Source organism: Hydrogenimonas thermophila (assembly GCF_900115615.1).
GTDB lineage: Bacteria > Campylobacterota > Campylobacteria > Campylobacterales > Hydrogenimonadaceae > Hydrogenimonas > Hydrogenimonas thermophila.
In genome coordinates this window covers 1-48,640 of record NZ_FOXB01000014.1, presented here as the reverse complement: position 1 = coordinate 48,640, position 48,640 = coordinate 1, and the positions used below count along the sequence as shown (strand labels likewise).

Annotated in this window: 52 protein-coding genes and 1 CRISPR repeat array; of the genes, 38 read left to right on the top strand and 14 right to left on the bottom strand. The window is 34.1% G+C overall.

All coding sequences use genetic code 11. The features are described 5' to 3' along the window. Window positions 1–335: 335 nt before the first annotated feature. Window positions 336–2,682: direct repeats of the CRISPR family, unit length 29 nt; unit sequence ATTTGAAGTATCCCTATGGGATTTGAAAC. A 227-nt stretch (window positions 2,683–2,909) separates the two neighbouring features. Further along, window positions 2,910–4,112, top strand: a complete 1,203-nt coding sequence (locus tag BM227_RS06220; RefSeq protein WP_092912210.1) for an ATP-binding protein — start codon at window positions 2,910–2,912, stop codon at window positions 4,110–4,112. Between the two features lie 53 nt (window positions 4,113–4,165). Next, window positions 4,166–4,339 carry a hypothetical protein gene (locus BM227_RS12735; protein ID WP_177202004.1) on the top strand — a complete coding sequence of 58 codons (174 nt, stop codon included), beginning with the start codon at window positions 4,166–4,168 and terminating at the stop codon, window positions 4,337–4,339. 107 nt (window positions 4,340–4,446) lie between these two features. On the opposite strand, the gene BM227_RS06215 is transcribed toward BM227_RS12735, so the two are convergent. Beyond that, window positions 4,447–4,641, bottom strand: a complete 195-nt coding sequence (locus BM227_RS06215) for a hypothetical protein (RefSeq protein ID WP_092912208.1) — start codon at window positions 4,639–4,641, stop codon at window positions 4,447–4,449. A gap of 69 nt (window positions 4,642–4,710) precedes the next feature. On the opposite strand from BM227_RS06215, the gene bcp reads away from it, so the two are divergent. The 10 genes from bcp (at window position 4,711) to argS (ending at window position 13,407) form a co-directional block, all read left to right on the top strand. Then, on the top strand, window positions 4,711–5,178 hold the full coding sequence (gene bcp / locus BM227_RS06210) for a thioredoxin-dependent thiol peroxidase (RefSeq protein WP_092912206.1): 468 nt from the start codon (window positions 4,711–4,713) through the stop codon (window positions 5,176–5,178). 5 nt (window positions 5,179–5,183) lie between these two features. Beyond that, window positions 5,184–5,447: a hypothetical protein gene (locus BM227_RS06205; RefSeq protein ID WP_092912205.1), complete on the top strand. Its 264-nt coding sequence runs from the start codon at window positions 5,184–5,186 to the stop codon at window positions 5,445–5,447. Window positions 5,448–5,720: 273 nt separating this feature from the next. Continuing rightward, window positions 5,721–6,515, top strand: a complete 795-nt coding sequence (gene rpsB, locus BM227_RS06200) for a 30S ribosomal protein S2 (protein WP_092912203.1) — start codon at window positions 5,721–5,723, stop codon at window positions 6,513–6,515. Between the two features lie 3 nt (window positions 6,516–6,518). Continuing rightward, window positions 6,519–7,439, top strand: coding sequence for a translation elongation factor Ts (tsf, locus tag BM227_RS06195; RefSeq protein ID WP_092912202.1), 921 nt, complete (start codon window positions 6,519–6,521; stop codon window positions 7,437–7,439). 6 nt (window positions 7,440–7,445) lie between these two features. Next, window positions 7,446–8,132: an ABC transporter ATP-binding protein gene (locus BM227_RS06190; RefSeq protein ID WP_245757028.1), complete on the top strand. Its 687-nt coding sequence runs from the start codon at window positions 7,446–7,448 to the stop codon at window positions 8,130–8,132. After that, the gene (gene fliR / locus BM227_RS06185) at window positions 8,129–8,896 is read left to right on the top strand and encodes a flagellar biosynthetic protein FliR (RefSeq protein WP_092912199.1); all 768 of its coding nucleotides are present in this window, start codon (window positions 8,129–8,131) and stop codon (window positions 8,894–8,896) included. Before BM227_RS06190 ends, fliR begins: the two co-directional genes overlap by 4 nt. A gap of 67 nt (window positions 8,897–8,963) precedes the next feature. Beyond that, complete coding sequence (locus BM227_RS06180; RefSeq protein WP_092912197.1) at window positions 8,964–10,874, top strand: putative sodium/potassium/calcium exchanger; 1,911 nt, start codon at window positions 8,964–8,966, stop codon at window positions 10,872–10,874. A 2-nt stretch (window positions 10,875–10,876) separates the two neighbouring features. Beyond that, window positions 10,877–11,500, top strand: coding sequence for a guanylate kinase (gene gmk / locus BM227_RS06175; protein WP_092912195.1), 624 nt, complete (start codon window positions 10,877–10,879; stop codon window positions 11,498–11,500). 74 nt (window positions 11,501–11,574) lie between these two features. Next, window positions 11,575–11,811, top strand: coding sequence for a twin-arginine translocase TatA/TatE family subunit (locus BM227_RS06170; protein WP_092912193.1), 237 nt, complete (start codon window positions 11,575–11,577; stop codon window positions 11,809–11,811). Between the two features lie 9 nt (window positions 11,812–11,820). After that, window positions 11,821–13,407 (top strand): arginine--tRNA ligase, encoded by a 1,587-nt coding sequence (gene argS, locus BM227_RS06165; protein WP_092912192.1) that lies wholly within the window; start codon window positions 11,821–11,823, stop codon window positions 13,405–13,407. Window positions 13,408–13,481: 74 nt separating this feature from the next. On the opposite strand, the gene rsfS is transcribed toward argS, so the two are convergent. Both rsfS and nadD read right to left on the bottom strand, forming a co-directional pair. Next, on the bottom strand, window positions 13,482–13,835 hold the full coding sequence (gene rsfS, locus BM227_RS06160; protein WP_281244305.1) for a ribosome silencing factor: 354 nt from the start codon (window positions 13,833–13,835) through the stop codon (window positions 13,482–13,484). A gap of 9 nt (window positions 13,836–13,844) precedes the next feature. Continuing rightward, window positions 13,845–14,408, bottom strand: a complete 564-nt coding sequence (nadD, locus tag BM227_RS06155; protein WP_092912190.1) for a nicotinate (nicotinamide) nucleotide adenylyltransferase — start codon at window positions 14,406–14,408, stop codon at window positions 13,845–13,847. A 63-nt stretch (window positions 14,409–14,471) separates the two neighbouring features. Here nadD and gap point away from each other — a divergent pair, with 63 nt between their 5' ends. The 7 genes from gap (at window position 14,472) to BM227_RS06120 (ending at window position 21,380) form a co-directional block, all read left to right on the top strand. Next, window positions 14,472–15,467: a type I glyceraldehyde-3-phosphate dehydrogenase gene (gap, locus tag BM227_RS06150; protein WP_092912188.1), complete on the top strand. Its 996-nt coding sequence runs from the start codon at window positions 14,472–14,474 to the stop codon at window positions 15,465–15,467. Between the two features lie 9 nt (window positions 15,468–15,476). Beyond that, window positions 15,477–16,685, top strand: a complete 1,209-nt coding sequence (locus tag BM227_RS06145; RefSeq protein WP_092912186.1) for a phosphoglycerate kinase — start codon at window positions 15,477–15,479, stop codon at window positions 16,683–16,685. After that, the gene (locus BM227_RS06140; RefSeq protein ID WP_092912183.1) at window positions 16,678–17,394 is read left to right on the top strand and encodes a triose-phosphate isomerase; all 717 of its coding nucleotides are present in this window, start codon (window positions 16,678–16,680) and stop codon (window positions 17,392–17,394) included. The genes BM227_RS06145 and BM227_RS06140 overlap by 8 nt, the downstream gene beginning before the upstream one ends. Before the next feature lie 91 nt (window positions 17,395–17,485). Then, on the top strand, window positions 17,486–18,307 hold the full coding sequence (fabI, locus tag BM227_RS06135; protein WP_092912181.1) for an enoyl-ACP reductase FabI: 822 nt from the start codon (window positions 17,486–17,488) through the stop codon (window positions 18,305–18,307). A 125-nt stretch (window positions 18,308–18,432) separates the two neighbouring features. Beyond that, window positions 18,433–19,707: a porin gene (locus BM227_RS06130; protein WP_092912179.1), complete on the top strand. Its 1,275-nt coding sequence runs from the start codon at window positions 18,433–18,435 to the stop codon at window positions 19,705–19,707. Between the two features lie 147 nt (window positions 19,708–19,854). Then, window positions 19,855–20,415 (top strand): DUF3157 family protein, encoded by a 561-nt coding sequence (locus tag BM227_RS06125; protein WP_092912177.1) that lies wholly within the window; start codon window positions 19,855–19,857, stop codon window positions 20,413–20,415. Further along, the gene (locus tag BM227_RS06120; protein WP_092912175.1) at window positions 20,415–21,380 is read left to right on the top strand and encodes an ABC transporter permease; all 966 of its coding nucleotides are present in this window, start codon (window positions 20,415–20,417) and stop codon (window positions 21,378–21,380) included. The genes BM227_RS06125 and BM227_RS06120 overlap by 1 nt, the downstream gene beginning before the upstream one ends. An 82-nt stretch (window positions 21,381–21,462) precedes the next feature. Here the strand turns inward: BM227_RS06120 and nusA are convergent, their stop codons facing one another. Continuing rightward, window positions 21,463–22,584 carry a transcription termination factor NusA gene (gene nusA / locus BM227_RS06115; RefSeq protein ID WP_092912173.1) on the bottom strand — a complete coding sequence of 374 codons (1,122 nt, stop codon included), beginning with the start codon at window positions 22,582–22,584 and terminating at the stop codon, window positions 21,463–21,465. A gap of 176 nt (window positions 22,585–22,760) precedes the next feature. On the opposite strand from nusA, the gene BM227_RS06110 reads away from it, so the two are divergent. The 7 genes from BM227_RS06110 to BM227_RS06080 are packed head-to-tail and all read left to right on the top strand — an operon-like array spanning window position 22,761 to window position 27,557. Next, window positions 22,761–23,006 carry an HP0268 family nuclease gene (locus tag BM227_RS06110; RefSeq protein WP_092912171.1) on the top strand — a complete coding sequence of 82 codons (246 nt, stop codon included), beginning with the start codon at window positions 22,761–22,763 and terminating at the stop codon, window positions 23,004–23,006. Window positions 23,007–23,020: 14 nt separating this feature from the next. Continuing rightward, window positions 23,021–24,322, top strand: a complete 1,302-nt coding sequence (gene miaB, locus BM227_RS06105; RefSeq protein ID WP_092912169.1) for a tRNA (N6-isopentenyl adenosine(37)-C2)-methylthiotransferase MiaB — start codon at window positions 23,021–23,023, stop codon at window positions 24,320–24,322. A 55-nt stretch (window positions 24,323–24,377) separates the two neighbouring features. After that, on the top strand, window positions 24,378–24,941 hold the full coding sequence (locus BM227_RS06100; RefSeq protein WP_143089702.1) for a lysophospholipid acyltransferase family protein: 564 nt from the start codon (window positions 24,378–24,380) through the stop codon (window positions 24,939–24,941). Continuing rightward, window positions 24,931–25,407 (top strand): hypothetical protein, encoded by a 477-nt coding sequence (locus tag BM227_RS06095; RefSeq protein WP_092912166.1) that lies wholly within the window; start codon window positions 24,931–24,933, stop codon window positions 25,405–25,407. Before BM227_RS06100 ends, BM227_RS06095 begins: the two co-directional genes overlap by 11 nt. Window positions 25,408–25,442: 35 nt before the next feature. Further along, window positions 25,443–26,408 (top strand): hypothetical protein, encoded by a 966-nt coding sequence (locus BM227_RS06090; RefSeq protein ID WP_092912164.1) that lies wholly within the window; start codon window positions 25,443–25,445, stop codon window positions 26,406–26,408. 40 nt (window positions 26,409–26,448) lie between these two features. Next, the gene (locus tag BM227_RS06085; RefSeq protein WP_092912162.1) at window positions 26,449–26,976 is read left to right on the top strand and encodes a hypothetical protein; all 528 of its coding nucleotides are present in this window, start codon (window positions 26,449–26,451) and stop codon (window positions 26,974–26,976) included. Then, window positions 26,973–27,557 carry a hypothetical protein gene (locus tag BM227_RS06080; RefSeq protein WP_092912160.1) on the top strand — a complete coding sequence of 195 codons (585 nt, stop codon included), beginning with the start codon at window positions 26,973–26,975 and terminating at the stop codon, window positions 27,555–27,557. The genes BM227_RS06085 and BM227_RS06080 overlap by 4 nt, the downstream gene beginning before the upstream one ends. Here the strand turns inward: BM227_RS06080 and tilS are convergent. The 6 genes from tilS to BM227_RS06050 form a co-directional block, all read right to left on the bottom strand. Beyond that, the gene (tilS, locus tag BM227_RS06075) at window positions 27,494–28,507 is read right to left on the bottom strand and encodes a tRNA lysidine(34) synthetase TilS (protein WP_092912158.1); all 1,014 of its coding nucleotides are present in this window, start codon (window positions 28,505–28,507) and stop codon (window positions 27,494–27,496) included. The genes BM227_RS06080 and tilS overlap by 64 nt on opposite strands. Continuing rightward, a complete protein-coding gene (gene rimO / locus BM227_RS06070; protein ID WP_092912156.1) occupies window positions 28,497–29,813 on the bottom strand; it encodes a 30S ribosomal protein S12 methylthiotransferase RimO in 1,317 nt (438 codons plus the stop codon). Before rimO ends, tilS begins: the two co-directional genes overlap by 11 nt. A gap of 92 nt (window positions 29,814–29,905) precedes the next feature. After that, a complete protein-coding gene (locus BM227_RS06065; protein ID WP_143089701.1) occupies window positions 29,906–30,298 on the bottom strand; it encodes a hypothetical protein in 393 nt (130 codons plus the stop codon). Then, window positions 30,295–31,050, bottom strand: a complete 756-nt coding sequence (locus BM227_RS06060; RefSeq protein WP_092912152.1) for a foldase protein PrsA — start codon at window positions 31,048–31,050, stop codon at window positions 30,295–30,297. The genes BM227_RS06065 and BM227_RS06060 overlap by 4 nt, the downstream gene beginning before the upstream one ends. A gap of 78 nt (window positions 31,051–31,128) precedes the next feature. Then, the gene (locus BM227_RS06055; protein WP_092912151.1) at window positions 31,129–31,965 is read right to left on the bottom strand and encodes a hypothetical protein; all 837 of its coding nucleotides are present in this window, start codon (window positions 31,963–31,965) and stop codon (window positions 31,129–31,131) included. Window positions 31,966–32,013: 48 nt separating this feature from the next. Beyond that, window positions 32,014–33,492, bottom strand: coding sequence for a hypothetical protein (locus BM227_RS06050; RefSeq protein WP_092912149.1), 1,479 nt, complete (start codon window positions 33,490–33,492; stop codon window positions 32,014–32,016). A gap of 243 nt (window positions 33,493–33,735) precedes the next feature. On the opposite strand from BM227_RS06050, the gene BM227_RS06045 reads away from it, so the two are divergent. The 12 genes from BM227_RS06045 to BM227_RS05990 all read left to right on the top strand — a co-directional run bounded on the left by BM227_RS06045 (window position 33,736) and on the right by BM227_RS05990 (window position 46,692). Further along, window positions 33,736–34,971: a hydrogenase small subunit gene (locus BM227_RS06045; protein WP_092912148.1), complete on the top strand. Its 1,236-nt coding sequence runs from the start codon at window positions 33,736–33,738 to the stop codon at window positions 34,969–34,971. After that, window positions 34,971–36,701, top strand: coding sequence for a nickel-dependent hydrogenase large subunit (locus BM227_RS06040; protein WP_092912146.1), 1,731 nt, complete (start codon window positions 34,971–34,973; stop codon window positions 36,699–36,701). The genes BM227_RS06045 and BM227_RS06040 overlap by 1 nt, the downstream gene beginning before the upstream one ends. Window positions 36,702–36,710: 9 nt before the next feature. After that, window positions 36,711–37,409, top strand: coding sequence for a cytochrome b/b6 domain-containing protein (locus tag BM227_RS06035; protein WP_092912144.1), 699 nt, complete (start codon window positions 36,711–36,713; stop codon window positions 37,407–37,409). 5 nt (window positions 37,410–37,414) lie between these two features. After that, on the top strand, window positions 37,415–37,963 hold the full coding sequence (locus tag BM227_RS06030; RefSeq protein ID WP_092912142.1) for a HyaD/HybD family hydrogenase maturation endopeptidase: 549 nt from the start codon (window positions 37,415–37,417) through the stop codon (window positions 37,961–37,963). 21 nt (window positions 37,964–37,984) lie between these two features. Next, the gene (locus BM227_RS06025) at window positions 37,985–39,913 is read left to right on the top strand and encodes a carbamoyltransferase HypF (protein ID WP_092912141.1); all 1,929 of its coding nucleotides are present in this window, start codon (window positions 37,985–37,987) and stop codon (window positions 39,911–39,913) included. A gap of 141 nt (window positions 39,914–40,054) precedes the next feature. After that, on the top strand, window positions 40,055–41,227 hold the full coding sequence (locus BM227_RS06020; RefSeq protein ID WP_092912139.1) for an OmpP1/FadL family transporter: 1,173 nt from the start codon (window positions 40,055–40,057) through the stop codon (window positions 41,225–41,227). 14 nt (window positions 41,228–41,241) lie between these two features. Then, window positions 41,242–41,667 carry a DUF4395 domain-containing protein gene (locus BM227_RS06015; protein ID WP_092912137.1) on the top strand — a complete coding sequence of 142 codons (426 nt, stop codon included), beginning with the start codon at window positions 41,242–41,244 and terminating at the stop codon, window positions 41,665–41,667. A gap of 2 nt (window positions 41,668–41,669) precedes the next feature. After that, a complete protein-coding gene (locus BM227_RS06010; RefSeq protein ID WP_092912136.1) occupies window positions 41,670–42,086 on the top strand; it encodes an RrF2 family transcriptional regulator in 417 nt (138 codons plus the stop codon). Between the two features lie 170 nt (window positions 42,087–42,256). After that, the gene (locus tag BM227_RS06005; RefSeq protein ID WP_092912134.1) at window positions 42,257–43,249 is read left to right on the top strand and encodes a porin; all 993 of its coding nucleotides are present in this window, start codon (window positions 42,257–42,259) and stop codon (window positions 43,247–43,249) included. Between the two features lie 44 nt (window positions 43,250–43,293). Next, complete coding sequence (locus tag BM227_RS06000) at window positions 43,294–43,698, top strand: type 2 periplasmic-binding domain-containing protein (protein ID WP_092912132.1); 405 nt, start codon at window positions 43,294–43,296, stop codon at window positions 43,696–43,698. Then, window positions 43,698–44,672 (top strand): response regulator, encoded by a 975-nt coding sequence (locus BM227_RS05995; protein ID WP_177202003.1) that lies wholly within the window; start codon window positions 43,698–43,700, stop codon window positions 44,670–44,672. The genes BM227_RS06000 and BM227_RS05995 overlap by 1 nt, the downstream gene beginning before the upstream one ends. After that, window positions 44,665–46,692, top strand: a complete 2,028-nt coding sequence (locus BM227_RS05990) for a sensor histidine kinase (protein ID WP_092912128.1) — start codon at window positions 44,665–44,667, stop codon at window positions 46,690–46,692. Before BM227_RS05995 ends, BM227_RS05990 begins: the two co-directional genes overlap by 8 nt. A 62-nt stretch (window positions 46,693–46,754) precedes the next feature. On the opposite strand, the gene BM227_RS05985 is transcribed toward BM227_RS05990, so the two are convergent. From BM227_RS05985 to BM227_RS12730, 4 genes are all read right to left on the bottom strand, one after another. Beyond that, on the bottom strand, window positions 46,755–47,165 hold the full coding sequence (locus tag BM227_RS05985; RefSeq protein ID WP_143089700.1) for a hypothetical protein: 411 nt from the start codon (window positions 47,163–47,165) through the stop codon (window positions 46,755–46,757). Between the two features lie 119 nt (window positions 47,166–47,284). After that, the gene (locus tag BM227_RS05980) at window positions 47,285–47,797 is read right to left on the bottom strand and encodes a hypothetical protein (RefSeq protein ID WP_092912125.1); all 513 of its coding nucleotides are present in this window, start codon (window positions 47,795–47,797) and stop codon (window positions 47,285–47,287) included. A gap of 14 nt (window positions 47,798–47,811) precedes the next feature. Beyond that, window positions 47,812–48,318, bottom strand: a complete 507-nt coding sequence (traT, locus tag BM227_RS05975; RefSeq protein ID WP_281244307.1) for a complement resistance protein TraT — start codon at window positions 48,316–48,318, stop codon at window positions 47,812–47,814. Window positions 48,319–48,335: 17 nt separating this feature from the next. Next, a partial coding sequence (locus BM227_RS12730; protein ID WP_218147921.1) for a hypothetical protein occupies window positions 48,336–48,640 on the bottom strand: 305 nt, incomplete at its 5' end.

Genomic DNA, 48,640 nt, shown 5'->3' with positions numbered 1-48,640 from the left:
AAACTATTGCAGATTATCTATGCAATCTATGTGCATAATACACCTTATGATCCTAAGAGAGTATTTGTTGCACAACCAACAAAATAGATAGCACTTCCTCTTGATTGTATTTGTGCCATTGACAATGAATTGTTAAAGAGCTAACACAACAACAAAAATCAAACTATATCGGCTCTATTAAACTACAAGCCGATACCTTGTTAGTGTTATTGATGAAACTTATGTTTCATCATCAAAACACTTCGCAGTTTTGAAGTGTTTTAAAAATGAAACAAAAAGGTATGTTTTTTTTTAAAATTTCAGCCGTTTAAGTTGTTTCTTATAAAACGGCTTTTATTTGAAGTATCCCTATGGGATTTGAAACTCATAGTATGTTTGGTCGCCTATTGTTGCAATGAATTTGAAGTATCCCTATGGGATTTGAAACGGTGGGCGAAGCTATCTAAGAAGAAATGGGCATATAATTTGAAGTATCCCTATGGGATTTGAAACATAGTCATAGTTCCTTCAGCTTTTACATCTATAAAAATTTGAAGTATCCCTATGGGATTTGAAACCCTTCACATCTTCAACACCTGGAAGAAACTCATAATTTGAAGTATCCCTATGGGATTTGAAACAAGGTTTTGCAGACGCTCGAACAGCTCCAACCACCAATTTGAAGTATCCCTATGGGATTTGAAACATGAACTATACGCTGCTACTGGCTATGTGGGCTTTATTTGAAGTATCCCTATGGGATTTGAAACCTATGCGATGCTGGATGGGAAAACATCAACTCAGAATTTGAAGTATCCCTATGGGATTTGAAACCTCTGTTTTTACAAATAGTCATCCTGCAATCTCCAATTTGAAGTATCCCTATGGGATTTGAAACTGGATGCTGGTCTGTTTGAATATTTGAAGGCTATCGTATTTGAAGTATCCCTATGGGATTTGAAACATGGTAGCCTCTTGGAAAGCGTAATCTTCACTACTATTTGAAGTATCCCTATGGGATTTGAAACCACTTTTTAAACTCATTTAATCTCCTTCATATTGAATTTGAAGTATCCCTATGGGATTTGAAACTATCAGCTAGGTCACTGACATCCAAGCCAGTATCCATTTGAAGTATCCCTATGGGATTTGAAACTTGTCTACCATCCACTTTGGTGCTACCCATTCACCATTTGAAGTATCCCTATGGGATTTGAAACTCTAAACTAGTGGCGGTTGTCCCCTTGATATTCGAATTTGAAGTATCCCTATGGGATTTGAAACTCATAATATGTCTGATCATCTATCGTATCAGCAACCATTTGAAGTATCCCTATGGGATTTGAAACTGGCTACAATAACAGCTACTTTTTCCGTTTCAGCCGATTTGAAGTATCCCTATGGGATTTGAAACCGGCTGGGGTGGTTCTGTGGTTCCACGCAAATGATTTGAAGTATCCCTATGGGATTTGAAACCTAATTGCAGTGGTGGCAGTTGTACTGGTCTGATTATATTTGAAGTATCCCTATGGGATTTGAAACGCTCTATCTCGCACACTCTTTTTAATGACGAATGTAATTTGAAGTATCCCTATGGGATTTGAAACCGATGAAGAGTATTTTAAACAGCTAACGAGTGAGATTTGAAGTATCCCTATGGGATTTGAAACAAGTAATCGTCCGACATAGTTAGGCTTTTTTTTGATTTGAAGTATCCCTATGGGATTTGAAACCTTTTTCGTTTTTCTTGCCATCTTTAAATTCAAAATACATTTGAAGTATCCCTATGGGATTTGAAACAACTTACCATTGCTATCAAAAGCAGATACACCAAATATTTGAAGTATCCCTATGGGATTTGAAACATTTATTGATCCACGCGCCTATTATCCTGCCTATCTCAATTTGAAGTATCCCTATGGGATTTGAAACTGCAAAGCTAGATATTAAAAAGTTTTTCTACAGAATTTGAAGTATCCCTATGGGATTTGAAACCAAAGTCATCAACATACCTAACATAATGTTTTATCTTCATTTGAAGTATCCCTATGGGATTTGAAACTAGGTCACACTGTTTCTGTCTGTACTCATCTCAAAATTTGAAGTATCCCTATGGGATTTGAAACGCTATTACCAAATCGCTGACCGTGGGCAGATGGCGAATTTGAAGTATCCCTATGGGATTTGAAACCTATCTTTCTAAAATCTTCTCTTCTTTCGGGGAAGATTTGAAGTATCCCTATGGGATTTGAAACAAGAAGCCAGAGCAAAAGTACCTGTGGATACTGGAATTTGAAGTATCCCTATGGGATTTGAAACCTTTTAAAATATTCTCATAATAGAGTTTGTCTGCAAGATTTGAAGTATCCCTATGGGATTTGAAACTAGGTCTGTCTAAGCGTAATAACTCTTAGCATTAATTTGAAGTATCCCTATGGGATTTGAAACCAATAGCCTTCAAATATTCAAACAGACCAGCATCCGTTTGAAGTATCCCTATGGGATTTGAAACTTTTGCTAATGCTTTTAATATATTAGAGCATTTATTGTTTGAAGTATCCCTATGGGATTTGAAACTTGAAATAGGTATTCTTGGATTTCAAGGACTTACGTTTGAAGTATCCCTATGGGATTTGAAACTACGGACAGGCGATGAAAGAGAAGTTGGAGGAGCGTTTGAAGTATTCCTATGGGAGTTGAAACTGCCTGAAACATTTCTTACTGAAAATGAGCTAAATAAGCGACACTAGAGGTTTACTTTTTTAGGCTGTTTATCGGTGAGGATATTATAGAGTTAAACTGAAAATCGATCAAAACTCTTAGAAAAAAAGCATACAAAGAGATACTAAAAAGGATAATTGAGAATTGAGTTATAGTTTTATCCATAATTTCTGCTATAATTTTTATAGTTGAAACTATAAAGGAACAGTGTGTTAAATAGATTAAGGCTTTTTCAAAGTGCAATTGTTAGAAATTTAAAAACTACGCATAAAAGATATTTTTACAATGAGTTAAACAATAACGAAAAGCTTTTGGCAATTATAGGAGCAAGAGGTGTTGGTAAAACTACTGCACTTCTTCAATATTTAAAAGAATCAGAAATCTTGGCAAATGAAAAACTATATATCAGTGCCGACTGGATTGATGGGGAGAGTCTGTTTGAAATTGCTGAGGCTTTTTATAAAGAAAATGGCAAACTGTTAATAATAGACGAAATTCATAAATATCAAAATTTCGAAAAAGAGCTCAAAAACATTTATGATATTTTTGATTTAAGAGTTATTGTAAGTGGTAGCAGTGTATTATCTATAAACAATGCAAAAGCTGATTTAAGTAGAAGAGTGTTGCTAAAAGAAGTTAAAGGGATGTCTTTTAGGGAGTTTTTGAATTTTAAGTATGGTTTTGAAATAGAGAGTATTACACTAGATGAGTTGATTAAAAATCATGTAAATATAGCTTTTGAGATTATGGAAAAAATTAATAAACCTTCATTATTACCTGATTTTAAAGAGTATTTCGAAGTTGGATATTATCCTTTTTATTTTCAAAATCGTGATATTAGCTCATATCTTTTAAAACTCAAAGAGACAATAAATGTAGTATTGGAAGTTGATATACCAGCAATATCAAATATAAAATTCACTACAATAAGAAAATTTAAAAAACTTATAGAATATATCTGTTCTTCACATCCTTTTAAACCAAATATGCAAGAACTTCTAACAAAAATGGATATGGCAAAAACTTCTTATGCTGAAATTTATGAATATTTAGAATTACTGCAAAAAGCCAAAATAATCAGACTTATAAAAAGTGCCAATAAAAAAGATGCAATTCTTACTAAACCTGAAAAAATATATCTTAATAACACCAATCTTCATTTTTGTTATTGTGAAACACAAGAAATTGGCTCAATAAGAGAAGTATTTTTCGCTTCTATGCTTGAAGGGCATGAAATATATGCACCTCCAAAAGGTGATTTTACAGTAAATGAATATACTTTTGAAGTTGGTGGGAAAAACAAAACAAAAAAACAGATTAAAAATATTGAAAATGGTTTTATTGTAAAAGACGACATCGAAATAGGAGATAAAAATGTTATCCCTCTTTGGCTTTTTGGTTTTTTGTATTAAATACTTGAAAGTTTTACAGTACAAACATTAAAAACTTAATTAAGGTGTAGAAGATGACAGTATCTAAAAAAGCTCCTTTTATTTTATTGTTAACTGGAATTATTTTTTTTATATTTGGATATTGGCTTATTGATTCTCTTGAAAATGAAAATGAGTTTTTACCAGTTTTTGGAAAACTAATCGGTGTTGGTTCCATAATTTTAGTATTAATCTCCATCAAGTTTTAAAATTGATATAAAAGATTACTATCAACTTATTTGCTGTTTAAATATAGATTTTGATAAAAAACTAATAATTGATAAGCTTCAATATTTTACTAAAAAAATAATATAGATCATTGTTTTTTAAACTGTTGCATCCATTCGAGATTATCTTCTACCATATTGGCATATTTTTTTTCTAACTCTTTTTTGATCGAAATTAGTTCGTCAATAGTAAAATATTTCAAATAGTTTGGGTTTATCTCGGTATCATTACCATCAAAACTGAGCAGTTTTTCTATATCTTCAAGCAGTTGTCTCTTTTCCATATTTTCCATAAATGATATACTACCGTTTTTGAGTTAAAAAATAAAATAAGAGCAGAAAAAGGAGTGGGAATGTTAGAAGTTGGACAAAAAGCACCTGAGTTTTGTTTACCAAATCAGGATGAAGTTGAAATTTGCTTGAGAGATCTTAAAGGAAAGTGGATAGTACTCTATTTTTATCCTAAAGATTTAACACCTGGGTGTACAACAGAAGCGTGTGAATTTACAGAAGCTGAACCAGAGTTTGAAGGTTTAGATGCGGTAATTTTAGGTGTAAGTCCTGATTCACCTGAAAAACATCGTAAATTTATAGAGAAAAAAGAGCTTAAAATTACACTTCTTAGTGATGAGAGCAAAGAGGTGTTAAAAGCTTACGGAGCTTGGGGTTTGAAAAAGATGTATGGCAAAGAGTATGAAGGTGTTATTCGATCTACATTCATCATAGACCCTGAAGGCAACATTGCTGCTACGTGGTACAAGGTTAGAGTAAAAGGGCATGTTAAGGCTGTAAAAGAGAAACTAAGTGGAATGCAGATATAATTGAAATGGGAAAGAGAGAAGCATTACAAAAAAGAATTGAACAGATTGCTGATAGAGTAAGGCATTTAAGATATATTTTGATTGTTTTAATGTCAGGTATTATTGGAGTTGTGTTTGGTATCTCTCAAGAGACTGTAAAAGATAATATAATTGTTAACACTCTTTTAATTCTTGGTACAATTGGGGTTATTGTTTTAGGTTTTATGATTAGAAAAGAAGAGAGAAAGCGAGATCTCTTTATAAAGCAATTAGAAGTTGTAAAGGATTAGTATGAGTTTTGCTGTTGCATTTGCCATTATTGGAGTATTTGGTACACTGTTTTATATGCTTTATGATGAGTATAGATTTATTGAAGATATTGATAAATAGTTCTAAATATTTAAACAACTCTTAAACACTTTTTAGATAAAATCGCTTTCCCTTTGGGAAACCTCACATGTGTCAATCCTTGACAGGTTGCGCTATATTGCGTTGATGGGCACAGAGGAACAAACCTGGCCATATGGCTAAATCAAAAATAATATATTCTTCAAGGAGAACTCATGGTCACAATGAAAGACCTACTTGAGTGCGGTATGCACTTTGGACATCAGACACGTCGTTGGAACCCTAAGATGAAAAAATTCATCTTTGGTGTAAGAAAAAATATTCATATTATCGATTTGCAAAAGACTCTTCGATATTTCAGATATACATATAATATAGTTCGTGATGCAGCTGCTGAAGGTAAAACTATTATGTTCGTAGGAACAAAAAAGCAAGCTCGTAATGCAATTGTTGAGCATGCACAGCGCTGTGGAATGCCTTATGTTCAGACTCGCTGGTTAGGTGGTATGTTGACAAACTATCAAACTATCCGCAAATCTATTCGTAAGCTAGAAGTTATTGAAGAGATGGAAGAGTCTGGAAAAATGGACCTTCTTACTAAAAAAGAGGCATTGATGCTCAAGCGTAAAAAAGAGAAGCTTGAGAACTATCTTGGCGGTATCCGTAGTATGAAAAAACTTCCTGATATGCTTTTTGTTGTTGATGCAGTTAAAGAGCGTATTGCTATTAAAGAAGCACGCCGCCTAGGTATTCCTGTTGTTGCTCCACTAGATACTAACTGCGATCCTGATGTAATTGATTACCCAATTCCTGGTAACGACGATGCTATCAGATCTATCCAACTTTTCTGCCGTGAAATGGCTGACGCTGTTATTGAAGGTCGCGAACTTGCAGCTCAAGATGGTGAAGAGGCTGTAGAAGAGGTAACTGAAGAAGAGATGGCGGCTGTAACTGAAGAAGCAGTTGCAGAGGGTGAAGCTGAAGAAGCAACAGAGAAAAAAGGAGAGTAACCTATGGCAGTAACTGCAGCAATGGTAAAAGAACTCCGCCAAATGACAAATGCGGGGATGATGGATTGTAAGAAAGCTCTTACTGAAACAAATGGTGATATGGATGCTGCTGTTGAGTGGCTTCGTAAAAAAGGTCTTTCAAGTGCAGCTAAAAAAGCTGGACGAATTGCAAGTGAAGGTGCTATTAGCATTGAAATCAGTGAAGATTCTCGCAAAGGTACTATTGCAGAGATCAACTCTGAAACAGACTTTGTTGCTCAAAACGATAACTTTAAAGCACTTGTAAAAAAAGCTACTCGCCACATTCACTGTTCAACTGCTACAACAGTTGAAGATCTTCTTGAGACAGAGATTGATGGAACTAGATTTGAAGAGTTCCTTAAAGGTGAGATTGCAAAAATTGGTGAAAACATCGTTACTCGCCGCTTTGTAACTGTTAATGCAGGTGAAAATGGTGTGGTAGAGGGTTATATTCACGGAAATGGAAAAGTTGGGGTTTTAGTTGCTGCAAAATGTGACAGTGACAAAACTTGTGAAGCTGTTCGCCCTACACTTAAAAATATTGCAATGCACATTGCTGCAATGAACCCTGCATATCTTGATGAAGAAGCTGTTCCTGCTGAAGTGATCGAAAAAGAGAAAGAGATCGCTATTGAACAACTTAAAAAAGAGGGTAAGCCTGAGAATATCTGGGATAAAATCCTTCCTGGTAAGATCAAGCGTTTCTTAAAAGATAACACTCTTGTAAACCAGCCATTTGTTATGGATGACAAGAAAACAGTTGGTGAAGTTCTAAATGCAGCTGCAAAAGAGGCTGGTGGAACTGCTAAAATTGTTGAATTCATCCGCTTTGAGCTTGGTGAAGGTATTGAAAAGAAAGAGGAAGATTTCGCAGCAGAAGTTGCGGCACAAATGGGCAAATAATTCCCTATGTCTCTTTCATCTCTATCTGAGTCGCCATCTTCAGGCGGCTTGGAACTACTTAAGGCAAAAAATCTATCTCATTCATTTGATTATCTACTTTTTGAAAATATCGATCTTACTATCAAAGAGAATGAAAAAGTTGCTGTTATCGGTGTAAGCGGTAGTGGAAAATCTACACTTTTACATATTTTAGCAACACTTCTAAAACCGCAAAAGGGTTCAGTAGAGCTTTTTGGAAAAGATTTGTACAGTTTGAGTTCAAAAGAGCAGCTAGCAATTAGACGCTTCAAAATAGGTATAATTTTTCAGTTTCACTATCTTTTTAAAGGAATGAGTGGGGCGGAAAATATTGAGATAGCGACTCTTTTGAGCGAAAATAAGCCTGATACTGAGATTTTACATCGTTTAGGCATTGAAAATGTAATTAACCAAAGGGTTACAGAACTTTCAGGCGGTCAACAGCAAAGAGTTTCAATAGCCCGTGTTCTTTCAAAAAAACCGAGAATCATCTTTGCAGATGAGCCTACCGGAAATTTGGATGATGAGACTGCACACATAGTTATGGATGCAGTTTTTGAACATATTAAAAAAGTTTCAGGCGCTCTATTTCTTGTAACTCATGATGAGCGAATAGCAAAAAGTTGTGATAGGGTATATCGATTGGAAAATAGAAGATTGGAGCAGATACAGTGAGCTGGTACAGCTTACTTCATCCTGATCATATTTATACTTTTCTTCTTCTTTTTGTAAGACTCTCCACGTTATTTGTATTTTTACCATTTTACAATCATATGTCAGTCCCGACACAGATTAAAGCGGCATTTGCATTCTATTTGGCTATTGTTTTATATCCGGTAGTACCTGTTACACCAGAGCCTCCTACTGCTTCAGCATTTTTTGCTGCAATACTTTCTGAAGTAATTATGGGACTTTTGGCTGGTTTGGCTATGAATATTGTTTTTGGCATCATATCATATGCAGGTGAACAGATATCATTTGTAATGGGTTTTTCTATGGCAAGTGTCATTGACCCACAAACACAGGTGCAATCTCCTTTGGTAGGTCAGTTTTTGCTATTGATGGCTACAGTTGTAATGCTTAGTTTTAACGGTCATTATATGATGCTGATGTGGATGGTTGATGCAATTAGAACAGCCCCTTTAGGTGATATTGTTATGAACCATTCAATGTTTGATTACCTTATGAATGCAATGAGTGGATTGTTTATGTTTGGTTTTTCTATAGCTTTTCCAATAATTGCTCTTTCATTGCTTTCAGATGTTATTTTTGGAATGTTGATGAAAACAATGCCGCAATTTAACTTGCTTGTAGTAGGTTTTCCTATCAAAATATTTTTGTCTATGAGTGTCTGGATCGCTATATTTGGATCTATTATGATACTGTTTAAAACACATTTTTTAAATGCTATAGATGTATTAATGCGTTGGATAAGCTGAGTTAAAGCAAAAATAAATGAATAGGGTTATACAATATATTAAAATTCCCACCTAAAAAGGGCTGACTATGCGAATGCTACTGGTAAACGACAATCCTGTTGTTGCAAAACTCACAGGTTTAAGTGCGCAAAAAGCTGGTGTTGAAGTCGAAGAAATCTTTGATATTGAAGAGATTGAGGGTAGTACAAGTGCCGATATTGTATTCATAGACAATGCAAAATTGAATGAATTAACGGTAGATGAGTTTAAAAATTTAGTCAAAGCAAAAAAATATGGATTGATTTATGCTGATGAAAATCAAAAAAATCCTGAATTTGATTTTTATTTGAAAAAACCTTTTCTTCCAACAGAGATGGTTGATCTTCTTAGCAAAATTAAAGATGAATTGACAGTTGATGATATGACTTCTAGTGATGATGATATTTCACTTCCATCATCAGATGATGACCTATTATCAAGTTCATTTGATGATTCATTAGGTGATTTAGATAGTAATGATGATCTTGATGAAGATAGTTTTGCAAACTTTGATTCATTAATGGACCAAATGGATGATGAAAAAGAGAGCAGCAGCAATTCATCTGATGATATGGATGATGATTTAGACTTCGACTCTTTGTTGGATGATATGGACGATGACTTGGATGTGGAAATTTCAATAAAAGAGCCTTCCTCTAATGTTTTAGAAGAGAGTACAAAAGATAAAGAAGAAGAAAAAGAAGATAGTTCTGAAGATTTTGATGCATTGATGGGTAGTTTAGATGAAGATAGTAATGAGAATGAAGATAATATTGCAATAGCAGATGACAGTAGTGAAGATGAAAATTCAGTTGACTTTGATGCATTAATGGATAGTTTAGATGAAGACAATAGTGAGAATAAAGAGGAAATTGCAGTAGCTGAAGATAGTAATGAAGAGGAAAACTCAGTTGATTTTGATGCTCTAATGGGAGATATGGATGAAGAGAGTGATAATAACGATGAAGAGATAAAAAAAGAAGAAAGTTTTGATGATTTTGATACGTTGATGAATGAAGATAACGAAGAAAAAGAAGAAGATTTCTTAATTACTCAAGAAGAGACTGATAATGAGGAAACTATTGATTTTGATTCATTAGAAAGTAAAACAGAAAATGATGAGAATATAGAAGAGTTTGATATTTTATCAGAAGATGAAGGGGAAGATACTACTGTCAATTTTGATGAAAGCCTTGAAGATAATACAGAGTTTGATTTTACAAAAGATACAGATGACGATAACGATTTAGAGAGTAATGAAACTGAAATGTTGACATTCTCAGATGATGAAACTGAAGATGAACAACCTTTAGTTGAAGGGGCTGAAGACGAGGGTGGAATTCTTGATGAAAATCAACTTACAAAAGTAAAAGAGTTATTGGATGATGATGGAAATGCTGCATCATCTGAAGATGATGAGTTTGCACTTATTGAAGATGAAGACTTAACCAGCGATATAAATGAAGTAGAAAATAGTGAAAAACAAGATGAACCAAATGAGCCGATGGAAATATTATCGGAAGAGTCATCTAATGATATAGATATCTCATTTGATGATGAAATGGATGAGCCAGAAGAGAATGATATAAGTTTTGAAGATGAGCCAGAAGAGAAGATTGAAATGGAGGATAGTGAAGAAATGGCTATTAATGATGAATCAAAAGTAGAGTCAGAAGATATTGATGATGAGTTTGATCTAATTAGCGAAGAAGAGCTTGGAAAAGCTTTAGGAGAAGAGATTGCAGCAGATGAAAGCACTGCTGTTAAGACAAGTTTACAAGATAAAGTAGAGCCTGTTAAAGCAGCAGTAGAGCCAGAACAGTTACCAGCTAATGAGGCAGATAAAAGTGTTGAAGGTGCAGAGCTGATCTCTAAACTTTCAGGGATGGATCCTATTGCATTAAGAAAGCTGCTTGCAGGTGCTCAAATAAATATAAATATTACATTCCCGAAAGATTGATGATGCCAAGCAGTTTTGGAAGTGTACTAATTATTTCTGGTCCAAGCGGAGCTGGAAAAAGTTCACTGATTAAAGCAGCAAAAGATAGAATAGGAGATTTCTATTTTTCAATATCTACAACTACTCGTCCTCCAAGAGAAGGCGAAAAAGATGGAGTAGATTACTTTTTTGTAGATAGAGAAACATTTGAAGCCGATATTAAAGCTGGTGAGTTTTTGGAGTATGCACAAGTACATGGAAACTATTATGGTACTTCACTTAAACCTGTAAGAGAGGCTTTAGAAGAAGGAAAATTAGTAATTTTTGATATTGATGTTCAAGGTCATGCAATTGCAAGAGAGAGAATGGGTGATTTAATTACATCAGTATTTGTTACAACGCCATCTCTTCAAGAGTTGGAAAGAAGACTGCATGGCAGAGGAACAGATGATGAGAGTATTATCAAAAAAAGAATTGATAATGCTTTAGTTGAAATTGAGTATATAACAGCATATGACTTTTTAATTGTCAATGATAATTTTGAAGATGCTGTTGACTCTTTTATTGCAGTAGCTAAAGCGGCTCGGCTTAAAAAAGGTCGTAAACAAGCACTCCATTTTATTAATGAGTGGAGAAATGGGAAATAATAATTAAAAAATTATAAGCCCTGCAACAGCGAATGGTAGATATAATAAAACCAAAATTTTAAAAGGAGATAGATATGGGAATGCCATCTATGCCAGAACTTCTGATAATTCTTGCAATTGTCGTATTACTTTTTGGAGCTAAAAAGATTCCTGAGCTTGCAAAAGGAATGGGAAGTGGAATTCGCAATTTCAAAAAAGCGATGAAAGAGGATGAAGAGGAAGAGGTTGCAGCAAATAAAGCTGAAAAACAGGTAGAGCAAAAATCTGATGCAGCTAAAAGCGATAAGCCTGAAGAAAAAAAAGAGGCATAAGGAAAACAATTGAGGCGAAGGGTTTATGAGGTTCTTCAAAAACATATAGATCATCCAATTGTTCTTGAAAAGCCCAAAGATAAAAGTTTTGGTCACTATGCGACACCTATAGCCTTTTCATTAGCTAAAGTTCTTCGACGCAATCCTATGCAGATTGCTGAAGAGCTTGCTGAAAAGCTTCGTCAAGAAGAGATGTTTGAAAAGGTTGATGCTCTTAAAGGGTATGTAAACATAAAGCTTAGTCAAAATTTTTTGAATGAGTATGCAGTTTGGGCATTAAAGAATGAAAATGATTTCGGTAAGGGTGATAATAATACATCTATACTCTTAGAGTTTGTAAGTGCAAACCCAACTGGTCCTTTACACATAGGACATGCAAGAGGTGCAGTTTGGGGTGATGTATTGGCTCGCATAGGAAGCCACGTAGGTTACAAGATAGAACGGGAATATTATGTTAACGATGCAGGTAATCAGATCTATTTGTTAGGTCTTTCAGTTTACCTTGCAGGGCGTGAAACAGTTCTTGGTCTTGATGTTGAGTGGCCTGATGAGTATTATCGTGGTGAATATATTGTTGATCTTGCCCGTAAAGCTGTTGAAGTGCTTGGAGCTGAAAAGTTTAAAGATGAAAGCAGTATAGCAGAAATTTCTGAGTGGGCAAAAGATCAAATGCTTGATCTCATTAACCAAAATCTTGCAGAAGTTGGAATTACTTTTGACCACTATGTCAGTGAGAAATCACTCTATGATAAGTGGGATGAGATTTTTGAAAAATTGTCTGAAGCTGGAGCTGTTTACGAAAAAGATGGTAAATGGTGGCTGAAGTCAACCGAGCATGGTGATGAGAAAGATCGCGTAGTCGTACGAGAAGATGGACGACCTACTTATCTTGCTGGTGATATTATTTACCACTATTTGAAGTTTGAGCGGGGGTATGATCACTACATCAACATTTGGGGAGCTGATCACCACGGTTATATTGCCCGTGTAAAAGCAGCAATTGCATTTTTTGGTCATGATCCTAAAAGGCTAGAGATTATTCTCTCTCAAATGGTATCTTTGCTTAAAGGTGGTGAACCGTATAAAATGTCTAAGAGGGCAGGTAACTTCATCTTGATGCAAGATATTGTTAAAGAGATAGGGAATGATGCATTGCGTTTTACCTTTTTAACTAAAAAGAGTGATACGCACCTTGAGTTTGATGTAGAGGATTTGAAAAAAGAGGATAACTCTAACCCTATATATTACATCAATTATGCACATGCTCGTGTTTTTTCACTCTTTGAAAAAGCAGGCAAAAATCAAGAAGATGTTTTTGATGCATCAATTGAAGGTTTGAGTGAGAGTGCATATGACCTTCTCTTTACAGCTCTTTTGTTGCCTGAAGTTCTTGAAGATGCATTTGAGAGTCGTCAGTTACAAAAAGTTACAGATTATTTAAAGTATCTTGCAGGGATGTATCATAAATTCTATTATGATAACAAAGTAGTGGGAACTCCAAACGAAGATGCACTGTTGAAGCTTTCAGCTATGGTAGCTCTCTCTTTGCGTGTTGGTTTGAAGATGCTGGGAATAGAAGCTCTGAAAAAGATGTAAAAATGCTATGTACCATTGTGGTTCATAGCAAAGTTGGAACAGTTATTGCTTAATTCCGAGCAAGAGCCTCGGAATTAGCTTGCAGACTGTTCCGGTCTTTCGAGGCTCAAATTTGCTAAAAACTCTTCAAGATTATATTTTGTTCTGTACTCCGGTACCATCAAATGAATCATTATATCACCAAGATCAATTACAGTCCACTCATCACCTTCATCTACTGCTAAGAAAGTTTCACCTGCAGGTTTTAACTCCTCTTTTAGCATATCAAGCAATGCAAGAGTATGTTTGTCTCCGAGTGTTGTTGCGATGATTACACTATCGGTTAAATACTCTCTATCTCTTAAATCAAATACTTGTATATCTTCAGCCTTTTTCATATCTAGCAGATTAACTATCCTGTCTGTTCTTGTTTCTAGTGTAGTACTCAATCATTCTCCTTAATTTTTGTAAAATTTTACTACTTCATCCCGAATCTCTTCAGGTATTTTGTTTGGGTCTATCTCTTCTCTTAGTATAGAAGAACTTATGGGTATATCAATATCCAGCTTTATGAATTTGTCTGGAATTTTTACATCATCTCTTGTTACAACTACCCATTTTACTTTTTTATCCAGTTCATCGAACTTATGCCATTTATGCAATGACTTTAGGTTATCTGCACCTATAATAAAGAAAATTGTATCATAAACTGAAGAAAAATGGTTTACAGTATCAATAGTGTAAGATTTTTTAGACTTTTTAAGTTCAAAATCACTTATCTCTATTCGATTGTCAAAGTAAGTTATCTTTTCAAGCCACTTTAATCTAAGTTCAGGTGGTGCAAAGTGCCCTTTTTTAAATGGGCTTATAAATGCAGGTATCACTATAAGTTTTTCTATAGGAAGAGTATATAGCGCTTTTTTAATAATTTCAAGATGTCCAATATGAGGAGGATCAAAACTTCCACCATAAATTGCTACACTTCTATTTTTATCTTCCATTGTATATTTTCCAACTTCCATTTAAACCTAATTGTACACATAATTTGATAAAATCATATTGATTTTTTGATACAAGGATTTATATTGGCTTTAAAGATTGCAATCAATGGATATGGACGCATCGGGCGGAGTGTTGCACGAATCGTCTCAAAGCGTGATGATGTTGAGCTGGTTGCGATCAATGATCTTGCCGATGCTAAAACGCTTGAGTATCTTACAAATTTTGACAGTGTACACGGGCCTTTAGATACAATGGCATCTCTGGAGGGCAACAGACTTAACTTTGCCGGACAGTCTATAGAGATTTTTCAGAAGTCTGATCCTTCAGAGTTGCGTTTTGCCGATGTAGGAGCTGATGTAGTTTTAGAGTGCAGTGGCAGATTTTTAAGAAGTGATCAATTGCGATGCCATTTGCATAATGGAGTTAAGAGAGTTATCATTTCAGCACCTGCACAAGATGATACTCCAACCTATGTATTTGGTGTAAATGCTGATCAGTACAAAGGTGAGCAAATAATTTCCAATGCAAGCTGTACGACTAACTGCTTAGGTCCTATAGCAAAAGTTTTGGATGAAGTATATGGCATTAAAAGCGGCTTAATGACAACAATTCACGCATATACAGGCGGTCAAAGCCTAATGGATGCTCCCATTTCAAAAGATCTTCGCCGATGCCGTGCTGCTGGAGTCAATTTGATTCCTACAACAACGCATGCTGCCGAAGCAATATATAAAGTTTTGCCAACTCTAAAAGGTAAACTTCACGGTCAAAGCGTACGAGTACCTACCCCTGATGTCTCTTTAATGGACTTAAACTTGGTTCTTGAAAAAGAGACATCAGTTGATGAGGTTAATCTGCTTTTGATAGAGAAGGCAAAAGGTGAATTAAACGGTATTATGGGTATTGATAATAATTATGGTGTAAGTCAAGATTTTTGTGGTGATACACGAAGCTCAATAGTTGCAACAGATTTAACGCAAGTTATCGGTGGCAATATGGTCAAAATTATGGCTTGGTATGACAATGAGTGGGGATATGCCAATCGTCTTGTCGAGATGGCACTCTATATATCAAAATAAAGGGATCAAATGAAACTTTTAACAGTAAAAGATATGGATTTAGCAGGTAAGAAGGTTTTTATTCGTTGTGATTTTAATGTACCGTTAGATGAATTTGGAAATATTACAGATGATCGTCGCATACGTGCTGCCTTACAGACTATACGATACTGTCTTGATCATGAATGCGCCATCATTTTGGCAAGTCATATGGGGCGGCCTAAAGGTGAGTTTAATGAAAAGTATACTCTTGAACCTGTAGCAAAACGTCTGCATATGCTTTTGCATCAAGATATCATTTTGGCTAAAGATGTTGTTGGACCAGATGCAGTAGCAAAGGCTGAAGCTCTTCAAAGTGGAGAGATTTTACTGCTTGAAAATGTTCGTTTTGAGCCTGGTGAGACAAAAAATGATCCTGAACTTGCTAAAAAATTTGCATCTATGGCAGAGTTTTACATTAATGATGCTTTTGGTGTAAGCCATCGCGCTCATGCATCTGTTGAAGCAATCACCCACTATTTTGACATCCATCACAAAGGTGCAGGTTTTCTACTTCAAAAAGAGATTAAGTATTTTCATAAGTTACTTAGAAAACCGACTAGACCATTTATGGCAATTGTTGGCGGAAGTAAAGTTTCAGGTAAGCTTGAAGCACTCATAAACCTTCTTCCTAAAGTAGATAAAATGGTCATTGGCGGTGCAATGGCATTTACATTTTGGAAAGCGCGAGGTTATGAAGTAGGCAAATCTCTTGTTGAGGATGATTTGCTTGATGATGCACGTCATATTATGGAAGAAGCAAAGAGGTTAGGTGTTAAATTCTATCTTCCTGTTGACTTTGTAGTTGCTCCTGAGTTTAAAGAGGATGCACCAGTAAAATATGTTACATTTCAAGAGATGCCTAAAGATTGGATGGGGCTTGACATAGGATTGGCATCTACACGTCTGTTCCGTGAAGCATTGGCAGATTGTCAAACTATTTTATGGAATGGTCCAATGGGTGTTTACGAGATGGATAAATTTGCACGAGGAAGCTTCAAGCTTGCCAATTATGTAGCAGAATCATACGCTACAAAAATAATAGGCGGAGGAGATACTGCTGATTTGGTTCAGCGTGTAGGCGTTGATGATGAGATGACATTTATCTCCACTGGAGGCGGTGCAAGTCTGGAACTTCTTGAAGGCAAAAACTTACCTGGTATAGCAGCACTGCAAATTGACGGAGAAGATGATGAGTAAAATACTCGCAGCCAATTTCAAAACAAACCATACAAGAGCATCAACGCAGGAGTATGTGGAAAAGCTTGATACCTCTATGGGTGAGCTTGGTTATTTGGATGATCTATACCTTTTCCCACCTGCTACTGCTTTAAATAATTTTAATGTTAAAAACAGCATACATATAGGTGCACAAAATGCTTACCCAACTATAAAAGGCTCTTTTACAGGTGAGATAGGGGTAGAGCAGTTGGAAGAGTTTAATGTAAAGACTCTTTTAATAGGTCATAGTGAGAGAAGACACATTTTAGGAGAAACTCAAGAGTTTATAGCAAAAAAATATATATGGTTTATAGAAAAAGGGTTTAAGATTTTCTACTGTATCGGTGAACCATTGGAAGTTAGAGAAGCAGGAGACAAAGCAGTACGTCAATATCTTGTAGAGCAGTTAGAAGGAATAGATACATCTTATGAAAATCTGATCTTGGCATATGAACCTGTTTGGGCAATCGGTACAGGTAAAACTGCAACTGCTGAACTAATAGAACGTACTCATTCAATGATAAAAGAAATGGTTGATAAACCTTTGCTTTATGGAGGGAGTGTAAAACCTCAAAACTTAGCAGAGATACTTGCAGTTCCAGGTTGTGACGGAGCATTGATAGGAACAGCCAGCTGGGACGCTGAAAGTATGATTTCAATGCTTGAAATAGCTAAAAATATAGATTAGGCTTTTTATTGATGAGACTTAAGTCTCAACCCCCTTATCTGGGGATAGGACTTTAGTCCTATAAATTAAAATAAAAAATAAAGGATCTTTGATGTTAATGAAAGGTAAACGCGGCTTAGTAGTAGGTGTTGCAAATAATAAATCAATTGCATATGGTATTGCCAAAGCATGTCACGAGCAAGGTGCAGAACTTGCTTTTACATATTTAAATGATTCACTTAAAAAACGTGTTGAGCCAATTGCTGCAGATTTTGGCAGTGATATGGTTTATCCTCTTGATGTAAGCAAACCAGAAGAGTTTGAAGCACTTGCCAATGCACTTAAAGAGAAGTGGGGAACTTTCGATTTCATTGTACACGCAGTTGCTTTTGCTCCAAAAGAGGCTTTAAGCAATCCTTTTGTTGAAACAACCAAAGAAGCATTTGAGATAGCAATGAATATATCTGTTTACAGTCTCATTGAATTAAGTCGTACAATGCTTCCTATGCTAAATGAAGGTGCTTCTATTTTGACATTAAGTTACCTAGGGGCAGAAAAGCAGATTCCTAACTATAATGTTATGGGTGTAGCAAAAGCTGCTTTAGAGAGCTCTGTAAGATACTTAGCAGCAGATCTTGGACCTCGAAAAGGAATACGTGTAAATGCCATAAGTGCAGGTCCTATTAAAACATTGGCTGCTAGCGGTATTGGTGATTTTCGTTTTATTCTTAAATGGAATGAGACAAATGCACCTTTAAGACATAATGTAACAATAGAAGAGGTTGGAAACAGTGCAATGTATCTTTTAAGTCCATTATCAAGTGGCGTTACAGGAGAAATTCATTACGTAGATGCTGGGTATAACATTATGGGAATGGCAGCAGTTGATGAAGAAGATGGCAAAGCAGTACTAAACTGGGACAAGCAGAAATAAGTGTTACTTAATGTAAACGTAGATTGTTATAAGTTTAGTTTACTCGTTATAATAGTTATTTAAGTTTTTTATATGGTATAATGACGTTTGCAAGCTAAACAATTTAAAATACCTAAGGAGTAGGAATGAAATTTGCAAAACTGAGCCTTGCGGCAATTATGGCTATGAGTGTATCTGCATTCGCAGATGTTCAAAATATTAAAGTTAGTGGAGATGCTAAACTTTATTATAGTACTGATGATACAGGTAGTAATGATATATTCAATCAAGATGGGTCAATGGGACAAGCTGCATTTGATTTAAGTGCTTCTGCTGATCTTGCAAATGGTGTTGCAGGAAAAATTGGTGTTACTGCTCTTAGCACACTAGGATTAGAAAAAAATCTTGTATCAGCTACTTGGGCTTCTAATGATGATGCTAATTTACTTAAAACTCAATGGTGGGTAAATGAAGCTTGGATTGCTAAAACTCTAGGAAAAACTACTATTAAAGTTGGTCGTCAAGAGCTTGATACCCCACTTGCATTTACAGAAAAATGGAATATTGCAGCAAATACTTTTGATGCAGCTGTTGTTTTAAACCAAGATATTCCTAAAACTACTTTGGTAGCTGCTTGGGTTGGACGTGGTAATGGTGCTTCAAATGGTGGCGTAACTACAGGTGCTGCAGATGGTGATGATAGTTTTAACACTTATGGAAGTGCAGTTTTAGGTGGTGTCACGCAACAAGCAACGGATTTAGGAGTAACTTTAGCAGGTACTACTGCGACAGCAGGTGGTGCATATGCTATTGGTGCTGTAACTACGGCAATTCCAATGACTACAGCACAAGGTTGGTATTATAATGTTGTTAATATTGCAACTGCATATTGGTTACAAGCTGATGTTGCACCAATAAAAGGTTTAACTGTTGGTGTGCAGTATGCCAATATCAATCCAGATAGTAAAGTAAAAATTAATAATAATGAAGTAAGTGATTCAAGTGCTTGGGCAGCAAAAGTAGGTTATACAATGGGTGCCTTAAGTGTATCTGCTGCTTATTCTTCTACCGATAAAGATGGTGTTGTATATATTGCAAATACTGCAACTGGAACATATAAAGCACAATCTAAACTTTATACAGAAGCTTGGTGGACATATGGTTATGTAGGTGCACCAGATACTGATGCGGTTGCTTTAGCTGCAGAATATAGCCTAAAAGATGTTGCAGATTTAGGAGCATATTTCACTTCTACTTCTAATGACTCAACAAATGTTGATATGAATGAGTTTACTCTTACTGCATCTAAAAAACTTGGTGCACTTGATACAACTTTAGCATACATTTATACTGATGCTGATAATTTAAATAATGCTGACAGTTTTAACACTGTACAAGTTTACCTAACTTACAACTTCTAATTTTTTCTTTCTCCTCGTTCCCACGCTTTGCGTGGGAATACTTCTTTAAAAAACTTCTTTTGTTTTCCTCTTTTTTAAGCTTATACTTTGAAAAAGTTGATACTATATATTTATCAAACTTTTAAATTAACAATAAAAGGATAAGTAATGCTAAAGAAAATGACACTTTTTCTCATGTTATCTGCTATGTCATTTGCATCTCAGTTTGTAACACTTGAAAATGGTAAAACAGTTCTTTTGAAAGATGATGGAACTTATGAACAAGTTACACTAATTAAGAAAAATGGCAAGATGATTGCTCTTAAAAAAGATGGAACTTGGGAAGCTGTTCCTGAAAATGTAGTTGTTGCTGAAACTGTTGTAAATGAAAAAAGCAAAGCAGTTTACAAAGCAAAAACTTCAAAGCTTGCTAAAATGCTCATTGGTACTTGGGAGAGTCCTGACGGCTCTTTGGTTTACAAGTTTGAAAAAGGTGGCAAACTTAGCATAAAAAACAAAAACAAGTGGGTTGAGACAACATATAAAGTAGATGACGTCAATGAAAAGATGCGTAATGTTGTTGTAAATATAGGTGAAGAGGGTAATCTAGGCTTCATCTCATTTGGCGGAGAACACTGGATTTTACATATAGATGAAGATGGAAAAACTTTACATAATGAAAGTTTGAAACTAAGAACTCTCAAGGATGTTGTACTGGTTCGTAAGTAATGAAGTTGATCTTTAGAAAATTGATCTATATATGCGGGATGTTACTTCTCATCTCGCTTATCTCCTTTCTAGCTATTCACGCAGCTCCTAACAGTTTTTTTGCTGCTGGAGAGCTTAACCCAAACATTACAAAAGAGTCCATTGAACATCTTAAGGCAATTTATGGATTAGACAAGCCTCTTTTTGAACAGTATCTGCATTGGGTATGGGCCTTGCTTCATTTAGATTTTGGTCTTTCTTTTGCAAGCGGGAAGGCAGTGGTAGATGAAATAGTTTCTAGGCTTCCTATTACTTTGACAATCAATCTGGTATCTATGTTTTTTGTATTTTTCATCTCTCTTTGGCTTGGAATAAAAGCAGCATTAAAACAGCAAAGTTTAGAAGATAAAGCAATAAAGCAGTTATCGTTAGTAAGTTTTGCTATGCCATCATTCTATCTTGCTCTGCTTTTAATACTCTTTTTGAGTTTAAAGCTTGGCTGGTTTCCCATAAGCGGTTTACAGAGCATTGAACCAAAAGAGGGCATAGCTAAATTGATAGATCAGGCTTGGCATTTAAGCTTACCTATTTTTGTAATGGTATTTGGTGGTATAGGCGGTTTGACTATGTATGTACGTTCACTTACATTAGAGATTTTAAAAAGTGACTACATATTTTTTGCCAAGGCTAGAGGTATAGATGATAAAACCGTAAGAAAAAAATTCATTATGCCAAATCTGATGCCGTCAATCATAACAATTTTAGGACTATCTTTGCCTGGACTGATTGGTGGGAGTGTTATAATTGAGTCAATATTTTCTATAAATGGAATGGGGCTATTGTTTTATCAGTCAGCACTTAGCAGGGACTATCCGGTAATTATGGGAATCTTGATTATTACAGCGTTTTTAACACTTCTTGGCAATGTTTTGGCAGATTTAATACTTGCTAAGTTAAACCCTTATTTTAAAGATAAGAGTTTATAATTGAGCTTTTTTGCATTAATGCGGGACTAAAGTCCCGACCCCGTATTGGGGATTGGACTTTCTTACAGAGAGTGCAATGCAGTTACTCTCCAAAGAGAGCTTTTAGAGCATCTGGATTTATCTGTTTTTCTTCATCTGTTTTGGCTTCATCACTGCTTGATGCAGTTGCAGCTATTTCATTAAGTTCTATCTGGTATCCGGTTAGCATTGATGCTAGTCTAATGTTTATTCCGCTTTTTCCAATTGCTTTAGACTTTTGATCACTAGGCAGTGTAACTATGGCTTTTTTATCTTCTATCTTCACACTGCTTATGATAGCTGGGCTTAGGCTTCTTGCTACAAATATTTCAGGAATAGGTGAGTATTCAATACAGTCGATATTTTCACCGTTTAACTCTTTACTGACTGCATTTATTCTTACACCTTTTACACCAACTGTAGCACCAACAGGATCTACTCTTGGACTTGTAGCAGTCAATGCTACTTTAGCACGCTCTCCAGGAATTCTTGCCGATTTTTCTATGACAACCAAACCGTCTGCTATTTCTGGAACTTCTTGTTTTAGCAGTTCTTCTAAAAACTTTGGCATTGTACGTGAAACTTCTAAGTGAATGCCAAACTTTTTATCTATGCCAACATATCTCAAAATACCTTTTATTGTATCGCCAACATGAAAATATTCACCTTTGATACGGTTTCGTTTTGGCAATACAGCTCGAACTTCATCAATCTCTATGTAAGTATTTTGCTCATTATCGACTCGTGTTACTGGTCCACTTACAACGGTGCCTATCATAGCTTTGTATTTATTGAACATCTGCTCTTCTACAAAGCGTTGAATGTGGTACTCTATTTCATGAAAAAGTGCAGATGCCGCACTTCTTCCGTAATCTTCCAAGCTGACTTCACTTGTTAGTTCATCACCAAGTTCAACATCAGAATCTAACTCTTTTGCTTCGGTTAGAGAGATATATTTTTCCGGCTCTTCCTCCAAACGTTTGTCATCAGAATTTACAACTGTGATCTTTTGATAGAGAGTATACTGCTTACTCTTTTCATCTATCTCTACCTCAAAATCGCAATTTTCACATATTACACGTTTGGCAGTTTGAATCACCGCAGTTTTAAATGCTTCTTTGACTGATTCTGGTTTAAGTCCCTTTTCATGGGCAATAGAGTCGATAATATCTATAATTTTTTCCATATCTTTAACAATTCCTTCTATAATTTTCGGTGATTTTTAATGTTGCAGTAGAGTTATGCAGACTGACTAGAGGCTTAATTATACTGAAAGCAATCTTTAACATTTATAAAAGCTTTACTTTTGTTTTGATACAATTAAGAAATCAATAATATGCACATAAAAATGAGGAAGAGTCTATGGAATTAAAAGCTGTACGAACAGAACTAAATGCAAAACCTAAAACAATTAGTCTTGAAAAGATTGAAAAAGAGATTGAAAAAGAGGGGCAAAAAATATTCTATTTTGATCGTGAAAATTCACACAAAGATCTAATGGAGATGGTAGAGTACTTTGAAAGCAAAGGTTTAAGTGTCTACTTCAAAGAGGTTCGCTACGGTCTTGATGAGAATGATTATCTTTATGAGGCTCATATCCTGTCATAAGCAGGGTATCTAATATGGCAAAAAAATTTTACATTGAAACACTCGGCTGTGCGATGAATGTTCGTGACAGTGAACATATGATTGCAGAGCTAAGTTACAAAGAGGGTTATGAACAGACTGAAACGCTTGAAGAAGCAGATCTTATCTTGATCAATACCTGTAGCGTAAGAGAAAAACCTGTACATAAGCTTTTTAGTGAGATAGGAGTTTTCAACAAGCGAAAAAAAGATGGTGCAAAAATAGGCGTATGCGGTTGTACTGCAAGTCATCTTGGTGAAGAGATCATTAAAAAAGCACCATTTGTAGACTTTGTACTTGGTGCAAGAAATGTCAGCAAAATAACAGAGGTGTTGCATAAACCTAAAGCTGTTGAAGTCGATATTGATTATGATGAGAGTCAGTATGCATTTGGTGATTTTAGAAGCTCACCATACAAAGCATACGTGAATATCTCTATAGGATGCGATAAACAGTGTACTTTCTGCATTGTTCCTCATACTCGTGGTGAAGAGGTTTCAATTCCATCTGATTTGATTGTAAAAGAGGTTGAAAAAGCTGCCAAAACTGGAGCTAAAGAGATATTCCTTTTAGGGCAAAATGTAAACAATTACGGTCGCCGTTTCAGTGGTGAACATCCAAAGATGAATTTTACTAATTTGCTTCGATTGGTCAGTGAAGTTGATGGTGTTGAGCGTATACGCTTTACATCACCGCATCCTCTTCATATGGATGATGAGTTTTTAGAAGAGTTTGCAAATAATCCAAAGATTTGTAAATCTATGCATATGCCTTTACAGAGTGGTTCGACAAAAATTTTAAAGGCTATGAAACGGGGTTATACAAAAGAGTGGTTTCTTGACAGAGCACTAAAACTTCGCCAAATGGTTCCTGACGTTTCGATCAGCACCGACATCATTGTAGCCTTTCCAGGAGAGAGTGAAGAGGATTTTGAAGATACAATGGATGTTATTGAAAAGGTTAGGTTTGAGCAAATCTTTAGCTTTAAATACTCTCCAAGACCTTTGACTCCTGCAAAAGATTATGAAGATCAGATACCTGATGAAATAGGCTCACAACGTTTAACACGACTTCAGTCACGCCATAATGAGATTCTTGATGAGATGAAAAGTGAAAGAGTTGGTAAAGTCGTAGATGTATATTTTGAAGAGTTAAGACCAGGTGGAAAAGTAGCAGGACGAAGTGATAATAATGTTATGGTTCAAGTTGATGGAAGTGAAGAACTTTTAGGCAAAATAGTTACTGTTAAAATTACTGATGCTGGTCGTCTGTCTAACTTTGGAGTTGTGATTGCGTAAAAAATTTGCTAGAGCCCTTGGGCTCTGGATACTTCCTCCTCTTATATGGTCCTTTATGTGGTTTTTATTTATTACATCTAAAAAGAGATGGAACTTTAATGGAAAGTTTCCTGACTCTCCTGTAGTAATCCTCTTTTGGCATGGTGAACTTCTTCTCGCTCCATTTATATATGCAAAATTGGATACGTCAAGAAAATTAAATGTAATGATAAGTGATCATTTTGATGGTGAGATTATAGCTAGAGTAACTAAACTTATGGGTATAAAGACTATAAGGGGTTCATCTCGCAAAGGTGCTGTAAAAGCTCTTATTTCTGCTATAAAATCGGTTAAAGAGTTTGGAGAGCATGTTGCTATTACTCCGGACGGTCCAAAAGGACCAAGACACTCTGTTTCTGATGGTGCTGTTGTTATTGCACAAAAAGCAAAAATTCCTATAGTAATTGTAAATTGTCATCCTGAAAAGTATTGGCAAGCTTCAAGCTGGGATAAGTTCACAGTACCAAAGCCTTTTGGAACAATCGATTTTTATATATCTGAACCTATTTATATAAATGATATGACAAAAGATGAAGCAAAATTATATCTTAAAGAGAGGATGCTTAAATATGCAGTCTAAACTACTTTTTTTGGCACTCTCTATTCTTCTTTTGCTATTAATGGTTCTTTTTGCCTTAACAAATCCATCTTACGAAAAAGCATTTAAAGCAAAGTGGTACTACATGTCAGGAGAGTATGAACAAGCATTAATTTTGGCAAAAGAGGCATATAAGCTTGATCCTTATAACCGTGTTGCATTAACAGTTATGAGACAGACTGAAATAGCGCGCGAATTTGTCGATTATATAAAAGAGGGTAAGGCTTATTTGGAACAGATTGAATCAATTGCCAATAATCCACCTATTCAGCAGTCTGATAAAATAAGAATTAAGATGATGTGTGAAGTTATGATAGACAAATATTCATCTTTGCCTTCTTCTAAGTTAACAGAGTCAGAGTTAATAGAAAAAGCTAAAGAGGTATATGAAAAATTTAAGAGACTGTATGAATCATTATATGGAAAAAGCCAAATTAAGCAAAAATAGTTTAAGATAAACATAACTTAAAACAAGGGCAAGGTGTGGGAAAACTACAGCGCTATTGGTGGCCAAAAACTTTACTTCTTTTTTATTTAAACGAAGAGACTATAGAAGCAGCTTTCGGATATATTGAAAAAGATGGTGTATCTATTGAGGTACGACAAACGTTTGAAGGCAAAAAGCGCGAACATAAGCTTGTAGAGTGGTATAAAGAGATTTTGCAAACTTACCCTAAAACTTACCTTGCCACAATGTTAGATACAGCAAATCAAGGAGCTATTTCAGGCTGTTCTAAACAAGATCTTGAAAAATTTGATATAAAAAGTTCACTTGTACATACCATTTGTATAGAAGATAGTTGGTTGGCTTATGTCTCTTTAGTTGAAATGAAATGGTTTGAAAATAAGTATAAATCTCTTACTTTGGACTTTCTATTTTCTCCATTTGTAATGCTATATGATAAAGTAAAACCAAATTTGACAAATACACCTATATTGACTGTTTTGCACCAAAAAGGAGTTTTATACGTAGCTGTATTTTCAAAAGAGGGTTTATGGTTTTCTCAAGTTATGACAGTTTCAGAGGCATCATTAGATGATGATATGTTAGAGAGTGAAGAAGATGACGACATAGGTTTGGCATTTGATCTAGATAGTATGGAAACAGATATAGAGCCAATAAGTGAAGTTGATACATTAGATGATTTTAAAGAAGATATAACGTCTGAAAATCTTGACACAGATGAAGAGGCTGAACTGGAACTTTTAGAGTATGATCTTGATTTCTTTGACAGATTAAAATCTTCTATTGAAAACTTTTATCATAATGACCTCTATAAACATGATTTTTTAGAAGCAATTGCTATATATGACATTGATGCTCAAATAGGTAAAGATATTGTGCGTTATATTGAAGATGAACTCTTTATGAGTTGTTCTTTACAAACTTTTGACCCTATTGAGTCTATGAGTAAATTGGTAATTAAAGATTTTGAGAGCAAGAAATGATTCTAGAAGAATTTCTATTTTGCTATTTAAAGAGGGTTAAATGAGATATAGTTTTATACGTCCAAAACCAAAAAATTCTATAGATTCAGATACTAAAATAATTTTAGTTTTTTTCTTGGTTACAATTATTTTAACAGTTGGATTTGCAATATTCATTATACTTAAAAAGAATAATTTTATTGATGATACAGAATTGATGAGAAAAGAGATCGCTAAATTTCAAAATGAAAACCGTACTTATAAAAATGAAATTAAGAGAATAGAGTTTTTAGTACAGAAATTTGAATCAATTCAAACACGCAATACACTTTTAAAAGAGAGTATTCAAAATCTATTTGATTTAGTACCGGATCAGATAACTTTAACAAAAGCAATTTTAAATAAAGATGGATTAGTTTTATATGGTGTTACTCCTTCAAAAGATGTATATAACTATCTTCTTCAGGCTCCACTAAAATCAGTTTTTCATAGAAATAATACTACATTTTACCCTCTTAAAAATGGATGGTATCGTTTTGTGTCAATCAATGAAGGTGGCATAGATACCGGGAATGGAGTTGATGAGTGAACTTTAAAGAGATTCGTTTAATACGTATGCTTGTATTAATATTGATATATTTGATTATACTCTTCATACTAATTTTTGGTATAGTTATTCCTTCTATTAAACAGTATAAATCAAAAAGTAAAGTGTACCATACGGTACAAAATGAGTATGAAATGATTAAAAATGAGCATGAGTCTTTTTATGATAAACTCAAATCTTTACAACATAAAAATAGAAAAATAATAGAGACATTTGAAAAAGATTGGGATAAAAATGTTTTTCTTGAAAAAGCAAATAGATTTTTCATAAGAACAGAACTAAAACTTGTAGATAATAATTTAAGTGATACTAAATTTAAAATATATGAACTTGATGCTACTACACAGATGTCTTCTCCTGAAAATTTTTATCGCTTTATGGAAGCACTTCCTCTTATGCCATTTGCAATTCAGGCAGATTTTCCTATATCATTTTACTCAAATGGCGATTTTATAAGTGGAGTTTTTCGTATTAAAGTCTTTCAGGAAAAGAGAAGAGATCAAAAAGTTTCTATTTCAAGTAGTGAAAATAATTCTTCAAAATTGACAGAGTCAAATAGATAGGGTCTAACTTTAGAACCTATTTTAAGTTCTCTGCAACGCTCTTTAAACCATTTAGGCATTTTTATTTTTCCTGGTTTAATATATGCAGATATATATGTAAGTTTGTCATTTATCTCTATGCACCACTCTCCCCCAATAACAGCGCTGCGACTATTTAAAATATGTTCACGTTGAGCACTGCTGGCTATATACCCTTCCTTTTTTAGCAGAGTATCAATATGGTGTATTAAAAGTTTATCATCAGTTGGTGTTTTAATACAGTAAAACTTTTTACTTTGAAAGTAGATGTACGGAGGTGGAAAACAGTTTGCTTTTTCTTGTAGCAAAATTTTAAAGCTTTTAGCAATTCCACTGCTTGACTCTTCCATTAAAAATGATGCAGCATATTTTCTGAAACGGTTTCTTTTAAAAGAGTCAGATTGGTTTGTATGATCTAAAAAGTATTTTATCTTTTTTGTCTCTAAAAGCTCAAGCAGACTCTTTTTGGGAGTGAAAAGAAGAGGTCTAACTATGTTGTAACTCTCTCTAGATTCTATTGGCTGCATTCCAATAAGCTCTGCTAAGCCACAACCTTTACAAAGTTGCATTAAACTCCACTCAAGCATATCATCAAGTTGATGAGCTGTAATTAGATTGTTGTAGTTATACTTTTCTATTAACTCTTCAAAAAATTTATAGCGTATATTTCGTGCATTGTACTCAAAGTTTTTACCGCTTAACTCTATTTCAAGAAGATGACACTTTCTGTTATCACTATTTGCAAGTTGAAGTGCATACTCTACCTCTTTTTCGCTTTGCTCTCTAACTTTGTAGTTTACTATTGCAATATCAAAATCTATATTTTCCTCTTTAAGAAGGTGGTAGAGTGCAGTAGAGTCAACTCCTGCCGAAAAGGCAAGAAGATTTTTTCTGTTTTTTAAAATCTTTAAGCTCGAAGGCTCAAGAAGCATTTATAATTTTTCCAATTAATTGATTTCCTGCAGACTCTGTAACTAAAACCTGGTAGGTTTTACCAAATTCTACACCTTCAACTTCACTGTCATTTATTAAAACAGTTCCATCTATCTCTGGTGCCCAAAGCAAAGGTCTAGCAGCAAGCAGATACTCATGCTCTTCACTTGGACCTTCAACAATCATTTCCAAAGTTTTTCCTACCATTTTATTGAGAGAGTTTTTAGTAGTTTCTTCTACAATTTCACCAAGTTTTTCAGCTCTTTTATGTATGGTTTCTTCATCTATTTTTGGATGCAGTTCATATGCAGATGTTCCCTCTTCATCTGAATATTCAAAAATATTAACACGATCAAAAGCAAACTCTTCAATGTAATTGCAAAGATCTTCAAACTCCTCTTGTGTCTCAGTAGGAAAACCGACAATGACACTGGTACGCACGAAACTGTTTGGTACAGCTTTCATAGCATTAAGAAGTATTTTAATTTTATCACTGCCAATTCCGCGCTTCATTGCTTTAAGTACTCTATGATTTATGTGTTGTATTGGCATATCAAAGTAGTTTTGAAAGATTTTAGATACAGCTATAGTTTCAATTAATTCCATAGATGTAGTGCTAGGGTAGAGGTATAAAATTCTGGCACTCTTTACGCCGTCAATCTCTTCAATAGCTTTTATTAGATCAATCAAGCCATCATTTTTTCCAAGATCTCTTAAGTAACTGCTGGAGTCTTGAGATATAAAGCTAAAATCGTAAAATCCTTGATTTACAAGTCTTTTTACCTCTTTAACAACACTCTCTAGTGTTCTTGAGTGAAGCTTTCCTTTGAAACTTGGAATGGCACAGAAACTACAAGTTTGATTACATCCTTCAGCCAGTTTAACGTATGCATGAGAAGTTGAGCCTGTAACAATCCGTTCATGATTTTCATCTGCCAAAAAGACATGAGGGGTAAAATGGCTTTTTCGTTTTGCAATAAGCTCATCTATTTTGTCATAATCCCCCACGCCTGTAAAAATGTCAACTTCAGGCATCTCTTTTTGCAACTCTTGCTTATAGCGTTCACTTAAACAGCCTGCCATAACAAGAACAGAGTCCTCTTTTCGTGCCTCATGCAGATTTAAAACAGTTTGAATACTCTCCTCTTTTGCCGCATCTATAAATCCACAGGTATTTACTATTATGACATCAGCTTCATCAGGGGAATCTGTCATCTCAAAATTTTTCAAACGACCAAGCATTACTTCAGTATCAACAAGATTTTTTGTACAGCCTAGCGAAACTACGTGTAGTTTTTTATTCATTAAATCTTCCATTATCTTGAAACTTTTTACAAAAAAATTTTAGGTGATTATATCTAAACTAGACTAATCTTTGCACTATTTTGTTTCAAGTTTTAAAAAGGAAGAATTTTGTCTATAAAACGGTGATACCATTTATCATCCATTTTAACCCAAATATCATGAAAGTAACTCTTTTCTTCATCAAAGTTATAGAGCCAGGCTCCAAGCTCAACCTTGTCGCCTCTGTTTTTAAAGATTTTTGTAACTTCTACCTTTTTAATTTCAAGAGGTGGTACAAATAGTTTATATTTTTTTATTGGGTTGAGGTATCGTAAATATGGCAGTTCCATTTTGTAAAGAGTTTTTAGATCATAACTTTCACTCTCTTTTAGACTCCAGTATCTTTTAAATGACTCTTGAAGGCTAGACTCCAAAGGTACTTTAAAATCAAACTCTACAGCAAAAAGCATTTGAACAAACAAAAAAACTATTATTAATATTTTCATAAAATAGACCTCTTTAAACATTTTTCTTCTTCTAACATTTTTTCTCTTTTTACTAGTTTTTTAAGAAGTTTTTTAATAGCAGGTTTTAGATCTTTATACTCTGTAGAAGAGACTCTTTTACCATCAAGTTTTAAGATAAACCAGTAATCTCCTGCTTTAATTGGTTCAGATACCCCATTTTTTTGTGCTGTTTCTATCCAATTACGTAAAGAGTATGGAAATTTGTCGAGTTTAGTGTAACCAATGTAGCCACCTATTTGAGCTGAATCATCTATTGAGTATTTTTTTGCAAGTTTTTCAAAGTTTTCTATATTCTCTTTTAACTCTCTTTCTATACTGTCTGCAAAAGTTAAAGATGGTATGACCATAATTGAAAGATTTGCTTCTAAAGATGGTTTAAACTCATCTTTATGATCAATGTAAAAAGATTTAATATCATCTTCTGTAGGTTCAAACTCGCTACTTCTCTTTTTAATATATAGTTTAGCCATAGCCTCTGTAAGTTTTAGTTTCAAATATGCTTTGTCGTTTGCATCAAGCATATAATTTTTTTGTAGTGCCTTTGCAAAAATCAGATTTCTCTGTTGAATCTTTTTTATATATTTATCAGGTATATTCAAGTTATCAATATTACGTAATAACTCTATTTGTTTTGATGATATATCTGGTAGATTAATATCATAACAAGATGGCTTTGCTTGTAACAAAGATGCAAGTAGTGTTAATAACACAGTTATTGTATTTAGTTTCAAGAAAATCCTTTGATATAGTTAATTGGCAACTGGTTAATGAATAAACCAGCTAGCCAATAACAAAATAGTATGTATATTTTATAATGCAGGCAATAGTGTACCGGTAATGTTTTCTTGATCAGTTACCGTATCTGAGCTATCTAAAGCTTTTTCTATTTCCAGGTTATCTCTTAATTCTGCTATACTTTGATCAAGTTCAGCTGATGAATTTGCTTCTAATGCTGCAATTGAATCTATATAGAGACTATAAGCAGAGATATATTCTACAGCTACACTTGTTGCTAATACATCTTTTACCATAGAGGTGAGCAGATCAATATCTATTGCAGATGGTGACATAGTTTGTGTTGCAGAAGCCTCAACTATTTTATCTGCCATCAAATCAGCAGCATTGTTCAGTAATGCTGCTGCTACCAAGTTGTAAGCTTTAGCAAGGTCGATATTGTTAGTTGAGTAAGGATCTGACATTACCTCTTCTGCACTAATTCCAAGAGTTGTAGCGATCTGTTCAGTTGTTACTTTACCTGTTGCTATTAGTGTTGTAAAAGGTGTAGCTACACTGTATCCAGCAGGTGCAACCATATTTGGTGCAGTTGGCTCTGTAACATCTGCTATGCCGTTTTGATTGACATCTATTTTTCCTCCAACTGTCTTAAATCCTTCAAGTTCACATTGAAGAGTAGTATGCCCTTCAGTTTGGGTAATGGAGCTACAAGTAGAATCATTCAGTGCTGTAACAGTTGCTCCTATAACATATCCATCAATTACCTGGATATCTGTACTTGCAGCTTCTACAGGTGCTGTTTGTGTATCTGTAGTGCTGTTTATTGCTGAATCATCACTACCTCCACCACATCCACTAAAAGTTAAAACTGCTGCGGCTGACATTGTAATAAGTAGTCTCTTTTTTTGCATTATATTTCCTTGTATGCAGAGATGAAAAATCTCTGCTGAATTTTTTGATTATTTTTGAATATTGATAGCTGGATAGACCCAGTTTGTAACGCCTTGCCCCTCTACATATGTTCCTACCATTTGGGTAGCTATAGATGGTACATCGTATCCGGCTTTATCAAAATCAACCAAGACATACCCACCGTTTGCAAAAGTTGCATCTTGAGCTATTGCTTCTCTTATGTAGGTTGACAGTGTTACATCTATGCTCTCACTTGATTGCACCTCTTTTGTAAATGTCAGATAGCTTGGAAGAGCAGGGGAGAATGCAATACTGTTAAACTCAGTCTCATTATTGTTGTAGATAGCTGCAAAAGCTTTGTATTGACCAAAGTTAGTGATCTCTCCATTTTCATCTGTTTGAACTCCTTCAAAGAGTTTTCTGCCTTCTGCTCCATCAAATCTATCTGCTGGATTAGCGGCATCTAAAGCTACCAAACCATCATTTGTATTTGGAGCAAAATTCATTTTTTGAATGATAGTTCTTTTGAAAGGTGAAGTCATTAGAAGTAAGTTATTATCAATTGCATCTTCATTGTCATAAGCTATGATCACATCATCCAAATCTTTTGATTCAAGATCATCAAGCCACTGACCAAGTGTTTTGTTTACACCATATTGAAGCATACCGTTGGCATCTCTTCCAAGTGTAATATCAATCATATTTCCTTTTTCACCTTCAAGGTAAACAAGCCCTGTTTCAGGGTTGTTATAATCATAATATACAGGTGGAATAGTCATAGCTGTTTTTGTGATGGTATTGATGATTTTTACTTCACCTACCAGTGTTGCATATTTTGCCAGTACCTCTACATTGTCACCAAATACTGTACCGGTATTTACAGTATCAATGCTTGGACTTGTTACATGTGCAAATATTCCATCATCAATAAGTATTGCTGTTGTAAGTCCACCCGTTCTGACTTTTGTAGCCCACTCACTATAATCTTGTCTAAGAGTTAAGTGTTGACCGTGGTAATCATTGTTAACAACAACACTTTTTACAACTTCAAAATAACCTGCATTCGATGGAATCTCTACACTTAGAGGGTGTTCTATACTTGCCATTTCATAGTTGATTGTCTCAAGAGGACTAGAGTTGTCTGTAGACTCAATATAGTATTTACCATCTTTCTCTACAACTTGTGCTGTCCAAACATCATGGGCTGATAGATATACATTGAAATCCATTATCTCTTTTGATGTCTCTTTCTCAAAAAAGATCACTTTTGCAACATTTGAGTATTGACCACTAGTATTAATGATTTTTATCTCTGTTGTAAACCCACCACCGGCATAAAATGCTGGGAAGAGTAGAGCATCACCATTAAGATTTTTTGAATACTCTAAAGAGTGCTCTAATTTGTCGGTTGTCTCATAACTAGTGGTATTGTTATCTAAATAGTGCAGATCACTGACTTCATATGCCATTGCGCCTGTAGTTAAAACTGCAGCTGCAGTAACTGTTGAGAGTAATTTTTTTGTCATGATGATGACCCTTTTAATGAAATTTTGCATAAACGAAAAACTCTTTTTCTTTACGCAATTGGAGGATTGTACAAATGTTTATTGCAAAGAAAATGCAGGTATATAGGGGTGTTGCTATAAATAAATATCATATTTTTCATCATTCACTTTAATAAATAAAAATTATAGTTAATTTACAGCAGTGATATAAAATTAAGTTATGATTTTTTATCATATAAAGCTACTAAAAACAGGAGGTGATTAATGGATGATAGAAGAGAAGCAGTAAAAAAACTTTTTACTGCAAAAAGTTCTCGTATAGATACTAACAGAGGTGATATCTACTATCAACGGCTTTATGAACAGTGTAAAAAACATATTGAAGAGTTAAAGATACTTGAACCATTTGGTAATAAGCTTGAACTTAATGAAATTCTTTCTGAAGAGGGATGTAGTCGACGTGATTTTATGAAATGGGTAAGTGCAACTACTGCAATGCTTATGTTGCCAAGTTTTTTTGAACCTTTGGTAGCAGAAGCAGCTGAAGTTATGAATCGTGTGCCTGTTATTTGGATCGAACTTCAAGATTGTGCAGGTAACTCTGAAGCTTTCATTAGAAGTGATGGCCCTAAAGTAGATGAAATTATTTTAGAGTTGATTAGTCTTGAGTTTCAAGAAACACTAATGGCTGCATCAGGTCATCAGGCAGAAGCACAATTACATGATGCAATGGAGACATTTAAAGGAAAATATCTTCTTTTTGTTGAAGGTTCTATTCCTACTGGAATGAATGGTTATTATGGAACAATAGGACCAAGTGGTGAAACTTTTGAAGAGCATCTTAAAAGACTTGCCAATGATGCTGCTGCTGTTGTTGCTGTTGGAAGTTGTGCTACATTTGGTGGAATTCCTGCAGCCTCACCTAATCCAACTGGTGCAAAAGGAGTTATGGATATTGTTAAAGGTAAACCTATTATTAATATTCCTGCATGTCCAGCAAATCCGGCAAATATGGTAGGGGTAATATTGCATTATGTATTGACAGGACAGATTCCTGAACTAGACTCTCTTTTACGACCTAAATTTGCATTTGGTTACCGAATTCATGACAATTGTGAAAGACGTGCACACTTTGATGCAGGAGAGTTTGTAGAAGAGTGGGGTGATGAAGGTGCTAAAAATAATTTCTGTTTATATAAAATGGGTTGCAAAGGACCTATGACATTTAATAACTGCTCTATTGTTCGCTATAACGAAGGTGTGAACTGGCCTATTGGAGTAGGGCGTGGATGTATTGGCTGTTCTGAACCAGATTTTTGGGACAAATATGCTTATGAGCGTCCAATGGCAGATGCCAATATTAAAGCACCTACCGGAGGTGTAGAAAAAACAGTAGATGAATTTGGTCTTGGTATATTGACTGCTACGGGAATAGGAATAGGAATACACGCTGCAGCAAGTGCATTGGCTGGTAATAAATCTGATGAGGGGGAAGAGTAATGAGCAAACATATTGTTGTTGATCCAATTACAAGAATTGAAGGGCACCTTAGAATAGAAGCTGTAATAGATGATAACAATACTATTGTAGACGCATATAGTTCGTCAACTATGTTTCGAGGTATTGAAACAATTTTAAAAGGTAGAGATCCTCGAGATTGTGGTCTTTTAGCAATGAGAATATGTGGTGTATGCACAGGAACACACTATCAACGAAGTATTGAAGCAGTTGAACATGCATTTGGCATCACAATTCCAAAAAATGCCAGGTTAGTTAGAAATTTAATTCAAGGCTCACTCTATCTTCATGATCATGTTGTTCACTTTTATCATTTACACGCACTAGATTGGGTTGATATTACCTCTGCACTAAAAGCTGATCCCAAGAAAACTGCTGAAGAGGCAAAAAAATGGGCTTCTATTGCAGGAGAAAAGGCTTGGACAGATTCTGAAAGTGAGTTTTCACAAGTTCAAGAACGTATTGCAAAATTTGTTAAGCAGGGAAGACTTGGAATATTTGGCAATGGTTATTGGGGAAATAAGAATTATAAATTGACTCCAGAACAGAATCTCATAGGCGTTACACACTATTTGCAAGCACTTGATCTTCAGCGTGATGTTGCAAAAATGATGGCGATTTTTGGAGGTAAAAATCCTCATCCACAAAGTATTGTTGTTGGTGGAGTAACATGTGTACAAGATATTAAAAATCCGGCACGAATTGCCCTTTTTAAAGATTTACACATGAAATTTAGAAAGTTTATTAAACAGGCTTATCTTCCAGATGTCTATATGGCAGGTACAATGTATGCCGATGAAGCACTTGAGGGTGCAGGTGGCGGATTGAAAAACTATTTGGTTTATGGTGGATTCAGGCTTGATGACAATCCTATGTATAAAGGTGAGCTACTTTTCCCTAGTGGATTGGTTTTAAATGGTGACCTTAATAATGTTATCGATTTTGATACAGAAAAAATTGCTGAAGATGTTTCTCATTCATGGTATAAAGGAGAAAAACCTCTTCATCCGTATAATGGGCAAACAGAGCCTGAGTATACAGGATTTGGCAAGAGAGAGAATGGTATAGCATATCTTGATACTAAGAATAAATATAGTTGGATCAAATCTCCTTTATATGATGATACACGTGTTGAAGTTGGACCACTTGCACGAATGGTAGTTGGTTATGCAAGAGGAGATAAACGTATTCAAGAGTATGTAAATAGATTCTTAAAAAATGGAAACTTGCCTGTAAAAGTACTTTTTTCTACTGTTGGGCGTACTGCTGCACGTGCAATAGAGACTGAACTAATGGCAGACATTATGATAGATTGGATTGATGAATTGGCTAAAAATAGTGCATCAGGTGATCTCTCAACATGGACTGAATTTGATTTTGATAAAGTGAGTAAAAGTGCTAAAGGTTATGGTATTGAAGAGGCTCCACGTGGATCACTTGGTCATTGGGTACGAATTGAAAATGGCTTAGTATCAAACTATCAAGCAGTTGTACCATCTACTTGGAATGCAGCACCTCGTGATTATAAAGAGAGAATGGGAGCTTATGAATCAAGTTTGATTGGAATCAAAGTTGCAGATCCAGATCAGCCTCTTGAGATTCTTCGAACTATTCACAGTTTTGATCCATGTATTGCTTGTGCTGTACATATAGTTGATACAAAAGGTAGAGAGCTTGGCGTTTACAAGGTAGATACAAGCTGTTCTTTTTAAGGAGATCGCATGAAACCTGAATATAAAAGAGTTAAAAGGATGACTACAGCAGGAAGGATCATTCACTGGGTAAATGCAATTGCTATATTAACTGCTGTAATTACAGGATTATATATAGCCCACCCTTATTATCAAAGTTTTATATCTGATCCTGCGGTAGATAAATATGTAATGGCTTGGAATAGATGGGTTCATCTGATAGGTGCAATTTTACTAGATGTTACATCTATCATTATTGGCTATTTATACTTTTTCAGTAGATTTGAAAAGCCTTATAAAAAGCTGATACCAACTGCTAAAAATATTAAAGAGTTTTTTGAAGTATTGATAAACTTATTAACACTTAATCGAAGAAAGAACTTTGATTCAAGTCATAATGATAGTTTTAACACAGTCTATTTTACTATTTTGCATCTATTGCTTGGTTGGATGCTATTAACTGGTTTGCAGTTATATGTACATGGATTAGGGTCAGGAACAAGCTCTGTTGGAAGCTGGTGGCCTACAATTTTACATTTAACAACTGACTGGACTATTTCTGTTACTGGTGGTACATTGATGGATGTAAGAATCTCTCATCATCTTACAATGTGGTGGATATTGGCATGGGTAATGTTTCATATTTACTATCAAGTTTGGCGTACTATCTATTGGCAAGAGGGCGATATTGCTATTGTCTTTGGTGGATCTAAATTTAAACGAAAGTGATAAAAATGAAAGAGAATGATACTATTATTATTGGTATTGGAAATATACTGTTTAAAGATGAAGGAGTTGGTATTTATGCCGCTAAGTATTTGGAGGAGAATTATGATTTTTCTCCAAATATAGATATTATTGATGGTGGAACATTGGGCTTTAAGCTTATGACATATTACCAAAGCTATAAAAAGGTTATCATTCTCGATACAGTCTCAATCAAAGATGAGGCCGGTTCAGTATATAATCTACCGGCCGATGCTTTAATGGGGCTGGGAAGTTATCGTCAGACTGCACATGAAGTTGAAGTAGTTGAAATGCTTGAAATATGTTCAATGCTTAACAGTATGGCAGAAGTTAATGTTATAGGTATAGTACCTAAAGATATTGAGAGTGTTGATATAGATTTGACTTACACTATAAAAGAGAAGTTTGATAATTTGGTTAAAGCAACATTAAAAGAGCTTCAAAATAGCGGTATAAGTGCAAAACCAAAAAAATTATTTAAAACGTTAGATGAAATTATTAGAGAGTACAATTCTCCTACTGTGGCAAGTATATAGTTATTAAAAAAGGAGTCATTTATGGCATTTATTTTTGAATTAGAGTATATCTCTTCACATAGTTATATTTTACGCTATATAGAGGCTCTGTCTAAGCAAAGTAAAGTTGAGGTTTCATTAATCCAGTCTAATGATAAAATAACATTTATAGCAGATGAGAATGATCCAAATCTTGTAGATTTTTTGAAAGTTTTGGGTGAAACTCTTCCTGCCTCTCTTTTTATGAGGGGATCTGAACATAGAGTAGATGATATACCTGCCATAAAAACAGAGTTAGACAATAGTTTTTCTATTCCGCACTCAATAGGTTTATGTCCAGTTTGTCAAAAAGAGTTGTTTGACCCATCTTCTAGGCGTTACTATTACCCTTTTACAAGCTGTAATTGTTGTGGCTCTCAATATGCTTTAATAGAAGGTTATCCTTTTAGACGTGAAAATTCTCAGATGCGTTTTTTTGTGCCTTGTAAAGCATGCGAAGAGGAGATGACCTCTAACCCGTTTAGAAAAGATTATCAGCTCATAAGCTGTCATGCTTGCGGTATTCCTGTTAAAATGAGAGACCGTTCCAAAGAGCGGTATGCCAATGATGCCGGAAGTTTTAGAACCATGTTTGAGGTTGCAGCCAAGGCAATAAAAGATGGTAAAACAGTTAAAATAAAAACATTAATGGGAGAGCGACTCTTTTTTGATGCAAAGAGAGAATATAATTTACCAAATAAAAGGCTTATGGTGCTTGACGCAGGAAATATTGAGTCATTTTGCTCTGTTATAAAAGATGAAATACACTCTCTTCTATCAATTGAGAGACCAATTATTGATGTAGCTGTTAGTGATGAAGAGCTATGGCCATTTTATGGACGTGTAGCTACTATTAAGTATCCTGATGACGGATTTTCTATTTTATTGGCTAAAGAGTTGACATCTCAAGGGTTTGGTTATGTAGGATATATTGAGTGTGATGAAGAGCAATCGGCTGATTATATAATTGATTATGATCTGCAAATAAGCTCTCAAAGTGATATGAGATATTTTATAAATAAAGATTCTAAATTTATTGTAGAAGGTGAAAGAGTCTCATTCCCTGCACATTTAAAACATCATACAAATCGGGTAGCAATAGCTCACGGTTTAGCTGCTGTACCAAATAATGGTAATGTTTTAATAGATAAAATGGAGCATATGGACAATGTTGAAGCTACAGAGCTTTTTGTTTTAGATAGCGAGACTGAAGTACCTGAACACTCAAGAACAGTCTATTTTGATCAAGCATCTGCATCTTTACTCTCTGTTTTACTAGAATATCAGTTTGTAAATGAGAAGGCAGTTGGTGTATATTTTGATAAACTTCCTATATTTTTATACCATAATGGTAATAAGCCTATTGTAGCAGTGCCTTCACTAAAGTTTACTTCATCACAACTACGTGAAAATATTGCAACTCTTCGTGAAGGGTCTGACAGGCTTGTTGAAAATTTTTCAAAGAAGTTTCCTGAAATAGCAGAAAAACTCTTTTCAAAAGATGCTCCTACAGATCTTTTTGAGGCAGCTGCACTGATTATGGGATTAAAAAACCTAGGATTTGAAGCAGTAGGCAAAGAGGCACTTTCATTTGTTGGTAAAGGAGGACTACAAATAGATACAAAACTCTCTGATAATAGATTTGATCCATACGCTTTTCTTGCAAGTATTATGAGTTATAAGTTGGCTGATGTTCCTGTAACACTTCTTGCATACTCAATTTTTGAATCATTTGGTGACTACATTACAGAAGTATTACAAGAGTTAAAACGGCGTTCAAAAGCAGAACATATAGTTTTATGCGGTAAAGCATTTGGTCATCAATCACTTTTTAGCCGTGTTAAAAGAAATTTTGCAAATGAAAAATTTTTAATGAATAGAAAGTTTCCCATAGGTAAAGAAAATGCTGTTTTAGGTGCTTTAGTTCTTTAATGGTTTAATTATAATTTATAATAATCATTTATTGTCAAAATATAAAATACGTAATATCTATAGATATACTTGACATTAACTTTTTCATTGACTATAATACCGGCAATTATTAAGTAAATTAATTGCTTAGGGGGAAATAAAATGAAAAAGGTCATTGTTTTATCTGCTACTTTATCGGTAGCGCTTTTTGCTACTCAGGGTGACAATCTCATAGGTGCCGGTACAAAGTCAAGAGCTATTGCAGGAGCTGCTTCTTCTACATATCTTGGCGCAGAATCTATATTTATAAATCCCGCACTTTTAACTAAGGCTTCAAAGTCTGAGTTTTCCATTGGTACTACACTCTTTATGCCGGATGTAACTGCTAAAAACAGTAATGCCAGTGGCGAAGTTGCAAAAAGCAAGAGTGATTTTGAAGTTATTCCATATTTGGGATATGTTAAGTCTATAGATGATAAGAGCAGTTTTGGTATTGGGCTATTCTCAGTAAGCGGAATGGGTGTCGATTATAGTGATGAACCTGTTCAAAAAGGGCTTGCAGGTATGAAAACACATCTTGTTTATGCAAAGCTCAGTACTGTGTATGCAAGAAGTTTTGGAAAACTTTCATTAGGTGGTGGTGTAGATATCTCTTATGGAGATCTTGAGATGCATATGATCAACCAGTTTGATGGGTCTGATCTTGGAAGCAATGGAGATAGTCACATAGGTGCAGGTTATCATCTTGGAGCTAATTATGAATTTAATGAAAATATAGATTTTTCTTTGACATATACTTCAGAAGTACATATGAAATATAAAGGTGTATTTGATTTTAATTTTGATGGTACTAAAGATGATTTGACTCTTACGCAACCTGCTGAGGTAGGTACAGCAGTAGCATATAGCATTGATAGTTTACGTTTGGAAGCTGACTATAAGCGTATATTTTGGTCAAAAGCAGATGGTTACAAAGATTTTCAGTGGGATGATCAGAATGTAATCTCTTTGGGAGCAACTTGGAACTATAATGAAAAGTGGACATTTAGAGGTGGTTACAGTTATGCAAAATCACCGCTTCATAATAAAGAGTATAAGGATGGAGTAGTAGAAGGTTTTCCATTTCCAAGTCAACAAATTGCCTTTTTTAATCTTGTAGGTTTTCCAGCTATTACGCAAACACACTACAGTGTAGGAGCATCTTATAAAATTGATGATGCTATTCAAATAAATGCAGCATATGTTTATGCTCCAAAAGCAACTGAGTCATTTGCCGGAATTGAGGCTTCTAATAGTCAATCTTCATTTAGTTTTGGTTTAGATTATAGATTCTAAGGAAGAAGGTAAACATGGTTTGTCCTATATCATTTGAACGGATCGATACACATACTTTGCGTTTAAGTGGAATTTTTCTTTTTCTATTTACACTGCTTTTTGTAAGTGAAAATAGTATAATTTGGCTGTTGCCAGTAGTGTTAGAACTTGCTATTCGTGCTATTTTTTCGGCAAAATATGCACCTATGTTTATTTTATCGAAGATGGTAATAAATATTTTAAAAATAGCACCACAGTTGGAGGATGCTGCACCTAAACGGTTTGCAGTGCGTATTGGTTTTTTAATGGCAGTTTTAATTTTATTGTTTTCTCTATTTGGAGTTGACAAAATTGCCACTTTTATTAGTATAATTCTACTATTGTGTATAGGGCTTGAAGTGATTTTCAAGTTTTGTGTTGGCTGTGTAATGTATGGGTTTTTAATAAAAATAAAAGGATAAAGATGGCGGGAATTACAGCTAAAGGTGTCTATGCCGTAGCAGCAATGCTTGTTTTGTATCAGCATGCAGATAAAAATGTTCCTCTCTCTATTGAAAAGATTGCTAATGAGGCTAATGTTCCAAAAAATTTTTTGGAACAGATTTTAGTCTCTTTGAAAAAGAGTGGTATTTTAAAAAGTATAAGAGGTGCATACGGCGGATACCTTTTAGCTAAAGACCCGTCAGAAATTACAGTAATGGATATCATTAACAGTGTTGAAACACAATGCTGTGAAGATGTATGTAGAACTGACAATCCTGTACTTAGACTTTTTTGGAATGACTTTAGATCACATATGCAGATATTTCTTTCAAAACCAATTACATGTTTTTCTGAGTATATACAGAAATCTGCAAATGAGAATATGTACTATATTTAGTTTTTAAAAATACAATAAATAGCAGATTTTTACTTCATAAAAATACTCTTCTGCTTTGATTTTATCTTCAATTTTGTTATACTAGAACTATAAGATAAGTAAATATAATATTATTTAATAAGTATAATTAGATTTGCTTTATCTTTGTTATATTCAAATAAGGAAGATAGATGCGAAAGATTATTTCTCTCTTTTTCATTTTATTCTCTTCTATTAATTTATATAGTGATGATTATCAGTTGGGAGAAGGCTTAAAGGTAAGTGATTTTCCTGTTTATGTTGGAGGATACTTTTCTATAGACTATAAGCATGAAAATGATTATGATCGTTATCGTATTGACGATCTAGCAATTTTAAGTTATGGTAAAAAAGATAAATTTTCATATATGGCTGAGTTTGAGTTTAAAGAGCTGTATGTAAAAGAGTATGACCAAAACACTTCTACTACAGAGCATAATAGTAAGTTTCATATTGAGAGATTATATATTGACTATACTATAAATGACAATTATTCTATTAGGGTAGGTAAATATAATTCACCTATTGGATATTGGAATTTAATGCCCATAAATGTACTGCGTGAAACTACATCTAGCCCTGTTTCAACATATATTATTTTTCCAAAATTTACTACAGGTGTTACGCTGAAGTATCAAAATTATGAGAGTGAAACATTAGATGTGGAGTTTTTAGCTCAGCAGAATGAAGATATAGATGATGAGTATAACAACTATAAAATAGATGAACACTATGGAGTATCAGTTGAGTATGAAAAAGACACTTTTTCATTAAAGTTTAATGGGGGTTATTTTCATTTAAATAAATCACAGATAGAAAGTAGTCGTTATTATGCAATGTTATCTGCTCAAATTGAGAGAGAGCGGTATCAGATTCTTTGTGAAATTGGAAGACAATATTCAAATAATCTTGTTTCAACTCCTTATGCCTTATATCTGCAAGGTTTATACTATTTTAATGACCATAATATAGGTGTTTTAAGGTTCGAGAGTTATAAGGATAAAGTTATGAATAAAGATGATGAAATAGTTATTTTTGGGTATACATATCGTCCATTATATCCTGTTGCTTTGAAAGCAGAGTATCAAATTCATTCAGAAGAAGCAAATGATAAATTACTATTTTCATTTTCAGTACTATTTTAATGAGAAATTTACTAGTTACTAATGGGTAACAAGGAGATATTTGAATGAAAAAGTTTGTGTTGATCTTTTTATTAATTTTATCTTTTTCTTGGTCAGCCGAATATGCTGTTATTGCTCAAAAGAGTATGCCACCTCTTTCTGAAAAGCAGATTCGTGCAATTTATCTTAAAAAAATTACTATTTTAAACAATATGCTCCTTGTTCCTGTTAATTTGTCAGCATCTTCTTTAATTAGAAAATCTTTTGAAGAGAGAGTTTTAAAAATGGGACACAGTAGGCTTAAAGCTTATTGGACAAAACAGCACTATTTAGGACGCAGACCGCCTCTAAAAATGAAATCTCAAAAAAGTGTAAAAGCTTTTGTTAAAAAGATTGAAGGAGCCATAGGCTATATTGAAGCAGATATGGTAGATGATGAGATAAAAATCATATACAAATGGAGAGATTGATGCAACGGGTACTTTTGTGTGATGATGAGATGATGAATAGGAAATTGGCTAGTAAAATATTGGTAAAAGAGGGGTATGAAGTCGTTGAAGCAGAAAACGGAGAAGAGGCACTTGCTTTATTGGATAATGAGAGTTTTGACTTAATACTTATGGACCTAATGATGCCTGTTATGGATGGTTTTGAAGCTACAAAAAAGATAAAAGAGAATGAAAATACAGCTACAATTCCACTTATTATTATCTCGGCATTATCAGATAAAGAGGCTATACATAAAGGTTTGTCATTAGGAGCAGATGACTATCTTTTAAAACCATTTGATCTTATAGAGTTTAGATTAAGAATAAGTAATGCTCTGAAAATGAGCAGATTACAAAATAGTAAAAGTGAAAAAGAGATTTTATGTATTATGGCAAAAATGGCAGAGTATCGTGACAATGAGACATCTCAGCATACTGTAAGAGTAGGTGAGTTTTCTGCCTTTTTAGCAAAATTATGGGGATGGGACAACGAGCGTGTAGAATTGATGCGTCTTACGGCTCCAATGCATGATGTAGGCAAGGTGGGAATTGCCGATTCAATACTTTTAAAACCTGGAAAACTCACAGAAGATGAGTTTGAAATAATGAAAAACCATGCATATATTGGTTATCAACTTTTAACACATAAAGAGACTCCTCTTTTAAAACTTGCTGCTGAAATTGCATATACTCATCATGAAAAGTATGATGGTAGTGGGTATCCAAGAGGTTTAAAAGGAGATGAAATACCTGAAAGCGGAGCTATTGTAGCAATTGCCGATGTTTTTGATGCATTGACAAGTGAAAGACCGTATAAAAAAGCATTTAGCATAGAAAAGACTCTTGAAATTTTAAAAGATGGCAGCGGAAAACATTTTCATCCTGAAATATTGTCACTATTTTTAGAAAATATTGATAAGGTAATTGCAATTAAAGAAGCACATAAAGATGTTTAAAATTTTTAGAAAATCTCTTCGAAATATTCTTATTGTAGCATTTATATTAGTTGGTTTTATTCCATATACTGCCTTTTTTGTTTATATGCTCTTTTTAAGCGAAAACAAAATAGTTCAAAAGAGTATAAGTGAGCAGTATTTGAGAATAGATGAGATGGAGAGATTAATAGATATGCATCTGTCTCAGCTAAATAAAGAGGTTATTTTTTTAAGTCGTCTTGAGTTAATGGATGATATTGTAACAGAAGATATAGATAAAAGATTAACAAGACTTTTAGAGCAGAAAGCAAAAGATTTAGAATTGGATGCAGTGCTTTACATCTTAGATACTAAAGGCAATTTAGTTGCATCATCAACAAAAAATTATTCTGATTTTATCTCTTTTAATTCACAAAGTGCAAATGGTTTCTATATAAAAGAAAAAACACTATATTTTTATGCAAAAGTCATAGCAAGTTTTGACAGATCAACTGAACTTGGAACAATAGTACTTGCATATAATCTTAATAATTTAAATCTTTTTTTAAGTAGTAATGGAGAAATACACTCATTTATTATAAGTCCAGATAATAGATATATAATTGGTAAAGCAATGAGTTTCTCAATTGACTATAAGGGTAGAATGGGTGACCTAATTGATCATAATCATCTTATTGTTTATAAAGCATTAAAAAAATTTCTTGATGGATGGTATATAGTTTATGCCGTAAAGAAAGATGTTGCATTAGCTTTTTTGTATGACTTTTTACACTTTATGCTCTATATGATTCCTGTAGTAATAATTTTGATAATTGTAATTGCATTGAAATATTCTAAATCTATAATGCGTCCTATTGAAGATTTAACATCACTGACAGATACAATAACAAGAACACAAGATTTTTCTACACATATTTCCATATATACAGAAGATGAGATAGCAAAGTTAAGTAACTCTTTTAACCTAATGCTTCAAATGACAAACAGAGCTTTAAAGAATTTAGAAAAAGAGAATAAAATAAGATTACAGCGTTTTATACAGTTGATTGATATTTTTAACAGTATTATGCAGACACAGAATGAGAAAGACTGTATAAATGTATCATTAGAGAATATAAAAGAGTTGACAAAAGATAGTGAGCTTAAATTTACTCAGGAAAAAGTTAATGATGAGGGTGCTATAGGATTATATGTCAGTAATTTTGAAAGCGGTGAAAAAGAGTATTTTGGTGCTATTTTACTAGATAAAAAGCATTTGGTAGATCCAAATGAGAGAAAATTTTATGAATCTATTGCAAAGATGATCTCTCTTCAACTTGATAGGATACATCTAATAGAAAAAACAATGGCAGCTTCAAGATCTAAATCTGCATTTATCTCAAATATGTCACACGAACTGCGTACCCCTCTAAATGCAATTATTGGGTTTACACAATATCTTATAGCTTATGAAGATTTAAATGAAGAACAGTATGACATTGTAGCAAGTATAGAGTCATCAGCACAATATCTTTTGAGTATGATAAACGATATTTTGGATATTGCAAAAATAGAGTCAGGTAAAATGGAAGCAAAACCTGAAGATGTTAAGATTGTTTCTCTTGTTAAAAGTATTATTGAAATGTTAAAGCATTTGGCAGAGCAAAAAGGAGTAGAGTTTAAGTTTGAAACAGATATTGATGAAGACACCATAGTTAAAACTGATCCTAAAATGTTTAAACAGGTTGTTGTCAATCTAGTATCAAATGCAGTGAAATTTACTGCTAAAGGATTTATTGAAATAAAGCTATATTTTGAACAAGATAGACTCTACATAAAAGTTAAAGATACAGGCATAGGAATATCAAAAGAGAATTTGTCAAAACTTTTTAGTGATTTTACACAAGTAGAAAATGTTATGCAAAAAAGTCATAAAGGTACTGGACTTGGTTTGTCTTTGAGTAAAAAGATGGCTCATATTTTGGGAGGAGATGTTTACCTTGAAAGCGAAGGTGAAGTAAAAGGTACTACAGCTATTTTTTGGATCTCTTTGAATAGTTAAGATTAATAAAAAATATTTGTAATTTAATGAAGCTCCTTGATTATAGGAGCTTCATTTATTTATTATTCTACATATTCTTTGAATTCTACAAGAACTTTATCACAAGGTATTGTAATAATATTTACTGGTTGTTCTTTGTAAAACTTACCCCAGATAGTATAAACGGCATCTGAAAACCTAATACGTATTCTTGATTCAGGACACATAGAGAATACTTTTGATTCAAGACATCCTTTTAGTTCTTCTGCGCTAGAGTACATCTTTTTATTTGAATTTATTGGATTGGTAATAAGCATATAATTATAGCCATTTTGTTTGCATATTTCAGCAAGTTTATATGCTGCTTTTCCTGCTATTCCAGCATTACCAAAGTATAATGTTTTACTTTCACTTACTGTTACACCTACATAATCTTTATGTAAATTATTTACATATGTCTTAGGTCCACATCCACTTAACAACAAACTTCCCACGCCCATTAAACCAATTAGTGCAGTAGTTTTTATTTTGTTGAAAGTCATAATATCCCTTTAAATAGTTTAAAGTATAAATTAGAATATATTATTTGCCGTGAAACATAACTTTGTATAATCTATTTTGTAGTTTCAATACCTTGACCTTCATATAGACCTTTACTTTTTAAATAGTCAATAACTTGTTGAGCATCATAAACAGTAAAATCGACAGGTTTTTTATTGTATAACGCTATTACTAGAGTTGCTTTAGTATTGTATACTCCACATTTATGTAGTCCTGCTCCTGCAATATTAATAAATGCAGCATCTGCAGGGTCACATCTTTTAAGTAACTCTTCTGCAGAGTTAATCATTGCCCCTTGTATATTTGAAATTTCATTAGGCTTAACAATGGCAAAATATTTATAACCTTTTTGAAGTGTAACAGTTGCAGCTGATTCTAATACATTTCTAAAAGCTTTTGATTCATTGTATGACCACGAAGGAGCACCTGCACCGTTTCTTACTTTAATTAATATTTGTGGAGCATCATTTAATTTTCCAATAGTAATTGCTTTTGGTTTTGATGCACATCCTGTCATAATAACTGTAGTTGATATAGCCATTGTTATAATAATTTTTTTTAACATAATAAAAACCTTTTTTAGAAAATTCCGACAATTTGTTTAGCAATCTTTTTTTCTAAGATTGGTAATGCTTCTTCAAGTTTTAGATTCATTTTTATAGCTTCAGCAAAAATTCTTGTTTTCTTTTCTATGTAGTTTGTAGCATATTGTTGTTGTTTTTGTGTATTAATATTATCATGAAGTTCTCCAGCACTATCATTACTTCTAATCGGACCTGCAAAGGTATTCATAAACCCTGCACGCTTTTTATTAGTAATTTGTGCTTGTCCCATTGAACTATTTTCAGTTGTAATAACTTGTTGATTTGTCTTCTCTTTGACAACAATATCTACTACCATTCTATAAATCTCATCTTCTGTAAGTTTACCAACAAGACCACCAACAGCAGCAGCAGCAAGACCTGTTACAAGCCCATTTCTTCCACCATTATAAGAACCTGCAACTGCACCTATTGTACCTGATGCTGCAGCAGCATTAGCAGCATTTGCTTCTTTTAAATTATCAGCAAACCAGCCAAATCCAATGAAATTTAAAACTAACCTTAAACATATTCTTGCTCAAAAAGCTCTGCTGTAAAGTTATCGTCATATTTGCAAGTCCTTTTAATTTCAGCCATTGTAACCTTGCCAGTAGGTAGCTTTTTGCCTTTGTTTTCATTGTGATATAGTTGAAATAGATTGAGTGCAAATGATCTTAAGATTGCCATAGAATAAGGCTCTTTATAAGCTATATGTTCATCTTCGTCCATTAGCATATCTAAATGGTAATGGTAAGTTTCAACTCTCCAGTGAGAGATAATTTTATTGTAAAAATCCTCAGCAGTAGTTCTAAAGTTTGCTATTAAAT

What these genes read in the sequence shown, in the direction of transcription:
- BM227_RS12735 (WP_177202004.1), top strand. Translation starts at nt 4,166, where the DNA reads ATGACAGTATCTAAAAAAGCTCCTTTTATTTTATTGTTAACTGGAATT.
- BM227_RS06215 (WP_092912208.1), bottom strand. Translation starts at nt 4,641, where the DNA reads ATGGAAAAGAGACAACTGCTTGAAGATATAGAAAAACTGCTCAGTTTT.
- bcp (WP_092912206.1), top strand. Translation starts at nt 4,711, where the DNA reads ATGTTAGAAGTTGGACAAAAAGCACCTGAGTTTTGTTTACCAAATCAG.
- BM227_RS06205 (WP_092912205.1), top strand. Translation starts at nt 5,184, where the DNA reads ATGGGAAAGAGAGAAGCATTACAAAAAAGAATTGAACAGATTGCTGAT.
- rpsB (WP_092912203.1), top strand. Translation starts at nt 5,721, where the DNA reads ATGGTCACAATGAAAGACCTACTTGAGTGCGGTATGCACTTTGGACAT.
- tsf (WP_092912202.1), top strand. Translation starts at nt 6,519, where the DNA reads ATGGCAGTAACTGCAGCAATGGTAAAAGAACTCCGCCAAATGACAAAT.
- BM227_RS06190 (WP_245757028.1), top strand. Translation starts at nt 7,446, where the DNA reads ATGTCTCTTTCATCTCTATCTGAGTCGCCATCTTCAGGCGGCTTGGAA.
- BM227_RS06180 (WP_092912197.1), top strand. Translation starts at nt 8,964, where the DNA reads ATGCGAATGCTACTGGTAAACGACAATCCTGTTGTTGCAAAACTCACA.
- gmk (WP_092912195.1), top strand. Translation starts at nt 10,877, where the DNA reads ATGCCAAGCAGTTTTGGAAGTGTACTAATTATTTCTGGTCCAAGCGGA.
- BM227_RS06170 (WP_092912193.1), top strand. Translation starts at nt 11,575, where the DNA reads ATGGGAATGCCATCTATGCCAGAACTTCTGATAATTCTTGCAATTGTC.
- nadD (WP_092912190.1), bottom strand. Translation starts at nt 14,408, where the DNA reads ATGGAAGTTGGAAAATATACAATGGAAGATAAAAATAGAAGTGTAGCA.
- BM227_RS06145 (WP_092912186.1), top strand. Translation starts at nt 15,477, where the DNA reads ATGAAACTTTTAACAGTAAAAGATATGGATTTAGCAGGTAAGAAGGTT.
- BM227_RS06140 (WP_092912183.1), top strand. Translation starts at nt 16,678, where the DNA reads ATGAGTAAAATACTCGCAGCCAATTTCAAAACAAACCATACAAGAGCA.
- fabI (WP_092912181.1), top strand. Translation starts at nt 17,486, where the DNA reads ATGTTAATGAAAGGTAAACGCGGCTTAGTAGTAGGTGTTGCAAATAAT.
- BM227_RS06130 (WP_092912179.1), top strand. Translation starts at nt 18,433, where the DNA reads ATGAAATTTGCAAAACTGAGCCTTGCGGCAATTATGGCTATGAGTGTA.
- BM227_RS06125 (WP_092912177.1), top strand. Translation starts at nt 19,855, where the DNA reads ATGCTAAAGAAAATGACACTTTTTCTCATGTTATCTGCTATGTCATTT.
- BM227_RS06120 (WP_092912175.1), top strand. Translation starts at nt 20,415, where the DNA reads ATGAAGTTGATCTTTAGAAAATTGATCTATATATGCGGGATGTTACTT.
- nusA (WP_092912173.1), bottom strand. Translation starts at nt 22,584, where the DNA reads ATGGAAAAAATTATAGATATTATCGACTCTATTGCCCATGAAAAGGGA.
- BM227_RS06110 (WP_092912171.1), top strand. Translation starts at nt 22,761, where the DNA reads ATGGAATTAAAAGCTGTACGAACAGAACTAAATGCAAAACCTAAAACA.
- miaB (WP_092912169.1), top strand. Translation starts at nt 23,021, where the DNA reads ATGGCAAAAAAATTTTACATTGAAACACTCGGCTGTGCGATGAATGTT.
- BM227_RS06100 (WP_143089702.1), top strand. Translation starts at nt 24,378, where the DNA reads ATGTGGTTTTTATTTATTACATCTAAAAAGAGATGGAACTTTAATGGA.
- BM227_RS06095 (WP_092912166.1), top strand. Translation starts at nt 24,931, where the DNA reads ATGCAGTCTAAACTACTTTTTTTGGCACTCTCTATTCTTCTTTTGCTA.
- BM227_RS06085 (WP_092912162.1), top strand. Translation starts at nt 26,449, where the DNA reads ATGAGATATAGTTTTATACGTCCAAAACCAAAAAATTCTATAGATTCA.
- tilS (WP_092912158.1), bottom strand. Translation starts at nt 28,507, where the DNA reads ATGCTTCTTGAGCCTTCGAGCTTAAAGATTTTAAAAAACAGAAAAAAT.
- rimO (WP_092912156.1), bottom strand. Translation starts at nt 29,813, where the DNA reads ATGAATAAAAAACTACACGTAGTTTCGCTAGGCTGTACAAAAAATCTT.
- BM227_RS06065 (WP_143089701.1), bottom strand. Translation starts at nt 30,298, where the DNA reads ATGAAAATATTAATAATAGTTTTTTTGTTTGTTCAAATGCTTTTTGCT.
- BM227_RS06055 (WP_092912151.1), bottom strand. Translation starts at nt 31,965, where the DNA reads ATGCAAAAAAAGAGACTACTTATTACAATGTCAGCCGCAGCAGTTTTA.
- BM227_RS06050 (WP_092912149.1), bottom strand. Translation starts at nt 33,492, where the DNA reads ATGACAAAAAAATTACTCTCAACAGTTACTGCAGCTGCAGTTTTAACT.
- BM227_RS06045 (WP_092912148.1), top strand. Translation starts at nt 33,736, where the DNA reads ATGGATGATAGAAGAGAAGCAGTAAAAAAACTTTTTACTGCAAAAAGT.
- BM227_RS06040 (WP_092912146.1), top strand. Translation starts at nt 34,971, where the DNA reads ATGAGCAAACATATTGTTGTTGATCCAATTACAAGAATTGAAGGGCAC.
- BM227_RS06035 (WP_092912144.1), top strand. Translation starts at nt 36,711, where the DNA reads ATGAAACCTGAATATAAAAGAGTTAAAAGGATGACTACAGCAGGAAGG.
- BM227_RS06030 (WP_092912142.1), top strand. Translation starts at nt 37,415, where the DNA reads ATGAAAGAGAATGATACTATTATTATTGGTATTGGAAATATACTGTTT.
- BM227_RS06025 (WP_092912141.1), top strand. Translation starts at nt 37,985, where the DNA reads ATGGCATTTATTTTTGAATTAGAGTATATCTCTTCACATAGTTATATT.
- BM227_RS06020 (WP_092912139.1), top strand. Translation starts at nt 40,055, where the DNA reads ATGAAAAAGGTCATTGTTTTATCTGCTACTTTATCGGTAGCGCTTTTT.
- BM227_RS06015 (WP_092912137.1), top strand. Translation starts at nt 41,242, where the DNA reads ATGGTTTGTCCTATATCATTTGAACGGATCGATACACATACTTTGCGT.
- BM227_RS06010 (WP_092912136.1), top strand. Translation starts at nt 41,670, where the DNA reads ATGGCGGGAATTACAGCTAAAGGTGTCTATGCCGTAGCAGCAATGCTT.
- BM227_RS06005 (WP_092912134.1), top strand. Translation starts at nt 42,257, where the DNA reads ATGCGAAAGATTATTTCTCTCTTTTTCATTTTATTCTCTTCTATTAAT.
- BM227_RS06000 (WP_092912132.1), top strand. Translation starts at nt 43,294, where the DNA reads ATGAAAAAGTTTGTGTTGATCTTTTTATTAATTTTATCTTTTTCTTGG.
- BM227_RS05995 (WP_177202003.1), top strand. Translation starts at nt 43,698, where the DNA reads ATGCAACGGGTACTTTTGTGTGATGATGAGATGATGAATAGGAAATTG.
- BM227_RS05990 (WP_092912128.1), top strand. Translation starts at nt 44,665, where the DNA reads ATGTTTAAAATTTTTAGAAAATCTCTTCGAAATATTCTTATTGTAGCA.
- BM227_RS05980 (WP_092912125.1), bottom strand. Translation starts at nt 47,797, where the DNA reads ATGTTAAAAAAAATTATTATAACAATGGCTATATCAACTACAGTTATT.